49 protein-coding genes (2 of these 49 running past the window's edge) are annotated in these 56840 nt (G+C 65.6%); 25 read left to right on the top strand and 24 right to left on the bottom strand.

Annotated elements, in window-relative coordinates; all coding sequences use genetic code 11:
* Positions 1-113, bottom strand: the beginning of a protein-coding gene (locus IB225_RS15235; RefSeq protein ID WP_192312105.1) for a MarR family winged helix-turn-helix transcriptional regulator. The gene continues 367 nt to the left of window position 1, outside the view; 113 of the gene's 480 nt are visible here — the first part of the coding sequence; the start codon lies at positions 111-113; its stop codon lies beyond the left edge, outside the window.
* Positions 114-192: 79 nt separating this feature from the next.
* Here IB225_RS15235 and IB225_RS15230 point away from each other — a divergent pair, with 79 nt between their 5' ends.
* The 7 genes from IB225_RS15230 (at position 193) to IB225_RS15200 (ending at position 9531) form a co-directional block, all read left to right on the top strand.
* On the top strand, positions 193-1509 hold the full coding sequence (locus tag IB225_RS15230) for an alpha/beta fold hydrolase (RefSeq protein ID WP_225583901.1): 1317 nt from the start codon (positions 193-195) through the stop codon (positions 1507-1509).
* Between the two features lie 13 nt (positions 1510-1522).
* The gene (locus IB225_RS15225; RefSeq protein WP_192312104.1) at positions 1523-1723 is read left to right on the top strand and encodes a hypothetical protein; all 201 of its coding nucleotides are present in this window, start codon (positions 1523-1525) and stop codon (positions 1721-1723) included.
* Between the two features lie 1606 nt (positions 1724-3329).
* Positions 3330-5741 (top strand): DDE-type integrase/transposase/recombinase, encoded by a 2412-nt coding sequence (locus IB225_RS15220; RefSeq protein WP_192312103.1) that lies wholly within the window; start codon positions 3330-3332, stop codon positions 5739-5741.
* Positions 5742-5744: 3 nt separating this feature from the next.
* Complete coding sequence (locus tag IB225_RS15215) at positions 5745-6731, top strand: ATP-binding protein (protein WP_192312102.1); 987 nt, start codon at positions 5745-5747, stop codon at positions 6729-6731.
* A 578-nt stretch (positions 6732-7309) separates the two neighbouring features.
* Positions 7310-8059 carry a hypothetical protein gene (locus IB225_RS20410; RefSeq protein WP_225584005.1) on the top strand — a complete coding sequence of 250 codons (750 nt, stop codon included), beginning with the start codon at positions 7310-7312 and terminating at the stop codon, positions 8057-8059.
* Between the two features lie 171 nt (positions 8060-8230).
* A complete protein-coding gene (locus IB225_RS15205) occupies positions 8231-8818 on the top strand; it encodes a hypothetical protein (protein ID WP_192312100.1) in 588 nt (195 codons plus the stop codon).
* The gene (locus IB225_RS15200) at positions 8818-9531 is read left to right on the top strand and encodes a hypothetical protein (RefSeq protein ID WP_192312099.1); all 714 of its coding nucleotides are present in this window, start codon (positions 8818-8820) and stop codon (positions 9529-9531) included. Before IB225_RS15205 ends, IB225_RS15200 begins: the two co-directional genes overlap by 1 nt.
* Positions 9532-9747: 216 nt before the next feature.
* Here IB225_RS15200 and IB225_RS15195 read toward each other — a convergent pair whose 3' ends face one another.
* Positions 9748-11079: an SIR2 family protein gene (locus tag IB225_RS15195; protein WP_192312098.1), complete on the bottom strand. Its 1332-nt coding sequence runs from the start codon at positions 11077-11079 to the stop codon at positions 9748-9750.
* A 700-nt stretch (positions 11080-11779) separates the two neighbouring features.
* Between IB225_RS15195 and frmR the strand changes: the two genes are divergently transcribed.
* The 4 genes from frmR to IB225_RS15175 all read left to right on the top strand — a co-directional run bounded on the left by frmR (position 11780) and on the right by IB225_RS15175 (position 14569).
* On the top strand, positions 11780-12055 hold the full coding sequence (gene frmR / locus IB225_RS15190; protein WP_192312097.1) for a formaldehyde-responsive transcriptional repressor FrmR: 276 nt from the start codon (positions 11780-11782) through the stop codon (positions 12053-12055).
* A gap of 33 nt (positions 12056-12088) precedes the next feature.
* Complete coding sequence (locus IB225_RS15185) at positions 12089-13198, top strand: S-(hydroxymethyl)glutathione dehydrogenase/class III alcohol dehydrogenase (RefSeq protein ID WP_192312096.1); 1110 nt, start codon at positions 12089-12091, stop codon at positions 13196-13198.
* 178 nt (positions 13199-13376) lie between these two features.
* Positions 13377-14213, top strand: a complete 837-nt coding sequence (gene fghA, locus IB225_RS15180; RefSeq protein WP_192312095.1) for an S-formylglutathione hydrolase — start codon at positions 13377-13379, stop codon at positions 14211-14213.
* The gene (locus IB225_RS15175) at positions 14210-14569 is read left to right on the top strand and encodes a putative quinol monooxygenase (RefSeq protein ID WP_192312094.1); all 360 of its coding nucleotides are present in this window, start codon (positions 14210-14212) and stop codon (positions 14567-14569) included. The genes fghA and IB225_RS15175 overlap by 4 nt, the downstream gene beginning before the upstream one ends.
* Here IB225_RS15175 and IB225_RS15170 read toward each other — a convergent pair.
* Genes IB225_RS15170 through IB225_RS15160 form a run of 3 tightly spaced genes read right to left on the bottom strand, consistent with a single transcriptional unit; the run spans position 14551 to position 16582 of the window.
* Positions 14551-15234 (bottom strand): ATP-binding protein, encoded by a 684-nt coding sequence (locus IB225_RS15170; RefSeq protein ID WP_192312093.1) that lies wholly within the window; start codon positions 15232-15234, stop codon positions 14551-14553. The genes IB225_RS15175 and IB225_RS15170 overlap by 19 nt on opposite strands.
* Positions 15231-15578, bottom strand: coding sequence for a hypothetical protein (locus tag IB225_RS15165; RefSeq protein ID WP_192312092.1), 348 nt, complete (start codon positions 15576-15578; stop codon positions 15231-15233). Before IB225_RS15165 ends, IB225_RS15170 begins: the two co-directional genes overlap by 4 nt.
* 56 nt (positions 15579-15634) lie before the next feature.
* The gene (locus IB225_RS15160) at positions 15635-16582 is read right to left on the bottom strand and encodes a DegV family protein (protein ID WP_192312091.1); all 948 of its coding nucleotides are present in this window, start codon (positions 16580-16582) and stop codon (positions 15635-15637) included.
* Positions 16583-16846: 264 nt separating this feature from the next.
* On the opposite strand from IB225_RS15160, the gene IB225_RS15155 reads away from it, so the two are divergent.
* Positions 16847-18526: a diguanylate cyclase gene (locus tag IB225_RS15155; RefSeq protein ID WP_192312090.1), complete on the top strand. Its 1680-nt coding sequence runs from the start codon at positions 16847-16849 to the stop codon at positions 18524-18526.
* Positions 18527-18536: 10 nt separating this feature from the next.
* On the opposite strand, the gene IB225_RS15150 is transcribed toward IB225_RS15155, so the two are convergent.
* Complete coding sequence (locus IB225_RS15150) at positions 18537-19787, bottom strand: amidohydrolase family protein (RefSeq protein ID WP_192312089.1); 1251 nt, start codon at positions 19785-19787, stop codon at positions 18537-18539.
* Positions 19788-19912: 125 nt separating this feature from the next.
* Positions 19913-21334 carry an amidohydrolase gene (locus IB225_RS15145; protein WP_192312088.1) on the bottom strand — a complete coding sequence of 474 codons (1422 nt, stop codon included), beginning with the start codon at positions 21332-21334 and terminating at the stop codon, positions 19913-19915.
* Between the two features lie 113 nt (positions 21335-21447).
* Between IB225_RS15145 and IB225_RS15140 the strand changes: the two genes are divergently transcribed.
* The 4 genes from IB225_RS15140 to IB225_RS15125 all read left to right on the top strand — a co-directional run bounded on the left by IB225_RS15140 (position 21448) and on the right by IB225_RS15125 (position 23960).
* Complete coding sequence (locus IB225_RS15140) at positions 21448-22224, top strand: AMP nucleosidase (RefSeq protein ID WP_093294700.1); 777 nt, start codon at positions 21448-21450, stop codon at positions 22222-22224.
* A 56-nt stretch (positions 22225-22280) separates the two neighbouring features.
* Complete coding sequence (locus IB225_RS15135; RefSeq protein ID WP_192312087.1) at positions 22281-22934, top strand: DUF695 domain-containing protein; 654 nt, start codon at positions 22281-22283, stop codon at positions 22932-22934.
* Between the two features lie 51 nt (positions 22935-22985).
* Positions 22986-23354, top strand: coding sequence for a VOC family protein (locus tag IB225_RS15130; protein WP_192312086.1), 369 nt, complete (start codon positions 22986-22988; stop codon positions 23352-23354).
* A gap of 66 nt (positions 23355-23420) precedes the next feature.
* On the top strand, positions 23421-23960 hold the full coding sequence (locus IB225_RS15125; RefSeq protein ID WP_192312085.1) for a DUF924 family protein: 540 nt from the start codon (positions 23421-23423) through the stop codon (positions 23958-23960).
* Between the two features lie 194 nt (positions 23961-24154).
* Here the strand turns inward: IB225_RS15125 and grxD are convergent, their stop codons facing one another.
* Positions 24155-25084: a Grx4 family monothiol glutaredoxin gene (grxD, locus tag IB225_RS15120; RefSeq protein ID WP_192312084.1), complete on the bottom strand. Its 930-nt coding sequence runs from the start codon at positions 25082-25084 to the stop codon at positions 24155-24157.
* A 50-nt stretch (positions 25085-25134) separates the two neighbouring features.
* On the opposite strand from grxD, the gene IB225_RS15115 reads away from it, so the two are divergent.
* A complete protein-coding gene (locus IB225_RS15115; protein ID WP_192312083.1) occupies positions 25135-25962 on the top strand; it encodes a polysaccharide deacetylase family protein in 828 nt (275 codons plus the stop codon).
* A 4-nt stretch (positions 25963-25966) separates the two neighbouring features.
* Here the strand turns inward: IB225_RS15115 and IB225_RS15110 are convergent, their stop codons facing one another.
* From IB225_RS15110 to IB225_RS15100, 3 genes are all read right to left on the bottom strand, one after another.
* Entirely contained in the window at positions 25967-26422 is a 456-nt protein-coding gene (locus IB225_RS15110) for a DUF4265 domain-containing protein (RefSeq protein ID WP_192312082.1), read from the bottom strand.
* Positions 26422-27075: an SGNH/GDSL hydrolase family protein gene (locus IB225_RS15105; RefSeq protein ID WP_192312081.1), complete on the bottom strand. Its 654-nt coding sequence runs from the start codon at positions 27073-27075 to the stop codon at positions 26422-26424. Before IB225_RS15105 ends, IB225_RS15110 begins: the two co-directional genes overlap by 1 nt.
* Positions 27076-27322: 247 nt before the next feature.
* Positions 27323-28603 (bottom strand): pyridoxal phosphate-dependent aminotransferase, encoded by a 1281-nt coding sequence (locus IB225_RS15100; RefSeq protein ID WP_192312080.1) that lies wholly within the window; start codon positions 28601-28603, stop codon positions 27323-27325.
* Positions 28604-28696: 93 nt separating this feature from the next.
* Here IB225_RS15100 and rsgA point away from each other — a divergent pair, with 93 nt between their 5' ends.
* Positions 28697-29830, top strand: a complete 1134-nt coding sequence (gene rsgA, locus IB225_RS15095) for a ribosome small subunit-dependent GTPase A (RefSeq protein WP_192312079.1) — start codon at positions 28697-28699, stop codon at positions 29828-29830.
* A 32-nt stretch (positions 29831-29862) separates the two neighbouring features.
* Here the strand turns inward: rsgA and IB225_RS15090 are convergent, their stop codons facing one another.
* Together IB225_RS15090 and gltS are read right to left on the bottom strand one after the other, a co-directional pair.
* Positions 29863-30150: a hypothetical protein gene (locus tag IB225_RS15090; protein ID WP_192312078.1), complete on the bottom strand. Its 288-nt coding sequence runs from the start codon at positions 30148-30150 to the stop codon at positions 29863-29865.
* Positions 30151-30676: 526 nt separating this feature from the next.
* Positions 30677-31879: a sodium/glutamate symporter gene (gene gltS, locus IB225_RS15085; protein WP_192312077.1), complete on the bottom strand. Its 1203-nt coding sequence runs from the start codon at positions 31877-31879 to the stop codon at positions 30677-30679.
* 94 nt (positions 31880-31973) lie between these two features.
* On the opposite strand from gltS, the gene IB225_RS15080 reads away from it, so the two are divergent.
* Positions 31974-33215, top strand: a complete 1242-nt coding sequence (locus IB225_RS15080) for a flavohemoglobin expression-modulating QEGLA motif protein (RefSeq protein ID WP_192312076.1) — start codon at positions 31974-31976, stop codon at positions 33213-33215.
* A 13-nt stretch (positions 33216-33228) separates the two neighbouring features.
* Here the strand turns inward: IB225_RS15080 and IB225_RS15075 are convergent, their stop codons facing one another.
* The 5 genes from IB225_RS15075 to IB225_RS15055 are packed head-to-tail and all read right to left on the bottom strand — an operon-like array spanning position 33229 to position 38596.
* Positions 33229-33624 (bottom strand): RidA family protein, encoded by a 396-nt coding sequence (locus IB225_RS15075; protein WP_192312075.1) that lies wholly within the window; start codon positions 33622-33624, stop codon positions 33229-33231.
* A gap of 24 nt (positions 33625-33648) precedes the next feature.
* Positions 33649-35088, bottom strand: coding sequence for a D-aminoacylase (locus IB225_RS15070; protein ID WP_192312074.1), 1440 nt, complete (start codon positions 35086-35088; stop codon positions 33649-33651).
* Between the two features lie 2 nt (positions 35089-35090).
* On the bottom strand, positions 35091-35957 hold the full coding sequence (locus IB225_RS15065; protein WP_192312073.1) for a MurR/RpiR family transcriptional regulator: 867 nt from the start codon (positions 35955-35957) through the stop codon (positions 35091-35093).
* 7 nt (positions 35958-35964) lie between these two features.
* Positions 35965-37320, bottom strand: coding sequence for a gluconate:H+ symporter (locus tag IB225_RS15060; RefSeq protein ID WP_192312072.1), 1356 nt, complete (start codon positions 37318-37320; stop codon positions 35965-35967).
* A gap of 22 nt (positions 37321-37342) precedes the next feature.
* Positions 37343-38596 carry an amino acid deaminase gene (locus IB225_RS15055; RefSeq protein WP_192312071.1) on the bottom strand — a complete coding sequence of 418 codons (1254 nt, stop codon included), beginning with the start codon at positions 38594-38596 and terminating at the stop codon, positions 37343-37345.
* Between the two features lie 142 nt (positions 38597-38738).
* On the opposite strand from IB225_RS15055, the gene IB225_RS15050 reads away from it, so the two are divergent.
* Positions 38739-39380, top strand: coding sequence for a response regulator transcription factor (locus IB225_RS15050; protein WP_192274359.1), 642 nt, complete (start codon positions 38739-38741; stop codon positions 39378-39380).
* Between the two features lie 3 nt (positions 39381-39383).
* Here the strand turns inward: IB225_RS15050 and IB225_RS15045 are convergent, their stop codons facing one another.
* Complete coding sequence (locus IB225_RS15045) at positions 39384-40298, bottom strand: AEC family transporter (protein ID WP_192312070.1); 915 nt, start codon at positions 40296-40298, stop codon at positions 39384-39386.
* A gap of 22 nt (positions 40299-40320) precedes the next feature.
* The gene (locus IB225_RS15040; RefSeq protein WP_192312859.1) at positions 40321-42963 is read right to left on the bottom strand and encodes a PAS-domain containing protein; all 2643 of its coding nucleotides are present in this window, start codon (positions 42961-42963) and stop codon (positions 40321-40323) included.
* A 138-nt stretch (positions 42964-43101) separates the two neighbouring features.
* Between IB225_RS15040 and IB225_RS15035 the strand changes: the two genes are divergently transcribed.
* From IB225_RS15035 to IB225_RS15020, 4 genes are all read left to right on the top strand, one after another.
* Positions 43102-44457, top strand: a complete 1356-nt coding sequence (locus tag IB225_RS15035) for a dicarboxylate/amino acid:cation symporter (protein WP_192312069.1) — start codon at positions 43102-43104, stop codon at positions 44455-44457.
* A 38-nt stretch (positions 44458-44495) separates the two neighbouring features.
* Positions 44496-47561: a TonB-dependent receptor gene (locus IB225_RS15030; RefSeq protein WP_192312068.1), complete on the top strand. Its 3066-nt coding sequence runs from the start codon at positions 44496-44498 to the stop codon at positions 47559-47561.
* Positions 47562-47586: 25 nt separating this feature from the next.
* On the top strand, positions 47587-48879 hold the full coding sequence (locus IB225_RS15025) for a hypothetical protein (RefSeq protein ID WP_192312067.1): 1293 nt from the start codon (positions 47587-47589) through the stop codon (positions 48877-48879).
* A gap of 115 nt (positions 48880-48994) precedes the next feature.
* Positions 48995-51292 (top strand): NADP-dependent malic enzyme, encoded by a 2298-nt coding sequence (locus tag IB225_RS15020; protein WP_192312066.1) that lies wholly within the window; start codon positions 48995-48997, stop codon positions 51290-51292.
* Positions 51293-51460: 168 nt separating this feature from the next.
* On the opposite strand, the gene IB225_RS15015 is transcribed toward IB225_RS15020, so the two are convergent.
* The 4 genes from IB225_RS15015 to IB225_RS15000 form a co-directional block, all read right to left on the bottom strand.
* The gene (locus tag IB225_RS15015) at positions 51461-51853 is read right to left on the bottom strand and encodes an STAS domain-containing protein (protein ID WP_192312065.1); all 393 of its coding nucleotides are present in this window, start codon (positions 51851-51853) and stop codon (positions 51461-51463) included.
* Positions 51854-51963: 110 nt separating this feature from the next.
* Positions 51964-52350, bottom strand: coding sequence for an STAS domain-containing protein (locus IB225_RS15010; protein WP_192312064.1), 387 nt, complete (start codon positions 52348-52350; stop codon positions 51964-51966).
* The gene (locus tag IB225_RS15005) at positions 52347-52784 is read right to left on the bottom strand and encodes an ATP-binding protein (RefSeq protein WP_192312063.1); all 438 of its coding nucleotides are present in this window, start codon (positions 52782-52784) and stop codon (positions 52347-52349) included. The genes IB225_RS15010 and IB225_RS15005 overlap by 4 nt, the downstream gene beginning before the upstream one ends.
* Entirely contained in the window at positions 52756-54786 is a 2031-nt protein-coding gene (locus IB225_RS15000; RefSeq protein ID WP_192312062.1) for a SpoIIE family protein phosphatase, read from the bottom strand. The genes IB225_RS15005 and IB225_RS15000 overlap by 29 nt, the downstream gene beginning before the upstream one ends.
* Positions 54787-55019: 233 nt before the next feature.
* On the opposite strand from IB225_RS15000, the gene aceE reads away from it, so the two are divergent.
* Positions 55020-56840: the 5' portion of a pyruvate dehydrogenase (acetyl-transferring), homodimeric type gene (gene aceE, locus IB225_RS14995; RefSeq protein WP_192312061.1), read on the top strand. The gene runs 873 nt beyond the window's last position; the window shows 1821 of its 2694 coding nt (coding positions 1-1821); its start codon is at positions 55020-55022; its stop codon lies beyond the right edge, outside the window.

Below are 56840 nucleotides of genomic sequence, written 5' to 3'. Positions count from 1 at the left end.
GTAACGCCTACCGTCGGATACCAATCGGCCGCACCCTGCACGAGCTCGTCGGCTAGGCGGCGCAGCAGGTGCGCCAGGAATGCTGGCCCCTGCTGCTGAATGAAGTCAGTCATGTCTTGCTCCTCCAGCGGGTTGACGCCTGTGACAATTAACGTCAATATTTACGTAAATCATAACCTAATTGGAGTGGACATGCGCAAGCTCTTATTCGGTGCGGCCCTCGTCCTCGCCACGGTCCCTGCCACCACTATGGCAGGCGACCTAGAAGTGCCCGCTCCACAAGCTTTCTCCTGTCTTACCGGCAGCTATCGGATGGCAGATGGCAGCACCCTCGATATCGGTGCGTCAGGGTCCGGTGCATACCGATGGCGGCGTCCGGATGGTCAAACCGGAGCATTGGTGCAGCAAAGCGATGGCGAATGGATCAGCACGCTCGGATGGACAGAGCGCCCAGATGGCCACCGACTGACCGTATCGAACTGCAATCAAGGCCAGATACTTTTCGATCGCGTTGCTGGTCAGCGCGAGCCACTCGTTCAGATCGACACTCGTTTCCAAGGAAGCGGTGTCGCGTTGAGTGGACGATTGACCCTCCCGCCTGGCGATGGAACGGTTCCTCTCGTGGTCCTTGTCCACGGCGCCGAGCGCACTTCGGCGATAGACACGTACTCGCTTCAGCGCGAACTGGCCAGTCAAGGCATCGGCGTCTTCGCATACGACAAGCGGGGCACGGGCCGCTCACAAGGCCGCTATACGCAGGACTATCTCACGCTTGCCATCGACGCCATTCATGCCATGCATGAGGCGAAGCGCCTTGCCGGTAAGCGAACGGGGCGCATCGGATACCAGGGAGGCAGTCAAGGTGGATGGGTGGCGCCGCTGGCAGCAAGAATCGAGTCGGTGGATTTCGTCATCGTCAGTTTCGGTCTCGCCGTATCGCCGCTTGACGAAGACCGGGAAGCAATCGCGTTCGACATGGCGCGCGCCGGCTTTGGCCATGATGAACAACAGAAGGCGGACGAGATCGCTGCCGCGACAGCCGCGATTATCGAGAGCAACTTCACGGAAGGGTTCGGCAGACTTGATGCCCTGAAGGAAAAGTATGAGAAAGAGCCCTGGTTCCCTTTCGTCCGAGGCAACTTCACCTCATATCTGATTTCTACTCCGGAGGCCGTCGTGCGGAGCGACTTCCCCGCACTGCTCGAGGGAGTACCGGCGCACTACGATCCGATGCCCGTGCTGCGCCATCTTGATGTACCGCAGCTGTGGCTCCTCGGTGGACAGGATCGCGATGCTCCCCCTTTCGAGACGCTGCGGCGCCTAGGCGAACTGAAGCGCGAGGGTCGTCCGATTGCCACGGTGGTGTTCCCACACGCAGACCATGGCATGTACGAGTTTGAGATCGACGCAGGGGGCGAGCGGATGTCCACGCGTCAGCCCGAGGGATATCTGCAGATGATGGTCGAATTCATCAAGTCTGGCCGTTCTGACGGTCTCGAAAGCAATTGAACAGGAGAGAGAAATGAACTTGAGCAAGTTCGTCAGACAAGCGCATCGCTGGGTATCGATTGCCTTCACCGTGACGGTTGTCGTGAACATCATTCTTGTCGCTTCCGGGAAGTCAGTCGAGTGGCTCTACATGCTGCCGCTCGCTCCGCTTCTACTCCTGATTCCGACAGGCCTCTATATGTTCTTCCTGCCCTACTTCAGAAAGCCGCGTTAGAGCCCTGTGGTCTGAAACCAGTCTGACGGCTCGCTGTGGACGGCGTCCGCCAACGAGCCATTTCCGGCAACTAGTTGTGCGTAGCAACCGTATTTGGGGCTGGCCGGATCTCTGCGCTGTCAAATGTCCGCTTCTGGCCGAAAGCGGACATGCCGCTCCCGCTTCAGCTAGCAGCCAGGAGTGGACATCGCTCCGGCGGGAGGCCTGGGGCCGATCCAGCTGAAGACGTTGCAATCAAGCAGGTGGATGGCGCGCTGGTCATGGCCAACGGCGAGACGCCGCCGGACGCCAGCGAATGGAACGCGATCGGATGCCTGAGATTCAGGGTCGTCGACAGGTGCAGGGTGGTTTAAAAGTCACGCGTCTAGAGTTCGTCAAGGGCGTTGCGTGGATCTGAGAAGGTCTTTGGTGCTCTCAGCTTTTACGAAGCGATATGCACTCACTATCTTTCAACAGTGGGGAATCAGAAGCGTCGCTTCGCCGGACGTGCACGTACGCATGGTGTAGTGAACAAGAGGGTCAGGAGTAGAGCCGGCTCTGTAGCTCAATCCGCTGCGTACGAGTGCGAGCGTTTGATGACGATCAATCCTTACGGGGATGCACGGATGAGGAAGGAGTCTAAGCAATCGCATAGTTAGAGAAATCAGCGTCCGCGCGTTCCGAGCAATGGCGGGATGCTGACACGCGCCGGGAAGGGAGCGAGCCAGATACCTCGCCGTCGTCCACTGCGTTGCCACGTCGCCGTTCAACTCCGACAACCGAAACTGCGTTAGAAGCGCTAAGTATCCGTACAAATCACCCCTCCAAAGAAGTGATGCAGGATCTCTTGCCGGAAAGAAGACTACTTGTCCGTCGCTAGAGGCGGGCAGTTCGATACGCCGGTGCGATAGCAGGTAAGAGGGTTCGCACTCGTAGGTCTCGATGAGCCCGCGTAGCCTCGATGGCTTCAAGCTTCTCGTCTCCAGCAAGTGGAGCGGCCATCGACACACTTCTGCAAAGACTGGAAAGTGATCAGCGATGCGGACCTCGCGCTTTCGAGTCAGGGGGGCCCCGCAAAGCGCAGCGCTTCGGTCGGATTGGCACTGCGGTGCATCACTAGGCAACTGTGCGAGCACCGTCATGAGTACGCGCTCCCTAAACAAATCGACCTTTGACCTGGGTGGGCGCCCCCGTCGACCAGGGGCCAAATCACCGAGCTCCGAATGCACCGTATTCATCGAATAAATGCACCAAAAAGGGCGAATTAATTCTGGGTGCGGAAGCTGAAGCTTTGCAACTAGGCTGGGTTCGACTGCAGGCAACACGAAATGCCTGCTGCTCGCGGCTGCTCTCTTGGCATCGGGCCGCGCCGTCCAATGGTCGTTGTCGAGCCAACTGGCGCTGGGAAAAGCTTAGGAAAAACAGGAGGATAGGGTGGATACGAGCTGAGGTACTCCGTCGGCGGGGAAAAAGAAAGCCCGCAAGGCTGGCACCGAGCGGGCTCTCCGATTTCGCACACTATCGCTAAGTCCGAAATCTCCCCCTTATTGAACGCCCTGTCAAGCGCTTCCGGCGCTTGGCACGGGCTCCCTATGCCCTAAGCCGGCTAGGCCGGTGGGAGGTCGTTGTGGACAAGATGGAGATTGGTGGACCAGATGAGCAGACCCGCCGTGGCATCTACGCCGCAGCGGGGCTTTCGCACGAGAATGTCCGAAGGGTGGAGGAAGCAATCAATGGATCGTGCCAAAAGCGTGTAGGCGCTGGCGCGCTGACCAACGTGGTAACCAGGTTCGACTCCGTAAAGAACCGGCGTCATAGAACGGTCGAGAGCCACACGTGTGAGCTCATTCATGCCTACGAACTTGAGCAAGACCCCGATGTCTTGGGCTACTACACACAGGTGCCGTGCGTAGGGATAACCAGGGTAAGACCGAATGGACGAACACACGTAAGCTCTGCTCACATCGACTTTCTCGTAATCAGAAAGTGCGCAATCGAGCTCGTTGAGTGCAAGCAGGAAGAGTGGCTCCACAAGGCGATCGGCGAGGATCATCCCGACTGGTCTCAAGTACAGGGAGGATGGACGTGCAGGCCCTACGAGGAGTGGGCGAAAGCACGAGGAATCCAGTTCAAAGTTTGGGTAGGGCCAAGACACCCGGCCATCTATCTGCAGAATCTGACCGCAATCTACGATGCAAAACGCCTAGAACCCACCGACTACGAGGTGCGAGCCTGTGAGACGGCAAGCCGTCTCATTGAGAAGAGGCCTCAGAGTATTGCTGAGCTTCAAAACAAATCGGCTGGCTTCACCAGTAGAGTCGCACTCTTGATGCTGGCGCAGGCTTACGCATTCGGACCTTGCAAGTCAGTGTCCATCAGCCAGCAATCGAAGTTCTATCTCTTTCCGACGCTAACCCAAGCTGAGGTGTATGCAAACGCTGTGGCGGCCGAAGTGTCGGACCGGCTCAGATCGCTTGAGGAACTCGGCGATGAAACACTGACCGCAACAGGGACAGATCTAGAGAAGGCAAGACTGCGCCTGGAGAGGGTTGATCGGTATCTCGGTGGGCTGGATCTTGCGCCGACCAAGAGCGTTAAGCGGCTCGCGAAGATCGTTCAGCAGGCGAGGAGTGAGGGTAAGTCAGCCCTTGCCGCATGTCTGACTCGGTACCACGCCTCTGGCAACAAGATTCCGAGGTTGTCCGACCAGTACGTCGCTCTTAGAAGGAGAGTTGTCGATGAGTACTGGAACAGAGGGCGGGTAAGTTGCCAAAGAGACGCATGTCACATCTACTCCAGCGAGTGTGAGCGACTGGGCATTCCAGTTGCCGGCCTCACGGCGCTTATGAAAGCAATAAGGGAGCAGAACCCCGACCGGCATGCACTCGCGTCTGGGGGCATGCGGTCGTTCCAGCGTGTCCGAAGGAACGCGGACCCGAGGTACACGTCCGCAGCACCACTTGGCTATGGTGAGATTGCCCATATCGATTCAACGCCGATCGATATGAGAATGGTCGACGGATCCACCGGCGAAATACTGCATCTCAGTGCAACTTTCTACATTGCGATCGATGGCTCTTCTGGCTATCCACTCGCATTCGTCTTGATCTTCGGCCCTTCTAGAACCGAGGGCTTGGCGATTTTGATGCGCCAGATCGTACGCCGTCACGGCTTCCTTCCAAGAACCATTCACGTCGACCGAGGGCCGGAGAACACGTCGAAGTGGATGGAGAAGTTCTGTGAGGGAACGATATCCGTGCGCTACTCGCCAACCGCTGGGAGTGCATGGAATCAACTTGCCGAGTCAGCAAACAAGTATGCAAACACTCAGGTGTCGCACCGCCTATTTGGAAGCACCCTTCCGGACAGCAAGGGGAGATCAGTTGACGGAAAGTACAAGAGTCTCAAGACGGCGAGAATGAGCTTTCTTGAGGTGAACGAGCTCATCGAGAAGTACGTCTATGGCGATATGCCTCACTCACCGGGTGGTGACAACCTTTCACCCATTGAGCGGCGTCAAGCAAGCTTGGATCAATTTGGCTGCATGGGCGCAAAGCGAGAGATCAATGACGCTTTCCTTCTTTCTACGGCTATACCCTTAGGAGGGGCTATCAAGCTGACTGCACGAGGATCGATCAGGATCGAGGAGGGGGTCTATACCAGCATGGAGCTCCAAGCCGAGATTAAGGGGCGCCGAAAAGTTGAAGAAGCGCGAATCGACTGTGAGGATCCGGCAATCCTATACACCAGGATCGGTGGCCGCTGGCTAAAAGCTTTCCATCGACGTGTACAGAGTGTGGCGAGCGAGGATCGCTTAGAGAGGATCTTTGATATGTGCTACGCACCCACTGCGCGCAAGCTGAGTAGAGAGGTTAAGAGGCTACTTCGGAAGCAGCTCCACGACAGAATTGAGCAAGCTAGAACGAATAGCCTGGCGAAGGTCGACGATGCGATTTGTTCGAAGAATACACCAGGGAAAGGAAAGGAAAAGACGCGTAAGCCAGATCTAGATGGTCCCCTCTTTGACAGTGAGGGCTGAGCCATGGCGCTTACCCTTCATCCGCACTACAGCCGCCCACGGAAGCGGTTTGGTGCTGCGTTGGACAATCTAATGCCGGGCCGAATGATATTCATAATCGGCCCCACCGGTGTCGGAAAGACCACGCTTCGCCGCTCTGTCATGCGGGAAGTATATGGACATCCAAAGCATTGGCCGAAGGGCAAGATCCCCGCCATTGAATGCAGCGCACGACTTCCTTCAGAGTCGTACTTCAGCTCTTTCTCTCTGGCGAAGTCCTTACTCAAGCAGTTGCGTGTGCCGACCCTGCGTTGGTTTGAAGACAACGGAAAGTCGACGCTTCCGGCAGATGTTCTGAAGGGACTTGAAGCGGCGGGCGACTGGTGGGGCGCCAGAGAGGGGCGAAGGCTTACTGAGTCGGACACATGGGACTGTGTCGAACAGATGCTCCGAGCAAGAGCATGCAGCGTGATATCAATCGATCAGGCGAACTCGTTTCTGAAGAATCGGGCAAATAAACGGCCGACCGATCACACGCTACATCTGATGGCATTTGCTGAGGAGGCCAACATAAGCTTCATCATGACAGGCGTTCCAGAAGTAGTGAGGATGTGGTCGATCCACTCTGAGCTAAGGCGTCGCGTAGATGTCATCTGGGTGCCGCCCTACAGTGAGAGACGGCCAGAGGATAGACAGGCGTTCGCGACACTGATCCGCTCACGTGCCTCGCACTACACGAACTGTGATGTTCGAGCGCTGCTGCGCTACGACGCGGAAGTTCTTGCCGCCACCGGGGGCGTTATCGGAGAGCTGGACAAGCTTCTTGAGCGTGCGTCGACACTCGCTTTGGAAGAAGGTGGCGGAGGAATAAGCTGGTCCCATGTAGAGCGCTCTATCTACGCCCAGAGCGACCTCGAAACCATGTGGAACGACATCCACATGTTTGAGGAGGCTATGGCCGCTGGTTCGGTTTCTGCCCGGTCATCTCAGATCAAGGAATTCTGGGAGTGAAGAGCCCAGGGCCTGGACACTCTTGGACGCCACTACCCCCCCTTGAGTTGCGAGGCCTTGGCACGAGTGCAGTTGAGTCACTCGATCACTACTTGGCGAGGCTTACGTGGGTTGCCGGCATTCGGGTGCGCGATGTCTTAGCTGGTTACCAGCTAAGCGGAACTCCTCCTGTCTCGGCGATCTGTGGTCCAGGGTATGTGTATCTATCGTCCATCACCGACCTTAAGAGAGCGACAGGCGTCGATAGTCTGCACTGTGGCACTGTCTACAACCTTGGCGGAATCACTGAGCGCGGCCTAAGAGGCTTGGTGCAAAGGGAGTGGCGCTGGTGCCCAGTGTGCTTGAAGGATTGGGATCACGACACCTCCTATGAACTGTTGGCATGGCACTTTCATCTTGTGGTGCGATGCCCGCTACATGAGTGCGTTCTTGTTGGGAGATGCCAGAGGTGCGGCCACCGGCAAGGTAGGAGGTCTTCGTACACCACAAGGCGAGACTGCACTCACTGCGGAGCTTCGCTGGGAGGGAAAGGAGAATGGTCGAGGATGTCGCCTGAGCATGCTTGGGCGCATACGCAGATGCTCGACATTGTGGAGTTCTGTGGCAATCCGACCTCAGAGAGATTGGACGGTTCTGCATTCACGATGCTTGCATCGTCAGTCCTGACGGGAATTCTGTTGGCTGATGATGCATCTGAGAACGCCAGGCAAGTAGTTGCCAGGGTGGGGTCTGCAACAAATGCGCCTTCGCTCGACTTCGAGCTCCTACTTAACATGTGCGCGCTGCAGGGTGTCCGGCTGTGTGATGCTCTCCATGACCCGCTAGGGGGCTCGTCCAAGCCTTTCCTGTCGATGTGGGAGACCTTCCAGCCTATTGATCTAAGAATCGATGGCATGAAGCTTCGCTCGCAAGTGTTCGAGACTCTCCTCAGTGAACTAATAGAGTCCCCTAAGAGTCGGCCGTTGCCCTCCCTATGGCTTCTAGCTCAGGAGCTTGGTCTAAGCGAACATACTGAGGCTCGCTATCGAACGGCGAACTGGCGGCGATACGGGGTCTCCTGCCTTGCGAGGTCTGGAAAGAAGGAGTTGCAGCAGCGTGTCGATGCGGCTTTTGCAAAGCTCTCAAGGTTGGCTGGTATGGAAGGAAGGCTGACGGCTGACTCGCTGACGCGTCGAAGGTTTGCACGCCAAGCGATTCAGGATAGGGCGCTCGGTCGGGAACTGAAGCTCGCGATCGTGGACTCCTTCTGGGAGATTAGGGAACGATGCCATGCGATGCTGGAGGCGGGAACTATTACTGCCCCGGGAAGCCTAGTTCGGCGCAACTGAGCAGACAGCGCCCGCTTTGTGCCGGACTAGGTCGCGGCGCTGGCGCTTCTGGTGGTGCTTGGAAGGAGCATGCGACTTTCGGGTCCAGCACAAGTCGATTATCAGACTGCCTGCTGGTCTCCCTCGACGGCCGGTATGCTCCCGCCATCGACGACTGTGAGGGGTGAGCCAATGAGGGACTTTCTGCAGAACCTATTCGTCAGTGCGACCGACTTTTGCGTGCCTGGTCCGGATTGTCATCCTGACTGGACTGCATGGGGCGCGCTGATCACGTTCCTCGCCGTACTGGTTCCGGCAATGCAGCACGAGCGGGATCGGCGAGATCAGCGAAAGGAGAAGGTTCGAAAAGGACATGCCGCTGTACGGAAGTTTGCCTATGACGCCTTTGACCTAGGCGGTCAGATCGAGTCGCATCTAAAATTCCTGCCACACATGGTGCAGATGCTTACGGAGGTCGGTCCTAGCTACGTGAGCGATGTCCTTCGCTTGCGTGCCACTATTCCCACATTCGATCCGATCAAAGAGTTTGACCAGATATCACTGGCATTTAACAACTTGGGTATAGCAGTAAGATCCTTCAATCAGGTTATCGAATTGGGATCCGAAGTGCACATGGATGCGCCCGAGAACCACATCTTCGCCAAGACCGACCTGCTGGCAAAGCTCTTAGCAGAGGTGGAGGCTGCGCGTGCCAATGCCATGCATGCCATGGAAACTACTGTTCCAGGTTCCACGAAGAACATTCGGCGCGTCCGGTAATGGAAACGATCCTAGATTACGAGAAGGGCATTCGTTACCCGACCGATATGCCTCCTCTGATGCACGCCCACACTATCGACGCCCACCGGCATGGGTTGAAGCATCTAGCGGACCAAATGCGCGGCCATGAGCAGGCCTACATAGACGGGACTGAGCATCCGTCCGTAGGTCGTGACACGATTCCTGATTTCGCATACTACGAGCCGGTTACCTACTGTATCTTCAACTGGTTCGCGATCTCTCTGACTTCCTACCTTCGTTTGGTCGCCCTTGTTGATCTGGTCCAGCAGCGTCGATGGGGCATCCATGACTTGGTGACCAATAGCGATGAGGTCGAGGAGTTCTGCAGGCTGTATGTCGAGGACGTCGTGCCAGCGGTCTACAGGTGGCGCAACAAGGTTGCCGCACACCCAGCGGTCACCTCGCCGCTAAAGGCGACGAAGAGGCGACCGGCGGATTCACTAGGGACTCTACTGCAGTCATTCTCGTGCCCCGTGTCGCGCACGGCTGGCTACTTTGAAGTGTGTTCCACTGTGTGGAAGATCGATGGTCAGGTTGCTGATTTGTTGCCTTGGTCGGTCACCGCCACGTACGAGCGCCTTACTCCGCGATTTTGGCCAGAAGCATCGATCATGCCGCATCGCCATCGGCCGGGCAACGAACCGAGCGATGAACCGAACACCTACTATCGAGAGATCCGGAGGCGAGGGTGAGGAATTTCCCCATGCGCTCCATAAGAGAAGGCCCGGGGGTTAGCCCGGCCCTAGATGCTTGAACAGATTGGCGTTCCCACACGGGTACCTCGTTAACGCCGGCGTATAATTACGTTCTAGATCAAGGTCGTGTGTTGCTCTAGGGGAAAGGGCCGCTCGAAACGCGTCTGGCGCAATCTAAGGACAGGGCAGCGAACTGGTCCCGAGGAGCGCTAGCTACAGCCAAGGCGGATGGTGAAATTCAACGCTGCGCGGATCCTCAAACTTGCTGATAAGCCTTTGCGCACGCTTGCGCGCCGCCTCGTGCGGAACAGAGCCCCTCGAGAACAGGCGTAGAAAGCTTGTGAGGCTGTAGAGATCGGATTTCTGCCCAAAGGTGAAGTACAACGGAGGCCTCACAGGCCGGTCTTCAGTATTGGCGACGGCCAAGAACACCATTCCGTTTGTATAGCCCTCGATGTACGCCACATCTTCATAGCGCTTGGCGGAACGCTTTTCCTTCTTCAAAGTCTCGTACGCACGAACCTTTCCGCCGATGTAGCAGGGATGCGAGTACTCCCCAGAGCCTTGCATCTGCAGCGCCCGATCGAGCGCGTGCATGAGTCCATCCTGATATGAGGCCGCGTAGATAAGCTCTGGCAAACGGTCCATTTTTACCCTTTCGTGGAGCCTCGTGTGCTCCGCCCGGACCAAAGCCAGGAGTCTACTTGCTGCGTCAAACACGTCGTCCCGAATCATCGCCCCCATAGCAACCAAGTGAGTCTTGAGCTGCCGAATGAAGAAGGTTCCGTCGGTGCGAATCGCAATCAAGCCTTCCTGCTCTAGGCGTGTCGCTTCCTCGGCGAAAGGCGTTACAACGTAGGCCTTTCTGTGCAAAGAATCCAGCTGCTGCTTTACGAATCCATACAGCTGGAGAAAATCCGAATCGCGGAGCGAATAGCCGATGAAGACGACCGTCCTCGTCGCAAGGATATTCTTTAGCTGGCTTCCAATCAGCTCAGTACTTAGTCGTGTCAGGCACGCAACGTAATCGCTAGTAGTTGCGACAATGGATCCAAGATTCTGGATAGAACCGTGAATCTTCAAGACCTTCCGTCGTACTGCATTCCAAAGAGCGATATCGGGGTCAGTTACGAACGAAGTGGCGTGGCAGTGAGTCTCGAAATACGTGTCCCAATTGGTGGTTACGATCTCATTCACCAGAAAGAGCGTTCCTAGCTCCCGATGGAACCGACTCGCCGACATGTTGAGCTCGGGAAATGAATCGATATGCTCGAAGCGCCTCCGAATTAGCTGGAGTAGCTTCAATCTGCCGTCGGGAAGATCTACAAATCGTTGCATGAGCTCCGGAAAGCTCAGCGACCTACCTGCCCCTGGAACCAAGCCTTCGATTTCGTCGTAGAAGGTGTACTTCAGTACCCGGCTCGACTCAGTGCTAATGCCGGCCCCGGCAAAAATCACCAACTCTCCCGCGAGCAGAGATTCAATCAAGTGCTCTGGAAGGGAAACTGGGAAGTCAAACTTGCAGAACTCGCAATCGCAGTTCATATGCCGAATCCGTTGGCCCCTGTGCTCTGATGTTCGGCGGGGTGCCGTTCGCCGTCAACTGATGGCGAGCGAGAGATGCTCTGCACTCCGGTGTGTGTGCGGCTTCGGCAGCCATGTACGATCCTTGGAATTGACGCGTTGCGGTCACGTACAGTTGGCGCGCGATCCCTACTCTGGCCGCGACTTGGGAACACTTCAGAGGGACTTTAGCTAGCGTCGGGGGACGATGCGAACTCAGTTAGACGCGCCGTCGTCTTGCGATGACCGCCAGTAGAAGCTTCGAGTCATTCGGATGCAGAAGGAGCTCCGGCGATCCCTTCGCTAGTGTCGATTGGAAGAATGAAAAAAGCCACGAGGAATCAGGGCTTTATCTCTCTATTGTTTGGCGTCCCCAAGGGAATTCGGACCCCGGTCGCTACCCTGACAGCTCCGGAGGGTGCTTGGGAGGGGCCCATCGCCCACGCTTCGCCGCGAGATGGCATACCAAGCGGCCTCCACATTCGGTCGTGATTGCCCCAAAGGTAGAAAGGCTGAGCTTAGCGCGGGCGTTCTACAGTGTTTGACCATAGTTCGAGCCACCTGAAATGACCATAGTTGGGCCGTTGGGTCACAACTATGGTCTTCCGCTCAGGCCGTCGGCTGTCTTTGCCCCGACGGGCGGATCGCCATATACTCCCCCCCACTATCCGGGATCAGTCTCATGCCGCACTCGCCCGCCGACAAGAAGAAAGCGCTGACGCGCGTGAAGCGCATCCGCGGCCAGCTGGATGCGTTGGAGCGTGCGCTGGAAGAAGGCGCCGACTGCGCCCCCGTGCTGCAGCAGCTCGCGGCCGTGCGCGGCGCGGTCAACGGGCTGATGTCGGAGATCCTGGAAAGCCATCTGCGCGAGGAGTTCGCGCATCCGGCCTCCACCCCCGAACAGCGCGAGGCCGGCATCGATGCCGCCGTCGCGCTGGTCCGCTCGTACCTCAAGTAAACCCTTCTCAAGCAATCCAGCAGGAGTACCGCCATGAAATCCCGTGCCGCCGTCGCCTTCGCCGCAGGCGAACCGCTGAAGATCGTCGAGATCGACGTCGCTCCGCCGCAGAAGGGCGAGGTGCTGGTGAAGATCACCCACACCGGCGTCTGCCACACCGATGCCTTCACCCTGTCGGGCGACGATCCGGAAGGCCTGTTCCCGGTCGTGCTGGGCCACGAAGGCGCCGGCATCGTGGTCGAGGTCGGCGAGGGCGTGACCAGCGTGAAGCCGGGTGACCACGTGATTCCGCTGTACACCGCCGAGTGCGGCGAGTGCCTGTTCTGCAAGAGCGGCAAGACCAACCTGTGCACCTCGGTGCGCGCCACCCAGGGCAAGGGCGTGATGCCGGATGGCACCTCGCGCTTCTCGTACGAAGGCAAGCCGCTGTACCACTACATGGGTTGCTCTACCTTCAGCGAGTACACGGTTGTCGCCGAAGTCTCGCTGGCCAAGATCAATCCCGGTGCGAATCCGGAACACGTCTGCCTGCTCGGCTGCGGCGTCACCACCGGCATCGGCGCCGTCCACAACACCGCCAAGGTGCAGGAAGGCGATTCGGTCGCCGTGTTCGGCCTGGGCGGCATCGGCCTGGCGGTGATCCAGGGCGCGCGCCAGGCGAAGGCCGGCCGCATCATCGCGATCGACACCAACCCGTCCAAGTTCGAGATGGCGCAGCAGTTCGGCGCCACCGACTGCGTCAATCCGAAGGACCACGACAAGCCGATCCAGCAGGTCATCGTCGAGATGACCGGTTGGGGTGTCGACCACTCGTTCGAATGCATCGGCAACGTCAACGTCATGCGCGCCGCGCTGGAATGCGCGCACCGCGGCTGGGGCCAGAGCGTGATCATCGGTGTTGCGGGCGCAGGACAGGAAATCAGCACGCGACCGTTCCAACTGGTGACCGGCCGCAAGTGGATGGGCACGGCCTTCGGCGGCGTGAAGGGCCGCTCGCAGCTGCCGGGCATGGTCGAGGACGCGATGAAGGGCGACATCGAACTCGCTCCGTTCGTTACCCACACCATGCCGCTGGACGACATCAATGAGGCCTTCGACCTGATGCATGAAGGCAAGTCGATTCGCTCGGTGGTGCACTACTGATCGCGAGCCCCTCTCCCTCCGGGAGAGGGGTTGGGGAGAGGGTACGGCGACATCCGGATGATCGAATGCCGCGGTTCTTGCAGCGTCCGCATCCGGTACTCCTCCTCGCTTAGTCAGATCCTCATCCGGCGCTTCGCGCCACCTTCTCCCAGTGGGAGAAGGAAACACGGAAATCACCATGACCCTCGAGCGCATCGAACACCGCGCCCTACATGGCGGCTGGCAGGACGTCTACCGTCATCGCTCGGATGTCCTCGGCTGCGACATGAACGTCGCCGTCTACCTGCCGCCGCAGGCCGGGAAGGAAAAGCTGCCGGTCCTGTACTGGCTGTCCGGCCTGACCTGCACCGAGCAGAACTTCACCACCAAGTCCGGCGCGCAACGCTATGCGGCCGAGCATGGCGTAATCATCGTCGCGCCGGATACCAGTCCGCGCGGCGACGATGTCGCCGACGCCGATGGCTACGACCTGGGCAAGGGCGCGGGCTTCTACGTCAACGCCACGCAGGCGCCGTGGGCGACGCACTATCGTATGTACGACTACATCGTCGACGAACTGCCTGCCTTGGTCGAAGCGAACTTCCCGGTCACCGATGCGCGTGCGATCAGCGGTCATTCAATGGGTGGGCACGGCGCGCTGACCATCGCGTTGAAGAATCCCGGCCGCTACCGCAGCGTGTCGGCGTTCTCGCCGATCGTCGCGCCGTCGCAGGTGCCGTGGGGCGAGAAGGCGTTCGGTGCGTACCTCGGCGAAGACCGCGTGGCGTGGAAGGCTTACGACACCGTTGCGTTGATCGCGGATGCGCAGGAGCGCTTGCCGCTGCTGGTGGACCAGGGCGATGCGGACGAATTCCTGCAAACACAGTTGAAGCCCGAACTGCTGCTAGCCGCGGCCGAGGCCACCGGCCATCCGCTGACGCTGCGCCTGCAACCCGGCTACGACCACAGCTACTACTTCATCGCCAGCTTCATCGGCGAGCACATAGCGCATCACGCGAGGGCCCTGTACCGATGACGTCCGATCACGCCACTGCCGCGCCCGTGCCGCTCGTCTTCTACGTCCGCCTGCGGGTGAAGCCCGAGCAGATCGACGAATGGCTGCGGGCCGTGCACGACATCGTCGACGCGATGTCGAAGGAGGACACCTTCCTGTCGTGCGACCTGCATCGCGACGCGAACGATCCGACCCTGTTCACGCTGTACGAGCGCTGGGCCGAGCCCGACGTGGCGACCTTCCTCGAGCGACAGGACAAGCCCTACCGGCGCGACTACGAATCACGGTTGCCCGACTTGCTGGACGGACCGCGCGAACCGCAGGTGCTGGTGCCGTTGGCCCATTGGCCGGCGACGGATCATGCCGACAATACGTAGTCGGTAAAGGCGAAGCGGTCGTCACGCAGTTCGGTGTCACCCTGCACCAGCGCAAGCGGCGCGTTGAACATCGGGCCTGCCGACACGCAGGTGTGGAACTCGCCGTTCTCGCCGCACGGATCGATGTCCGCAGGAAGGTCGCGCAGCAGTGCTTCGTCGAATGCGCGACCGCCGAAGCGTGCGTCGAGCTGCTGCGTATCCACGCAGCACAGGTGCGCGCGCAGGCCGCCGTCGATCATCTCGCGCGCCAACGTCGTCGTGTCCGCGCCGAACAGCGGCGTCAGCACCTCCCAGCCGATCTTCGCCAGGTTCTGTACGCGGTACGCGCGAATGTCTTCCAGGAACAGATCGCCGAATGCGACCGTGCGCAGCCTCGGCCATCGTCGCGCGGCTTCCGCCAGAGCGTCGGCCATCGCCCGCTCATAGTCGTCGTTGACGCAGCGTGCGGGAATCATCGCTTCGATCAGCGGCAGGCCGGCGGCGCGCGCCTGCGCATGCAGTACGGTCCGACGGATGCCCTGCATCGACACGCGATCGTAGTCTTCGGTCACCGTGGTCAGCAGGCCGACGACCTCGACGTCATCGCGCTGGCGCAGGGCATGCAGCGTCCACGCAGCATCCTTGCCGCCGCTCCAGGCGAGCAGGACCGGACGCCGCTCCGTCATCGGGCGGCGGAGACGTCGCGTAACTCCCAGGCATGTCCTGCCAGCAGGCGCAGGCGGTGCTTGAGGACCTGGCCCGGGATGGAAGAGGTGGCCACCAGCAGGATGCTGAGATCGTCCTGCTGGCCGCGGACGGTCGCGCCGTCGTCGATGACGCCGAGGCCGGGATCGACTTCATCGGGTTCTTCCTGGCGGGCGCGCCAGCGATCGAACAGGCTGCTGGTGCGCAGCGCATGCTGCAATTGGGCGGCGAACTCGTCCGCGCCGTGCGCATCGAAACTGAAAGCCGGATCGCCGCCGCGTGCGCGGCCGGGATCCGGCAGGCTGATGTAGTAACGGACGGCCATGGCACCCCCGGTGGAAACCTGGGGCATAGCGTCGGCCACGGCGCGTTAGCCGGCCGTTATGCCGCCTTGAACGGGGCCGGCGGCGCGGCGAAGGCCGCGACCACGGCGCCCTTGCCCACGTTGACCATGCCGGTCAGGCTCATGACGCTCTCGAACACTTCAACCTTGTTGTTCTCGCAGATGTCGCGCAGGCGCTGGTAGCCGGGCAGGGCGCGCAGTTCCGACAGCTCGCCGCCGTAGCTCAGGCAGACGGTGGGCGTCATCAGGCCGGCCATCACGCGGTTGCCGGTGAACTTGAACATCTGTTCCACGGCGTTCTCGAAGCCTTTGATCTTCGCCACCGGCTCGGTGTTGCCGGCGTGGCCGTACAGCACCGGCTTGATGTCCAGCGCGCTGCCCAGCGCGGCGCTGAGCAGGCCGACGCTGCGGTCGCCCTTGGTGCGCGCGCGGTTGCGCAGGTAGTACAGGTCGCGCGGGATCATGTAGCCGTGCGTGTTCTGTGCCAGTTCCTCCAGGCGCACGCGGATCTGCTGCACGCTGGCGCCGGCATCGCGCATGCGCACCGCTTCCACCGCGGTGATGCCCTGCGCGGCGAACAGGTTCTGCGTGTCGATCACCCGCAGCGCGAACGGCGAGTTATGGCCAGCGGCCTGGCGCACCGGCTTGTAGTCGTTGAGGATGGCGAAGCTGGCCTGCATCGCGTTCTCGTGGATCGGCGAACGCGTCTTGGTGATCGTCATGCAGAAGACGTGGTCGTAGTCGATCACCAGCCGGCCCAGGAACAGGTCGCGGATCTGGTTGACGGTGAACGGCGTGGTCTCGGCTTCATGGCCGCGTTCGGCCACGTGCGCGTGCAGGAAGCTCAGCGTGGCCTGTTCGTCGCGATGGTCGGCCAGCACGGCCTCGCCGATCCGCACCGTGATCGGCAGGATCACGATGTTGTGCTTTTCCAGGTACTCCAGCGGCAGGTCGCACGCCGAATCGACAACTATCCCAATGCGCATCTAGCCCCTCCCGGCATTCGTCGCATTTGTGTCTATCTCCGGAAAACTAGCGGAGAACGGCAGACAAGTCGCTGGATAAACGCATGAAGTGTGAGTTGCGTCACCTTTTTGTGAGTTGAGCCGGGAAGGAAAACGGGGCCCCGGTCAGGCTGGGGACGGCGACTGCACCCCATAAATTACGTGAATCAGGTCACATAACGGCGCGATCCGGTCTTGTCCGCCGCCGGGCCGGGGCCGACACTCGCCACCAAGGGAAGGGGCACCATGATTCAGCAGTGGGGGTTGCTACTGCTGCTGTTGGCCCTGCTGCCGGTAGGCGCGCAAGGGGAAAACATCGCGCGGATCGACCGCCTCCAGCCAGTCGCGCTGGAACAGCAGGCCGGACAGCGCGCAGGACTGTTTTCGGAACGTCGCTTCGAGGGCGGCGCCGGTGGCGTGCGCGTGATCGGCAACGGCGAATGGCGGGTGCAGCCGAAGCCGGGCGTGTCCGAGCCGCTGCTGGTGTTCTACCACCCCTACACCGCCCGTGTGACCGTGCGCAGCCAGGCCGATGGCGTGGTGCGGCAGCAGGACATCTTCAGTCCCGACCTCGACCCGCAATACAGCCGGCGCGCGCTGGTGTTCCCGCTGTCGGATGACGGGCCTATCGAGGTGAAGGTCGAAGGCGCGCGCTATCCCCTGCGGATCGCGGTGGAATCCGCGCCGGCGTATGCCGCCGCCGACCTGTGGCATGTGCGGCTGGTGCTGCCGGCCATCGGCATGGTGCTGGGCGTGTCGATGGCGGTACTGCTGTTCTGGGCCATGCTGCGCGACCGCGTCTACCTGCTCTATGCCGGCGCGATGCTGTTCCAGCTGTTGTACGCGCTGTGCTCGTACGGCGAGGCGTATGCCTGGCCGGGTCTGTCGTGGCTGGCCCAGTTCGGCCCGCCGGGCATCTGGTTCTGCGGCTCGCTGGCCACGGTGATGCTGGTCTACCTGTGGCTGGACTACGCCGGCCTGCGTCAGGTCACGCCGCGACTGGCGCTGCTGATGCGGCTGGTGGGCGCGTACGGCTGCGGGCTGAGCCTGCTCCTGCTGCTGTCGCCGTGGCCGGCCGACAAGGCCTGGTTCCCGGACGTCGCCAACGCGCTGTTCCTGCTGACCAACGCCATCGCGCTGGTCACGCTGGTGGTGGCGTGGCGGCGTGGACAGACGCATGCGGCCTACGTGCTGATTGCGTGGGTGCCGACGCTGGTCTTCACCATGTGGCGCGCGCTGCGTTTCAGCAGCGGCGAGCGTGCCGAGCCCTGGCTGGAGTACGGCGTGCCGTGGGTACTCGCGTTCACCGCCGTGGTGCTCGCGCTGGGTCTGGCCGATCGCATGTTGACCTTCCGCCGCGAACGCGACAGCGCCAAGGCGCATGCCGAACGCGATGGCCTGACCGGCGTGCTCAACCGCGGCGGCATCGAGCATCGCCTGGACTGGGCGCTGATCGAACGGCAGCGCGAACACATCCCGGTCTCGCTGCTGTTCATCGATCTCGATGCCTTCAAGCAGGTCAACGACCGTTACGGGCATGCCGTCGGCGACGCCTGCCTGCGTGCGGTGGCGCGTGCGGTCAGCGAACAGTTCCAGTACGGCGATCAGCTTGGCCGCCTCGGTGGCGAGGAATTCGTGCTGGTGCTGTCCGGTGCGGGTCTGTCGTCGGCCACGCGCATCGGCGACCAGGTCGTCGCGCGCATCCGCCACGATTGCGCCACGGTCGAAGGCATCGACGTGGCGCTGACCGCCAGCCTCGGTGTCGCCCAGGCGCGCGATGGCGATACGGTGGCCTCGCTGATCGCGCGCGCCGATCACGCCATGTACGCCGCCAAGCGCGCGGGCGGCGATCGCGTGATGGACGAGAACGCGGCCGTTGTCCCGCCACACAGCACGAAGGCGCCCGCAGGCGCCTCCGTGGACTGACACCACGCGCTTACTTCGAGTACGCGCGCGGCAGCGGACCGGCCTGCTGCAGGTAGCGATCACGCAACTCCGTCTGGCGCGAACGCATCGGCATCGCACGTCCGCCCAGCCATACCTGTTCGGCGGTGCTGGACACATCCAGCGGATCGGCCGTCCACAGCACCAGGTCGGCCAGCTTGCCCGGCGCGATGGTGCCGATGCGATCGCCCACGCCGAACGCCTCCGCCGGCACGCGGGTCAGGCCGGCCAGGCCGTCTTCCCACGGCAGGCCGTTGGCCACCGCGTTGCCGGCCAGCTGCCGGTTCTTGCGCGCGTTGTGCGATTCGCCGACCTGCGAGAACCCGACCGGCACGCCCGCGCTGTCCAGCCGTGCCGCGTTCTCCAGCGTGGCACCGATCTGGTCGAAGTCCGCCGGCAGGTCCGCCAGCGCATCCACGAACACCGGCACCTTCGCCTGCGCGAGCTGCGGTGCGAGCTTCCACGCTTCGGCACCGCCGGCGATGGCGATGCGCACGTTCTCGCGCTGCGCCCAGCGCAACAGCTGGCGGATATCGGCGGCGCGGTTCACCTGCACCACGATGCGGCCGTTCCCGGCGAGATAACGCGCCAGCGTCGCGCGACCGGCGGGGGTCAGCAGCGCATGCGGCGAATCCACCGCCACGCGACCGCGCGCTTCAGCCACCATCTGGTCCAGCAGCATCCACTGCGCCGCACGCGACTTGCCGGCCAGATCGGCTGCACCGCCGCCGCCCAGTCGCACGAACAACGCACGCGGGCCGACCGGATCGGCACTGCCGTCCAGCCGCATCACGCCGCCCTGGCCGGCGATGAAGGAGCCGCCGGTCGATGCACCCAGCAGGGTGAAGCCGATGCCTTCCACGCGCGCCACCGGGATCACCACCGAGGCCGGGTTGTACGCCAGCGTCACGTCGAACTCCGGACGCATCGGCTGGTCTTCCAGCGTCACCGCCGAATCCGCGGTCGCCGATTCGCCCGACACTTCCTCCACGCCGATCTCGGTGATGCCGCCGAAGAACGCCGGCGTCAGCGGGCGACCATTGGCCTCGACCACCGTCGCACCCGGCGCGGCCAGGCCGCTGCCGACCGACTGCACCACCCCGTTGCGCACCAGCACGTCGGCGTTCTTCAGCGTGCCCTGCGCCCCGGCGGTGTGCACGGTGGCGTTGCGGATCAAGACGTCTTGAGCGAATGCGGCGAAGGAGGTCGACGCCAGGGCGACCGCTACCGCCAACGCCCTCATCGTCGTCCCAGCGAACGCTGGGACCCATGTGGCTCTTGCTCCTGTTGCGTCCCACCTTGAAAGCGAAAGCAAGGTGGATCCCAGCGTGCGCTGGGATGACGGCAGGGAGACACTCAGCGCGCGCTTCATGGCGTCACCTCCTGGCCCAGCATGAAGTCGGAGACCGGTTGCCTGCTGCGGTCGTTGCGGTCGTAGATGCGTGCGCCGTCGATGTAGACCTGCTCAGCCTTGGCGTACACGCTGAAGGGGTTCTGGTTCCACACCACCACGTCGGCCATCTTGCCGGCTTCCAGCGTGCCGGTGCGCTCGGCGATGCCCAGCGACTTCGCCGCATTGCTGGTCACCCAGCGGATCGCGCGCTCGGGGGCGATCTCGCCCATGCCGGCGCGACGCGCATTCGCCATCACCTTCGCCGCTTCCTGGTTCAGACGCTGGATGCCTTCATCCGAATCCGAATGCACGATCGCGCAGCTGTTCGCCGGGCGGTCGACCAGCGCGATGTTCTCCTGGATGCCATCGAAGGCTTCCATTTTGAAGCCCCACCAGTCGGCCCACAGCGCACCGCACACGCCGTCCTGCGCCAGCCGGTCGGCCAGCTTGTACGCCTCCACGCCGTGGTGGAACGCCGCGACCTTGAAGCCGAACTCCTTCGCCAGGTCGAGCATCGTGGTCATTTCATCGGCTCGGTAGCAGTGGATGTGCACCAGGATCTCGCCGTTGATCGCGCCGGCCAGCGTGTCCAGTTTCAGGTCGCGCTTGCCGCCGCTGTCGCCGCCGCTGTCCGCCTTGTCGTCGCCGCTGGCGCGTTCCCACCAGCGCTTCTTCTTCGGCTCCTGCGGCTTGGGCGCGTTCTTCTTCAGGTACTCGCTGGCATCGATGAAGGCGGCGCGGTAGCCGGCCACGTTGCCCATGCGCGTCGCTGGACCGGCCTTGCCGCCATACACACGCTTGGGGTTCTCGCCGCAGGCCATCTTCAGGCCCCACGGCGCACCGGGGAATTTCATGCCCTGGTAGCTGGTGGACGGCACGTTCTTCAGCGTCACGCCGCGGCCACCGACCAGGTTCGCCGAGCCCGGCAGGATCTGCAGCGAGGTGATGCCGCCGGCCAGTGCGGTGTGGAAGCCGGGGTCCTGCGCCCAGATCGAATGCTCGGCCCACACGTTCGCCGTCACCGGCGCGGTGGCCTCGTTGCCGTCGCTGTGCGCTTTCACACCGGGGCTGGGATACACGCCCAGGTGCGAGTGCACGTCGATCAGGCCCGGCGTCACCCACTTGCCGGTCGCGTCGATGCGCGTGGCGCCCTCGGGGGCGGACAGGCCGCGGCCCACCGCCACCACCTTGCCGTCCGCGAACAGCACGTCGGCGCCGTCGAGGCGTTCGCCGGTGCCGGTCAGCACGGTGGCGTTGGTCAGCAGCACGGGACCGGAGGCCAGCGCCTTGTAGGTGCTCGGGTACGGATCCTGGGTGAAACGGGAGGTGGGCGCCGCAGCCAGCGCGCTGCCGCCCAGTGAAGCCAGGACCAGCCCGGCCAACAAGGTCATTCGCATCGTGTATCCCCTGGAAGAGACCCGGAACCTAACCGGCGAGGCCGCCGCTTGCCAAGTGCGTGCGTCGCAGTCGTGCCAGAATTGACGGACAACAACAAGAAAAAGAGGCTTCCATGAAGGACAAGAACGAAATCGTCGACAACTGGCTGCCGCGCTACACCGGCGTGCCCCTGGACCAGTTCGGCGAACACATCCTGCTGACCAATTTCGGCGGCTACCTCAACGTGTTCTCGCAGCTGACCGGTGCGCCCATCGTCGGGCTCGACCGGCCGATGGCCAGCGCCACCGCCGACGGCATCACCATGATCAACTTCGGCATGGGCAGCCCCAACGCGGCGACGATGATGGACCTGCTGTCGGCCATCATGCCCAAGGCGGTGCTGTTCCTCGGCAAGTGCGGGGGCCTGAAGCGCAAGAACGAACTGGGCGACCTCGTGCTGCCGATCGCGGCGATCCGCGGCGAAGGCACCAGCAACGACTACCTGCTGCCGGAAGTGCCGGCGCTGCCGGCGTTCGCGTTGCAACGCGCGGTCTCCACGATGATCCGCGACCTGGGCCACGACTACTGGACCGGCACGGTGTACACGACCAACCGCCGCGTGTGGGAACACGACCTGGCCTTCAAGGAACGCTTGCGCGCAATGCGTTGTATGGCCATCGACATGGAAACCGCCACCGTGTTCGCCGCCGGCTTCGCCAACCGCATTCCGTGCGGCGCGCTGCTGCTGGTCAGCGACCAGCCGATGATCCCGGAAGGCGTGAAGACCGAGGCCAGCGACGCCAAGGTCAGCTCATCGTTCGTCGAGAACCACATCACCGTCGGCATCGAAGCGCTGAAACTGATCCGCCGCAACGGCAAGTCGGTGCGGCATCTGCGGTTTGATGAGTAGTAGCTTCGAACACCGCCAATGACACGAGGTCGCATAGGCGAATGAGGAACAGGGTGGTGAAGAATGACGATGTCAGCGGGATGTTCCTTTGCAGGCGTGCCGTCATGGCGGGATTGCTTCTGTGCGGGGTGCTTCCGTTGAAAGCGGGCAGCACCACGGGCATGGAATCCCGCACCCCTGTCGACGGGTCCGCAACGATGAGTGAGCCAGCGGCTTTGGCGACCCCAGCCAAGTACCGGGAACCGGGCAAGGAGCAAAGACAGGTGAACGCCTCTACGCAAGCCGAAGCCGGGAGCGGCGACAATCAGCAGTGGCTTCTGCTCCGCTCGCTGACGGAGAACCGCCCCCATTTCGTGGGCGTCATGCCCGCGCTTCCACCGGCCGACGTGCGGGCCGCTTTCCCGCATCGCATCACGATCGTGGTCACCTACGAAGAGGATGAGAAGGGCTTGCCCCTCTACGCCGACGATCTGGAGGCGCTGAACGGACTGGAGGACGACATCCGTGAATGGGATCCGGACCGGCGCGTGTTCCTCAATGCGGCGCGAAGTACCGGGCTGGGAGAACGACGCTGGATTCTGTACGCCTCGGATGTCGCTGCGATGGAAGCGCTGGTGCCGGAGAACGACTTCATGGATATCTCCGCCGAGCACGATCCGGAATGGTCGGAGATCGCGGCCATCCTCGCCGGGATTCCGAAGGCCCATTGATCCGGTCGAACGTCGTGCATTATCCGTGAACCAGACAGCGGGGCAGACCGGATGAACCTCGACACGATCGAAATGAAAGCCTTCGTCCCCGCGAAGGAGCTCGTGGAGTCGATCGCCTTCTACGAAGCGCTGGGCTTCGAGGCGATCAGGGAGTCGGACGACCTGGCCTATCTCCGCCATGGCAGCACGGCCTTCCTGCTGTCGCAGTTCTACCTGCGCGAACATGCGGAGAACTTCGTCATGCACTTGCTGGTCGCCAATGCGGACGACTGGCACCGGAACGTCGAGGCGTCGGGTGTCGTCGAGAAGTTCTCCGTCCGCCTCAGCCCACCGGACGACCGACCCTGGGGCCTCCGCGACTTCACCCTCATCGACCCGACCGGCGTGCTATGGCGCATCGGGCATGTCATCGCGGGCTGATGCGCGATACTACCTCCGGACCGAGTCCACTTTACCGATCGCCGTGATCCGACCACGAGGCAACGCATGAACGAATCCAACGACGTCATCACCTTCTGGAAGAACGCCGGCTACGACAAGTGGTTCTCGAACGACGATGCGTTCGATGCCGAGTTCGACCAGCGCTTCCGCGGGCTGCACTTCCGTGCGGCACGGCGTGAGTTGGAAGGTTGGATGGGCGATGCCGAGGGTGCGTTGGCACTGATCCTGCTGCTGGACCAGTTCCCGCGCAACTGCTTCCGGCAGAGCGCGCATTCCTACGCCACCGACGGACTCGCCCGGCACTACACCGCGCGGGCCATCGAGGCCGGCTTCGACGCGCAGGTCGACCCGGAACTGAAGATCTTCTTCTACATGCCGTACGAACACTCCGAGGCGCTCGAAGACCAGCAGCGCTCGCTCGACCTGTTCCGCGCGACCGGCAACGACGAATACCTCAAGTACGCGCAGCTGCACTACGACCTGATCGCGCGCTTCGGCCGCTTCCCGCATCGCAACGAGGCGATGGGCCGCACCTCCACGCAGGAAGAGCGCGACTACCTGGCGGCGGGCGGTTTCAAGGGCTGACGTAGGGTGGGCCTCGGCCCGCCATCGCCATGTGTCGTAGCCGCGATCGTTGGCGGAAACCAGGAAGTCCCGGCGCAATCAAGGTCCGCGACGGTGGGCCAAGGCCCACCCTACGCAGCGCACACCTTGTCCGCCACGCAAAAAGAAAGCGGGCCGAAGCCCGCTTTCCCGTGTGTCGCCCGTGGTGTGGCGGATCAGTACTTGCTGATCGTGCCGTCCACGTCGTCGGCCCATGCATGGATGCCGCCGGTGACGTTGTAGACGTTGGAGAAGCCCAGCGCGCGGAACTCTTCCGCAGCCTGCTGGCTGCGGCCGCCGTGGTGGCACAGGAACGCCAGGGCGGTGTCCTTCGGCAGCGCTTCCAGCTCGGCACGGCCGGCGCCGTCGAAGGTCTTGAAGGGCAGCTTCACCGATGCGAGCGAACGCTCGTCGGCCGGGCGCACATCGACCAGCAGCACTTCGCTGGCGCGGACCTTGGCGTCGGCGTCCATCGGCGACAGTGCCTGCACCGGCTTGGGGGCGTTGGGGTTGTCGATGGCCAGGCCCTTGCCGCGGATGTCGTCCACCCAGTCGATGGTGATGCCGTCGGCGCGACGCGCGCTGGCGATGTCGAACTGCACGCGCACGCCATTGGATTCGGTGGCGATGGCGTTGGCGTCGAACTGCGCCAGCTGGAAGTTGGGCTGGAACTGCGCGTTGATCGACAGCGCCAGCGCGGCGCCCGGACCGGCGTCGGCCACGGCGTTCTGCAGCATCTCGGCGGCGGCGGGCGTGATGGTGATCGCCGGCGGCGTGCGGTCGGGCGCGGCCAAGCCCAGCACGGTGGCCAGTTCGCCGGAGTTGGTCATCTGCTCGATGATGTCGCTGCCGCCGACGAGTTCGCCGTCGATGTACAGCTGCGGGATGGTCGGCCAGTCGCCGTAGACCTTGATGCCCTCGCGGATCTCCTGGTCGGCCAGCACGTTGACGTGCGCGTAGTCCACGCCCAGCGCCGACAGGGCGCCCACCGCCTTGGCCGAGAAGCCGCACTGCGGCATGGTCGGCTGGCCCTTCATGAAGAGCACCACGCGGTTGGACTGCAGGAGGGATTCGATGCGCGAGCGCAGGGCGGGATCAAGGGACATGACGGGTACCGGAAAGCGTGAAGGGCGTGGGGAAGGGGATTTTACGCCCCGTGGCATCATGGGGCATGAGCACGACAGGAACACTGCATCGTCCGCCGCGTCGTCCCGGACTGATATTGGGCCTGCTGGCGCTGTCGCAAGTGGCCGTGGCGTGGCTGTGGTGGCAGTACGGCTGGCAGATCGGCCTGCCGGCGATGCTGGCCACCCACCTGCCAGTGGTCTGGGCCACGCTGTACCCGCGCGCCACCCTGCTCTGTCCCGCGCTGTCGCGGCTGCCCACCGATGAGCGCGTGGTGTGGCTGACCATCGACGACGGCCCCTCGGACGAGACCGCCGCGATGCTCGACCTGCTGGACCGCCACGGGGCGAAGGCGACCTTCTTCCTGGTCGGCGAGCGCGCCGCGGCGCAGCCCGATGTCGTCCACGCCATCCGCGACCGCGGCCACGGCATCGGCAACCACAGCGCCACGCACCCGGACACGCGCTTCTGGCGCCTGGGGCCGGGCGCGATGGAGGACGAGATCGGCCGCAGCCAGTCGATGCTCACCGCCATCACCGGCGAAACGCCGCGCTGGTACCGCAGCGTGGTGGGCATGACCAATCCCTTCGTCGGCCTGTCGCTGAAGCGGCACGGCCTGACCCGGGTAGCGTGGAGCGCGCGCGGCTTCGACGGTGTCGACTGCCAGCCGGACAAGGTGCTGGCGCGCATCACCCGCGACATCGCCCCGGGCGCCATCGTGCTGCTGCATGAGGGCGCTGCGCATGGCCACAACGTTGCGATCCTGGCGCAGCTGCTGGCGTGGCTGGACGCGCAGGGGTATCGGACAGTGTTGCCTGAATCGGATGCGGCGCAGCCGGCGTTGGTCGCCGCGGTCTAACGCGTCAGCAGGGATTGTCCGGAAACAGCGTTTCGTAGGTGGGATCGGCGTGCTCCCAGACCAGCTCACGTGCGATCAGGTACTCGCGGATGCTGTCGAGCGATACGTCCGCTGGGATGTTCACGGCGATGCGGACGCGATTCGAGCCCTCGTAGTCGCAGCCCAGCGCGACCAGTTCCTGCAGGACATCGTCCGATGCGTTTCCCGGGGACACCGGGGGATCCAGCAACAGACGCACGGTGCGATTGCCGGTCTTGGTCACGACATGCTGGAAGGTCGCCATGTCTTCCGTCGCGTCGAACGGCGCCAGGACGATGTCGTCCCAGGACACGCCGTAGGCATGGAAAGGCAGGTTGTCCAGGCGATAACGATCTTCGCCCAGTGCGGTCGCCCACAAGGTTTCGACATGGACGTCGCCGTCTTCGCCGACGACCCTGAAAAGCACCTTCGAGTCCGCCATCAGCCCGCCGCCAGCAGATGATGCGCGACAGGGAACGCGAGCCGCGTCCACTCGGTATACATCGCGGCGGACGGATGCAGGCCGTCATCGGCGAGCATCGCCGCCTCGCCACCGCGCGCGCGGCTGATCGGGGTGATGTCGACGAAGGCGACGCCGCGTTGCGCACAGACTTCGCGTGCGGCGAGGTTGTAGGCATCCAGTTCGCGTGCGATCTGTGCGATGTCGCGGCCGGACTGCGCGGCGAATGGGGTGACGCCCCAGTCGGGGATCGACAGCACCAGCACGCGGTCGGGCCGGTTGCGCGCGAAGCCGATGGCGCGCCACAGCAGCGCGGCGAACTGCGTGCGGTATTCTTCGACGTCGCGACCGCGGTACTGGTTGTTCACGCCGATCAGCAGCGTGACGAAATCGTGCTCGCCCAGCGGCTCGGCGGCTGTGATCGCAGCATCCAGTTCGTCGGTGGTCCAGCCGGTGGCGGCGATGATGCGGGGATCGCCGAGCAGTACGCCTTCCCGGCGCATCAACAGCGCCAGCTGCATCGGCCAGCGACCCGCTTCGTCCACCGCTTCGCCGATGGTGTAGGAATCGCCGAGCGCGAGGTAACGCAGCTCGGTGGTGAGGGCGGTGGTATGCGGGGCGGCGATGGTGGTCATGGGCGCATGATGCGCCGAAACCGGTCAGCAGCGAACGGCCGCGATGCCCTCTTCTCCCCCGCGTGCGGGGGAGAGGATGCCGAAGGCAGGTGAGGGGGGAACGAAGCCGGTGGCGTATGGGTGCACGGATGCGGGCCGCGTTCGTGCGGCCGCTGCATGACGTTGGTTTTCAGGAGATAGGGGCTGCTACGTCTTGCCCCCTCACCCCGACCCTCTCCCCCGCAGGCGGTGGAGAGGGGGCAGGAACTTACGCCGCTGCCGGCCGCGGCTTGCCCTTGATCGGCACGACCTTGGTGGCCGCTTCCGCGCGGCGCGAGAGGGCGCGGTCGATGCGGGCGAAGACTTCGCGCATCGTTGCCGCTTCGGGCAGCAGGGTAACGCGGAAGTGGTGGCGGTAGGGCACGTTGAAGCTGGAGCCCGGCACGACCAGCACGCCTTCGGTTTCCATCAGTTCCAGTGCGAACGTATGGTCGTCGAAGTTCTTCGCTGCATCGCCGACGACCGCCGGGAACGCGTACAGCGCGCCGGCCGGATTCACCAGCTCCAGGTGCGGGCTGGCCTCGCAGGCTTCGATCACCGCGCGGCGGGTTTCGTACAGGCGCCCACCCGGTGCGCACAACGCACTGATGGTGTCCGGACCGTTGACCGCCGCGTCGATCGCGTACTGGCCCGGCACGTTCGCGCACAGGCGCAGCGCACTGAGCAGGTCCATCGCGTGCAGGAAGTCGCGCACCACGTCGCCGTGGCCGGATACCACGCCCCAGCCCACGCGCCAGCCGCAGGCGCGGTGCACCTTGCTCAGGCCGCTGAAGGTGATGCACGGCACGTCGCCGGCGAGCGGCGCGACCGGCACGAAGGTGGCGCCGTCGTACAGCACCTGGTCGTAGATCTCGTCGACCATCAGCAGCAGGCGGTGCTTGGCCGCGATGGCGACGATGCGCTCCAGCAGCTCGCGCGGATAGGTCGCGCCGGTGGGATTGTTCGGATTGATCAGCACGATGGCGCGGGTGCGCGAGCTGACCAGCTGCTCGATCTCGTTCGGATCGGGCAGGAAATCGTTGTCGGGATCGCAGCGGTAATACACCGGGCGACCGTCGTTGAGGATCGTCGCCGCCGACCACAGCGGATAGTCGGGCGAAGGCACCAGCACTTCGTCGCCGGGATTGAGCAGCGCACGCAGCGACAGGTCGATCAGTTCCGAGACGCCATTGCCGACGAACACGCGGTCCGGATGCGCGTCCGGCGTGCCGCGCTTGGCGTACGCGGCGGCGATCGCATCGCGCGCCGAGGGCAGGCCCTGCTGGTGCGTGTACGGATCGGTGCGGCCCATGTCGTCGGCGATCGCGCGCTGCAGGTGTTCCGGCGCACGGAAGCCGAACGCGCCCGGGTTGCCGATATTGAGCTTGATCAGCTTCTGCCCCTGCGCTTCCAGCTCCCTAGCTCGCCGTGCCAGTTCGCCCCGGATTTCGTAGCGGACTTCGGACAGACGTTCGCGCGTGGCGAGCGGTTTGACGGGCGGGGTGGACATGGCGGCTACCGCACAGGGGCTGAATTGGGAAGGGGGGCCAGCTTAACGGATATTTAGCCCTGCCGGCCCCGCCGCCTTCAGGGCCCGTCTAGAATGCGCGCCATGCCTGAAACCCCCGTCCCCAGCGTGTCCGACGTCACCCTTCTGCGGTCCATTGGCTGGCCGTATACGGGGGAACCGGAGGACAGCGCGTGGCGCGAGGCGATGGCCGCGCACCCGCAGGCCACCCCGGCGCGGGTGATCGAGCAGCACCGCTCCGGCTATGTGGTCGCCAATGCGCCCGGCGACGGCGTCAAGGCCGAATCGCTGCCGGAGTGGCAGCGTCCCCGCTTCCCCGCCCATGAACGGCCTGCCGTCGGCGACTGGGTGCTGCTGGAAGACGCGTCCTCCAAGCGACCGCGCATCGTCGCCCTGCTGCCGCGCCACACCGGCATCAAGCGCGGCGCCGCCGGCGAGCATTACCACCAGCAGGTGATCGCGGCGAACATCGATACGGTGTTCATCGTCTGCGGCCTGGATGCCGACTTCAATCCACGCCGCATCGAGCGCTACCTGCTGCTGGTCGGCGGTGGCGGCGCGCAGCCGGTGGTGGTGCTGACCAAGGCCGACCGCACCGAATACGCCGCCGACGCGGTCGAGGTGCTGGCCGATCTCACCGCGCAGGGCGTGCCGGTGTTCACCGTCAACGCGAAGGATCCGGACAGCGTGGCGCAACTCGCGCCGTGGCTGGACCCCGGCCACACCGTCGTGCTGGTGGGTTCGTCAGGCGCGGGCAAGTCGACGATCACCAACACGCTGCTCGGCGACGAGCGCATGAAGACCGGCGAAGTGCGCGAGAGCGATTCGCGCGGCCGCCACACCACCACCTACCGCGCGCTGATCCCGCTGCCGGCGGGCGCCTGCCTGATCGACACGCCCGGCATGCGCGAGCTGAAGCCGACCGGCGAGGAAGACCTCGCCGACGGCGGTTTCGCGGACATCGAAGCACTGGCCGAGCAGTGCAAGTTCCGCGACTGCTCGCATGACCGTGAACCCGGCTGCGCGGTGCGCGCCGCGATCGAGCGCGAGGAACTGGACGAAGGCCGCTTCCTCAACTACCTCAAGCTGCGCGACGAAGTCGCTGCCGCCGCCGACAAGCTCGCCTCGCGCCTGGCCGACAAGGCGAATGCGAAGGTGCAGAACAAGGCGTTGAACAAGCGTCTGGCGGACAAGTACGGCAAACGCTAGCAGCCCCGTTGCCGTTTCGACTTGATGAGTCGTTAGAGCTCGACGACGGCCACCGGGCCCGGAATGGTCAGGATCTGCTCGGCGAGAAAGACGGCGTCCTCCAATGTTTCGGTGCCGTCATGCGCGGCCGTGACCATGAAGTAGGGGTCTGCGCCATCACCAACGCATAGATCGTCGATCGCGTCCTCGATCCTTGCTGCTTCATGGCCAACGACACCGACGTACTGCACGCCATCCCGGATCCAGTCCCTGACCATGCCTGTCAGCGACGGACGCAAGCCGTTGAGCGAATGAATGACAATCTTGCGGGGAAGTGTCATTGGGCGCTAACGCCTGGGCTAAGCCGACCCGTGAAGTGGGTTCGGCTTGAATGAATTGTTAGCCCCGACCTCATGTGGCCAAGTTGGCTCGCTCTGGATTGGAAAGGCGATCTCCAGCAAAGGAACATCAACCTGTGACTTGGAATCGATATCCAGAATAAGGGGCCATGATCGTTCCGAATCAGTGTAAGCAGATACGGACACTATTTTAAGAACACCTTTGCAGCTGTCGCCTCGTAAAGCGGAATGGCCCGAGTACGCGTTAAAGCTGATAGGAATGGAGTAGCGACCTGCTGAATCCGTGAGCGACATGGCGGGACCGCGTGGCCTGGAGTTCTCCGACCAAGCAACCCCCACTAGCGCAGATTTTACAGGATTGCCTTGCTTGTCTGCGACAGATCCAGAAAAGACAAGGAATCTATCGCCGCACTTCGCAGCCAAGGGCGCGATAGGCGCCCAGAAAAGCATCAGAAGGACGATAACTTTCATTGGGGCCAACTCCGGAGATAGTCGGGATGACGGTCGATCAATCCCAGAGATTGATGAACCCGGTGATGATCAGGGCGTTGGTGAAGTCGATGAAGAACGCGCCCACCAGCGGGGCGACGAGGAAGGCGCGTGGCGCCATGCCATAGCGTTCGACCAGCGTGCGCATTACCGCCATCGCGTTCGCGGTGGTCCCCAACATGAAGCCGATGAAGCCGCCGCCCATCACCGCGGCGTCGTAGTCGCGGCCCATCACCCGGAACACCACCCCGCAGAACAGCGCCACCAGCACCACCTGCAGGCCCAGGTTGACCAGCAACGGCGCGGCCAGCCCCGCCAGTTCCCACAGTTTGAGGTTCATCAGCGCCACCGCGAGGAACAGCGCCAGGCAGATGTTGCCGATCAGGTCGGTGGTCGCCACCGGCAGGCCGATCCACCCGGTGCGGTCGTCGAGATAGCGGATCAGCGCGCCGACCATCATCGCGCCCACTGTCGCCGGCAGCGTCATGCCCATCGCCGCCAAGCCCTGGCTGACGCCTGCGCCCAGCCACATCGCTACCAGGATCACCACTACGCTCTTCAGCGCGCTGGCCTCGCGGGTAGCGAAATCGGGCGTGTCGCGCGCGCCGGTCGGCTCGGCCGCCGATTCGTCCGGCGCGCCCAGGCGCACGCCGCCGTACAGCTTGTGGCGACGGATCAGCACGGTCGCCACCGGTCCGCCGAGCAGGCCGCCACACAGGATGCCGGCCATCGCGGCCGCCACCGCGATCGTGGCGGCGCCCTCGACGCCGGCCTGTTCGAACAGCGGCGCGAACGCCAATCCGGTCGCGGGTCCGCCGGTCAGCGTGGTGGAGCCGGCCAGCACGCCGAACAGCGGATGCAGGCCGAAGCCCATCGCCACCGCCATGCCGAGCAGGTTCTGCGCGACGGCGAACACGGTGGCCAGCAGCAGGAAGATCACCACCTGGCGCCCGCTGAGCTTCAGTAGCGCCACGCTGGCGTTGACGCCGATGGTGGTGAAGAAGGCGATCATCAGCGGCGTCTGCAGGCTGGTGTCGAGGGTGAACAGCGTCACCTCGTAACGGCGCGCCACCAGCACCGCCAGCGCCACCACCAGGCCGCCGATCACCGGCGCCGGCAGGTTGTACTTCGAGAACAGCGGGACCACGCGGCAGAGCGCATAGCCGAGGAACAGGGCGAGGCCGGCGAAGGCCAGCGTCTGTACGGCATCGAGCTCCAGCATGCTGCCCCCGCAACTGTTGGAAGAGCCCCGAGCATAGTCGAGCTTCTGCCGCTTGTGCGGACCGGCGCGTTAGAGTGACGGCAGGGAGGAGACCATGCAGCCCGATATCGCCCATCACGCCGCGCTCGATGCGCGCCTGGTCAAGGCCGTGCGCGGCATCAAGCTGCTGAGCCTGGCCAGCTGGCCGGCCGACGTGCAGGCGCCGTTCCTCGACGGTGTCGCACGCGGCCAGCCGCAGCTGCCGGTGATCGACTACCCGCGGCTGGACTTCGGCGACGCACGCCGCGAACTCGCCGCCATCGCCGCGGCGGCGGACGAGGCGCACCCGCTGGGCTGCTACCTGCGCGAGTCGGTGCGCAGCTGGGACATCGCGGCGCAGCTGCTGGAATCGCTGGGAACGCCGGCGGTGACGATGCACTCGATCGCGCTGTTCGGCACGCCGGAGGAATGCCTGCCTGGCGACGGCCCGACCACGCGCGACGCGGCCGGGCACTTCATCGCCATCGCCAACGACCTGGACCACGAACTGCTGGCGCCGGAGGAACAGATCCCGGTATCGGCCACCGCGCTACAGTTGCAATTGCAGGCGGACCTGGACGATTTCTTCGATGGCCGCGTCATCACGGTGGAGCTGGACCGGCAGCTGATTGCGAAAGCCGCCGCGGGTGCGACGCGCATCCGCCTGCGTCACGGCGCGGCCTTCAGCGATTACGACCGCCGCCAGTTGTTGCAGCACGAGGCGCTGGTGCATTCACTGACCGCGTTGAACGGGCGTGAGCAGACCGTGCTGCCCAGCCTGGCGCTGGCCTCGCCGCGCGTGACCGCCACGCAGGAAGGACTGGCCACGTTCGCCGAACAGATCACCGGCAGCATCGACATCGAGCGGATGAAGCGCATCAGCCTGCGCATCGAGGCGGTGGCGATGGCGCTGGCCGGCGCCGACTTCATCGAGGTGTTCCGCTACTTCACTGACGCGGGGCAGAACCCGGCCGAGAGTTTCTCGTCGGCGCAGCGCGTGTTTCGCGGCGTGCCCACCAATGGCGGCGCGGCCTTCACCAAGGACACGGTGTATCTGCGCGGACTGATCGGCGTGCACACCTTCTTCCGCCGCTCGCTGCAGCAGGACCGGCTGCGGCTGTGCCGGCGCCTGTTCGCCGGCAAGATGACGCTGGAGGATGTCGGCATGTTCGAGCCGATGTTCGAGGCCGGCGTGCTGGCGCCGCCGCGCTGGCTGCCAAGCTGGGTCAGCCGCGCCAACGGGCTGGCCGGGATGCTGGCGTTTTCGCTGTTCGCCAACCGGATCCGCCTGGACAAGCTGGATCCGGCAGCGACGTGAAGCGCGCGCCGCGTCAGGCGGCCGGTCGCTTGTAGGCGATGCAGTCCACTTCGACCTTGCAGTCCACCACCATCCGCGATTCGACGCAGGCGCGCGCCGGCGGGTGCTCGCCGAAGTAGTGCTTGAACACGGTGTTGAACGCGTAGAAATCGCGTGCGTCGTCGAGCCACACGCCGCAGCGGACGACGTGCTCCGGGCCGTAGCCGGCTTCGGCCATGATCGCGAGCACGCTCTGGATCACCACGTGCGCCTGTTCGGTGACGGTGCCGCCGTCCAGTTCGCCGTCGCGCATCGGCACCTGGCCGGAGACGTACAGCCAGCCGTCGGCCTGCACCGCGCGCGAGAACGGCATGTGCTGCTTGCCCTGGCCGACGCCGCCTTCGGCGCCGTATCGCGTGATGTCGCTCATGTCGTGTACTCCATGGAGAAGAAATCAGGTCGGCGCGAGGAAGCGGCCGTGGCGGCCGACCACCTGCGTGCCGTCGTAGGCCAGCCGGCCGGCTACCCACACCGCGTGGATGCCCGCGGCCGGCCGGATCGGGTCGTGGAAGTCGGCGACGTCGCGCACCGTCGCCGGATCGAACAGCACCAGATCGGCCTGCGCACCGACGCGCAGCACGCCGCGGTCGCGCAGGCCGAAGCGCGCGGCCGGCAGTCCGGTCATCTTGTGCACGGCGGTATGCAGCGGGAACAGGCCGACGTCGCGCGCATAGTGGCCGAGCACGCGCGGGAAGCTGCCCCACAGCCGCGGATGCGGGCGCGGGTCGCGCGGCAAGCCATCGGAGCCGACCATCGTGCGTGGATGCGCCAGGATGCGGCGCACGTCGGCCTCGTCCATGCCGAGGTAGACCGCGCCCGCCGGTTGCAGCCGGCGCGCGGCGTCCAGCAACGACAGGTTCCAGTCGGCCGCGATCGCCGCCAGCAGGCGTCCGCCCTGGTCCGGATGCGGGTCGGACCAGGTGATCAGGATGTCGTAGGCGTCGGTGACCTGTTTGAGGTCCAGCGTCGACGAGCTCGCCGCGTAGGGATAGCAGTCGCAAGCGACATCGTGGTCGTGCGCGCCATGGTCGAGCACGGCGAGCACCTCGCTGCTGCGGCCCCAGTTGTCCGCGCCGGCGCACTTCAGGTGCGAGACGCGCACCGGCGCACCGCTGTGGCGTCCGATGCCGATGGCTTCCTCCAGCGCGGGCACGATGCCGGCGAATTCGTCGCGCAGGTGACTGGCGTAGGTGTGGCGACGGCCATCGAGTTCTTCGGACAGCGCACGCACTTCGTCGTCCGGCGCGTGGAAGGCGGACGCATAGGCCAGGCCGGTGCTCAGGCCGAGCGCGCCGGCGTCCAGCGCCTCGCGCAGCTGCGCGCGCATCGCGGCGATCTCGTCGGCGCTCGCGGCGCGGTCCAGCCGGTCCAGGTGGTTCTGCCGCAAGGCCGTGTGGCCAACCAGCGCGGCCACGTTCACCGCCGGCTGTGCTTTCTCCACCGCGGCGCGGTAGTCGGCGAAGCGCGGATAGCGGAACTCGCTGTCGGCGCCGAGTAGATTCATCGGATCCGGCACGGTGCGGCCCGGCATCACCGGACTCGCGCTGATGCCGCAGTTGCCGACCACCACCGTGGTGACGCCCTGGCTCAACTTCGCCGGCATGTCGGGTTGGCGGACTACTTCCAGATCGTCGTGCGTGTGCACGTCGATGAAGCCGGGCGCCAGCGCGCAGCCGTGGCCTTCGATCACGTGCGCCGCGTCGCCTTGCACGGTGCCGAGCGCGACCACGCGTCCGTCGCGTACGGCGACGTCGCCATGGACCGGTGGCGTGTCGTTGCCGTCGTGGATCCACACATCGCGGATCAGCAGCGTGTAGTCCGGTGCGGTCGCCATGCTCAGTCTCCCAGCGGCAGGCGTTCGTCGCCGCCGCCGCGCCAGGTGTCCAGCGCCAGCTTGATGCGGCGCAGGCGCTCGCGGTTGCCGGCGGGTTCGCGCAGTGCAACCGTGGTGGCGAGCACGTCGATAGCCAGCAGCAGTGCATAGCGTGAGGCCGACGGCTTGAACACGAAGTCGGTCTCGTCCAGCACCAGCGGCAGCAACCAAGTCGCGCGTGTGGCGAGCGGTGTCTCGCTGCGCGTGAACGCCGCCAACCGTGCGCCGTAGCCGAGCGCGATCTCGCAGGCCTCCAGCAGTTCGCGGTTGCGTCCGCTGACTGACAGCGCGACGACCAGGTCGCCGTCCTCGAGCGTCGCCGCCAGCATCCGCATCGCGACCGCATCGCTGCACGCCGCGACGGGCAGTCCCAGTCGGGTCAATCGCTGCTGCAGTTCCTGCGCGAACACCGCCGAGCTGCCGCCCATGCCGAACACGTGCACGCGTCGCGCCGTCGCCAGTGCATCGGCCAGCGCCTGCACCACGGTTTCCGACAGGCCGGCGAGATTGCGACGCAGCGCGGCTTCGGCATCGCTGCCGATCTGCGCGTGCAGCGCGGGCAGTGGCGGCGCATCGGCATCGTCGAGGAAACGGCGGCCGACCGTGCCGGCTTCCGCCAGTCGCGCCCGCAGCTCGCGCACATGCGCGCAGCCCAGCGTCTTGGCGAAGCGCGATACCGCCGCCACGCTGACGCCGGCGCGCGCGGCCAGTTCGCTCACGCCGGACTGCGCGGCGGCCGGCAGGTCGGCGAGGATGGCGTCGGCGATGCGCTGTTCGACCGGGCTGAGGCGGTCGCGGCGCTGGCGCAGCTGGTAGACGAGATCGTGCATGGCGGTCTTAGAGCAGGGCGGCGAGTGTCGCCGTCAGGGCCAGCGCGACCAGCGAGATGATCGTCTCGAGCACCGTCCAGGTGCGGAAGGTCTGCGCCACGGTCATGTTGAAGTACTCCTTCACCAGCCAGAAGCCGCCGTCGTTGACGTGCGACAGGATCAGCGCACCGGCGCCGGTGGCCAGTACCAGCAGTTCCGGATGCGGATAGCCGGCGGCCAGCGCGACCGGGGCGACGATGCCGGCGGCGGTGCTCATCGCCACCGTCGCCGAACCCGTCGCGATGCGCATCAGCGCCGCGACCGACCAGCCCATCAGCAGCGGCGACAGCTCGAAACGGTGCGACAGCGCGGTGATCTCCGCCGCCACGCCGGTCTTCACCAGGATGCCATTCAAGCCCCCGCCGGCACCGACCAGCAGGGTGATCGCGGCGGTGGGTGCCAGGCATTCCTGCGAGAACTTCAGGATCTGCTCGCGGGTGAAGCCGCGCATCAGGCCCAGGGTGACGAAGCTCATCAGCGTGGCCAGCAGCAGCGCCACCACCGAGTTGCCGATGAAGTGGAAGAAGCCGTTGAGCGACGTACCCGGTGTCGCCAGCACGTCGGCCCAGCCGCCGAGCAGCATCAGCGCCACCGGCAGCAGCAGCGTGGCGACCGTGATGCCGAAGCCCGGCAGTGCGTCGTCCGGTGCCTGGCCGTGGCCTTCGTCCAGCAGCGCCTGTTCCATCGGATTGTGCGCGGGCACATGCACACGCGGCCCGATGAACTTGGCGAACACCGGGCCGGCCAGCGCCGCCGTCGGCAAGCCGACCAGCAGCGCGAAGAACACGGTGCGGCCGACATCGGCGCCGTACGCTTTCACCGCCAGCATCGCCGCCGGATGCGGCGGCACCAGTCCGTGCACCACCGACAGGCCGGCGACCATCGGCAGGCCGACCAGCAGCAGCGGGACGCCGGTGCGGCGCGCGACGTTGAACACGATCGGCACCAGCAGCACGAAACCGACCTCGAAGAAGATCGGCAGGCCGATGCAGAACGCCACCAGCATCATCGCCCAGTGAACGTGGCGCGTGCCGAAGCGTGCGATCAGCGTGCGCGCGATGCGCTCGGCGCCGCCGGACTCGGCCATCATCTTGCCGAGCATGGTGCCCAGCGCGACGATCAGCGCGATGTGCCCCAGCGTGCGGCCGACGCCTTGTTCGTATGCGCTGACGATCTCGGTGGCCGGCATGCCGGCCACCAGCGCCAGCCCCAGCGACACCAGCGTCAGTGTGATGAACGGATTGAGCCGGTAGCGCGCGATCAGGACGATCAGCGCGATGATCGCGACGGCGGCGTAGACCAGCAGCAGGCTTCCCGGGGACATGCGCGGTTCCGTTCGTAGGGGATCAGAAGTACGTGTGCACCAGGCCGGTCACGCGCACGTCGTCGTCCACGCGCAGCAGGTGCCGCCACTTGTCGAAGGTCAGGCAGGGGTGGCTGATGTCGAAGCACAGCAGGTCGCCGACCTGGACGTCGTCGTCGGCTTCCACCTGCAGGAAGGCGTGCTGGTCCATGATCGCGTCCAGCCGCCAGTGCGCCGGTACCGCCGTCGGGGCGGCATCGCCGGCGCGATAGCGCAGCGCAGGCGCCGGAAGGCCTGCGTCGAACGCGGCATCGCGCTTGCCCAGACCGACAATCGCGCGCGCGGCTTCCGGTCGCGATTGCACGCAGGCCCACAGCTGCAAGGCCGGCTGCAGGCCTTCGGCCATCTCGCGCGCCACCGGATTCGATGCATGGATGCGCGTGGCGGCCTCGCGGTAGGCACCGACATCGTGGGTCAGGTAGCAGCCGGGGCGCAGCAGGACCTGCACGGTGGAATCGCGCGCGGCGTCGGCGAATTCCTCGGCGACCACGTCGTACCAGGCCGAGCCGGCGCCGGACAGCAGGATGCGCGGCTCGGAAAACACGTCCTGCGCACGCAGCGATTGCAGCACGTCGACCGTGCGGCGCAGCAGCGTGCGTACGCCGGCTTCGTCCTTCAGCACGCCTTCGTAGGTTTCCACGCCGACCAGCGTCAGCGATTGCGGCCAGCGGCGGACCGCATCGACGACGGCGGCCACCTGCGCGTCGTCGCGCACGCCGGTGCGCCCACCCATGACGCCGATTTCCAGCAGCAGCCGCAGGCGCTGGCCCTGCTTGGCGAAGAACGCGCCCAGCGCTTCGACGTTCGCGGCCGAATCGACCAGACAGCAGAACTCGAACGCGGGATCGCGCTGAATGTCGGCGATGATCGCCATGTTGGCGCGGTCGACCAGCTGGTTCGCCATCAGCACCCGGCGCACGCCATGGCGGTAGGCATCGCGCACCTGCGGCGCGGTGGCCAGGGTGATGCCCCAGGCGCCGGCGTCGAGCTGCATCGCGAACAGTTCCGGGCTCATCGTGGTCTTGCCGTGCGGGGCCAGGTCCACGCCGTAGGCGGCGATGAAGCGCGCCATCCAGTCCAGGTTGTGGCGCAGCGCGCTGTCGCGCAGCACCGCCACGGGCAGGCTGACGTCGCCCTCCAGGACCGACCAGCCGGCCGCGGCGATGGCCTCCACCGTGCGCGCGTCGGCGCCGAGCCCCTTGCCGGCGGGTTCCGGATGAAACAGATTTTCAGCCATGGTGGCCTGCCTGTTGGGGTCGAGTGCCCGATTTGTAGCACGTGGCGAGCAAGTGGTGAAAATTATTTGCAGGCGGTCCGACCGGCTGATGCTTTGGTACTAGGCCCGGGGCGGGACGCAGGGTGCATGCGAGACTCCCGGCATGAGCACGACGATCCTGGTGGCCGACGACCATCCGCTGTTCCGCACGGCGGTGATCCACGCGCTGCGCGAGGCGCTGCCCGGCGCCACCGTCGCCGAGGCCGCCAGCGCCGCCAGCCTGGGCCAGGCGCTGGACGCGCGGCCGGACACCGACCTGGTGCTGCTGGACCTGACCATGCCGGGCGCGCACGGCTTCTCCGCGCTGCTGCACGTGCGCGGCGAGCATCCCGAAGTGCCGGTGGTGGTGATTTCGTCGAACGAGCATCCGCGGGTGATCCGCCGTGCGCAGCAGTTCGGCGCGGCCGGGTTCATTCCGAAGTCGTCGCCGGCCGAGACCATCGGCGAGGCGGTGGCCGCGGTGCTCGACGGCGGAGCGTGGTTCCCGCCGCTGACCGCCGAGCGCTCCGAGCAGGATGCCGCGCTCGCCGCGCGTCTCGCCCAACTGACGCCGCAGCAGTTCCGCGTGCTGCTGTGCCTGGCCGACGGCCTGCTCAACAAGCAGATCGCGCACGAACTCGGCTTGGCCGAGAACACGGTGAAGGTGCACGTCACCGCGATCCTGAAGAAGCTGGAATGCCACAGCCGCACGCAGGCGGCGGTGCTGGTGAAGTCGCTGGAGCCGGAAGGTCCGCCGGTGGAGTAGGCGTCAGCCCAGCCAGCGCGGCAGCTGCATCGCCAGCGGCACGGTGGCGGCGGCGAACAGCGTCTGCCACGTCACCAGTGAGGCCATCAGCGGCGCATCGCCGCCCATCTGGCGCGCCATGATGTAGGCGTTCGACGCGGTCGGCAGCGCGGCGTAGAAGCAGGCCGCCACCGTCACCGGCGCGCTTGCGTCCAGCCAGCGGCAGACCAGCACGGCGAGCAGCGGCAGCGCGAGCAGCTTCAGCGCGGAGGTCGCACCGAGCAGCAGCGGACGCACGTGGTCGCGGGTGAACTGCAGGCCGCCGCCGACGCACAGCAGGCCGAGCGCCAGCGCCGCGTCGGCGAGGATGTCGAGGGCAGCCGCCAGCGGTATCGGCAACGGCAGGCCGCTGAGGTTGAACAGCAGGCCGGCCAGCGTCGCCAGGATGATCGGATTGCGTGCCAGCGCCCGCGCGATCCCGCGCGCGCTGGCATCCCCGCTGCCCCAGACCGCTAGCGCGACCACCGCGATGACGTTGACCACCGGCAGGCAGATCGCCAGCGCCAGCATCACCATCGCTGTGGTCTCGGGCGGGAACAGCAGCGCCGCCACCGCCAGCCCGAAGTAGCTGCTCGGCCGCACCGCGCCCTGCACCACCGACGAGCGGCTGGGATCGGGCAGGCGTTTCGCGAACCGCAACGCGAGCAGCACGATGCCGGTCAGCAGCAGGGTGGGCAGCAGCGCGGCGAGCGACAGGTCGAGTGCGTCGGTGGCGGACAGCTTCAATCGTGCGGCGCCGACGAACAGCAGCGCGGGGAAGGCGACGTAGAAGGAAAACCACTCCATCGCCGGGAACAGGCCGTCGGGCACGCGCCGCATCCGTCGCAGCACGGCGCCGAGCAGCACGATGGCGAGGACGGGAAGCACATAGGTCAGCATCGCGACGGCATCGGTCCGGTCCTCAGCGCGCGCGGCGCACGTGGAGTTGGGTCATCAGCGCGCGCAGCGCCGCAGGTTTCACCGGCTTGGCGAGGAAGCCCCAGCCGTGCTGCAGCGCCAGCGCACGCAGCGCGTCGTCGCGCTCGGCGGTCACCAGGATCACCGGTGGGACGCTTTTCCAGCGTTCGCACAGGCGCGTGTAGAGCGTCGGTCCGTCGGTGTCGCCGAGCCGCACGTCGAGCAGCAGCAGGTCGGGCGCCTGTCCCGGCGTCGCCGCCGCCAGCGCGTCGGCCGGGCCGGCCGCCAGGCCGACCTCGCATTCCCAGCGTTGCAGCAGTGCGCGCGTGGCTTCGCAGACACGCGGATCGTCGTCCACGCACCACACGCGGCGTCCGCGCAGTGGCGAACCGTCATCGACATCGGCCGCGACCGGCGGGGATTCCGACAGCGCGCTGCCGGCAACGCCGAACGGCAACTCGACCCAGAACACGCTGCCGCGCCCGAGTTGCGAGCGCAGGCCGATGCGGTGGCCGAGCAGGCGGCCGATGCGTTCGACGATGGCCAGCCCCAGGCCGGCGCCGCGGTCGTTGGCGACGCCGTCGTTGAGGCGGCGGAACTCTTCGAAGATCTCGGCTTGCAGCGCTTCGGGGATGCCCGGTCCCTGGTCGTGCACTTCGATGCGCACGCCTTCGCCGGTGCGGCGCACGCCGAGCAGCACGCGGCCGCGCGGCGTGTAGCGGATCGCATTCGACAGGAAGTTCTGCAGGATGCGCCGCAGCAGTGCTTCGTCGCTGCGCACGACGGCGCGCGTGCGCACACTGTCCAGCACCAGCCCACGTTCCGCCGCGACCATGCCGAACTCGCGCGCCAGCGCCTCCAGCAGCGGCGCCAGCGCGAAGTCGCGCACGCGTGTCGGCAGCGCGCCGGATTCCAGCCGGGCGATGTCGAGCAGGCTGTTGAGGATGGCGTCCTGCGCGGTCAGTGCGTTGTCGACGTGGTCGGCGATGCGGCGCGCCTCGTCCTCGTGCAGGCGGCCGCGCAGCGCCGACACGAACATGCGTGCGGCGTTCAGCGGCTGCAGCAGGTCGTGCACGGCGGAGGCGACGAAGCGGGTCTTGTAGCGGTTGGCGTTCTCCGCCGCCTGGGTGGCGTCGGCGAGCGCGCGCGTGCGCTCTTCCACGCGATGCTCCAGTGCATCGGCCAGCGAACGCAGCTCGCGCGCAGCGTTCTTGTAGCTGGTGATGTCGGCGTAGCTGGTGACGAAGCCGCCATCCGGCAACGGGTTGCCACGGATCTCCAGCACCACGCCATCGTCCTTCTCGCTCTCGCGCATGTGCGGCTTGCCGCTGCGCAGGTGCTCCAGCCGGCGCTGGATCGCTTCTTCCACCGGTCCTGTGCCCAGCAGCCCGCGACGTGCGTTGTGGCGGAACACGTCTTCGATCGGCCGGCCGACGTGGATCAAGTCCGGCGGGAAGCGGAACAGGTCCATGTAGCGCGAATTCCATGCGACCAGCCGCAGGTCGGCATCGATGATCACCACGCCCTGCGGCAGGTGCTCCAGGCTGCGGCTGAGCCCGGCGTCCGCCGAGCGCGCGGCTTCGACGATGCCGTCCTGGGCCGTGCGCAATTCCTGCGCGTGCTGCTGCAGCACGGCTTCCAGTTCGTCGCGACTGCGCCTTTGCAGCAGGGCGATGCGGCGCCGCTGCTGCATGAACAGCGCCAGGAACGACAGGGCCAGCCAGACGCCGCCGGCAGCGAGTGCAGCGGTGCGGCCCGCGGCAGTGATGGCCGAGGCGTCATGCAGCAGGTGCAGCTGCCAGCCTTCCTCGGGCAGGGCCATCGACTGCCACAGCACCGCGCCGGCCAGCGCCGGATCGCGCATCTGCACACGGTGCGCGCCATCGCCCGGCGACGACAGATCCAGCCATTGCAGCGGTATCAGTCGCTGCCGCGCGTACTGGCGCGTGGCGGCCAGTTCGCGGCGGTCCGCCTCGGTCAGCGCACGCAGCGTGCGGTAGCGCCACGCATGCTGGCTGGCGAGGAAGACCACGCCGTGTGCATCACTGACCAGCACGATGTCCGGTGTCTGCAGCCACTCCTGCTCCAGCGCATCCAGTTCGATCTTGATGACGACCAGTCCGACGACGGTACCGTCGCCGCCGGTGATCGCCTGCGACAGGAAGTAGCCTGGCTCGCCGGTGGTCAGGCCGATGCCGTAGAACTGACCCTGCCCGTCGCGCAGGGCCTGCTTCACGTAGGGGCGGAAGCTGTAGTCCTCGCCGACGTTGCTGGTCGGTTCGCGCCAGTTGCTGGCGGCCAGCGCGATGCCGTGGCGGTCGATCAGCGTCAGCGTGGAGGAGCGGGTGACGCTGTTGGCGTCTTCCAGGCGCTGGTTCAGCGCATTGCGGCGCGCTTCGTCCACCGGCGAGGTCAATGCATCACGCAGGTCGGGGTCCTGCGCCAGCACCTGCGGCAGCGTGCGGTAGCGGTCGATGCGCTGCTGCAAGGCCTGCGCGTGCAGGTCCAGCTGGCGCTCCAGCTGCGTGGTTTCCGCCTGCTGCGCGCGCCGGCCCGCCCAGTGATAGGCCAGCGTCATCACCAGCGCGGCGCCGCCGAGCACGGCCAGCAGGACGATCAGGATCTGGCGGTGGCGGCGGGCACGCAGCATGGGCGCCCAGTGTACGGGTGCGCTGCAGCAAGGGCGGGGGCTAGTACCAATAGGTTATCGGTGCTGCGGCGATGCGGGGTTACAACATGCCGGCCGCCGATCCGGGTGGCGCCGCCGTTTTCCGGAGTCTTCCCCATGCAACTGGCCGATACCCCTTTCGTGCCGCCGCCGAAGCAGCCGCTGTACAAGCAGCTGTACTTCCAGGTGATCGTGGCGATCGTGCTCGGCGCGCTGTTGGGGCATTTCGAGCCGGCGCTGGCCGAATCGATGAAGCCGCTCGGCGACGCCTTCATCAAGCTGGTGAAGATGATCATCGCGCCGGTGATCTTCCTGACCATCGTCACCGGCATCGCCGGCATGACCCATCTGCGCACGGTGGGCCGCGTGTTCGCCAAGGCGATGGTGTACTTCCTGTTCTTCTCCACGCTGGCGCTGGTCATCGGCATGATCGTGGCGCACGTGGTGCAGCCCGGCGCCGGCATGAACATCAATCCGGCCGACCTGGACCAGTCCGCTGTCGACGACTACGTGCAGAAGTCGCACGAACTGTCGCTGGTCGGCTTCCTGATGGACATCATCCCGAAGACGCTGGTCAGCCCGCTGGTCGGCGACAACATCCTGCAGGTGCTGTTCGTTGCGGTGCTGTTCGGCCTGTCGCTGGCGCTGGTCGGCGAGAAGGGTCGCCCCGTGCTGAACCTGCTGGAGGCGCTGACCGCGCCGGTGTTCCGGCTGGTGCACATCCTGATGCGCGCCGCGCCGATCGGTGCGTTCGGCGCGATCGCCTTCACCATCGGCAAGTACGGCGTCGGCATGCTGGTCAACCTGGCGTGGCTGGTGGGTTCGTTCTACATCACCTCGCTGCTGTTCGTGATCGTCATCCTCGGCCTGGTGTCGTGGTGGTGCGGCTTCTCGATTTTCCGCCTGATCCGCTATCTGAAGGCCGAACTGCTGCTGGTGCTGGGCACGTCGTCGTCCGAGTCCGCGCTGCCGTCGCTGATGGAGAAGATGGAGCGTGCCGGCGCGTCGAAGTCGGTCGTCGGCCTGGTCGTGCCGACCGGCTACTCCTTCAACCTGGACGGCACCAACATCTACATGACGCTGGCCGCGCTGTTCATCGCGCAGGCCACCAATACCGAACTGAGCCTGGGCCACCAGATCATGCTGCTGCTGGTGGCGATGCTCAGTTCGAAGGGCGCGGCCGGCGTGACCGGCGCCGGCTTCATCACGCTGGCGGCCACGCTGGCGGTGGTGCCGGAAGTGCCCGTCGCGGGCATGGCGCTGATTCTCGGCATCGACCGCTTCATGAGCGAGTGCCGCTCGCTGACCAATTTCACCGGCAACGCGGTGGCCACCCTGGTGGTCGCGCGCTGGGAGAACGCGCTCGACCGCGACGCGCTGGCGCGCGCGCTGGGCGGACCATCTGCCCCGATCGCCGCCGCGCCGGATCCGGCCGCAGGCCCGGGCGACCCGACACGACTCACGGCCGACTGACGCCGGCCACACCACGTCTTCAGAGGAGGGACTGAAAGATGCATACGTTCAACCGACGCTCCGCCCCGTTGCGGAGCAGTCTGACCCTGGCCTTGCTTGCGGTGATCCATGCCGCCGCGGCGCAGGACACCACGCCGCCAGCCGAACCGGCACCGCAGGAAGAGGCCACCACGCTCGACAGCGTGGTCGTGGTGGGTTCGCACATCCAGGGCGCATCCACCACCGACGCCTTGCCGGTCATGGTGGTCGGCGCCGAACAGATCGATGCCGCCGGCGCGATCTCCGGCGACGAACTGATGCGCACCATTCCGCAGATGGGCGACGTGCTGTTCGATGCGTCGAACAACCCGCAGACCAGCAACGCGGCGCGTGGCGACGTCAACTCGGTCAACCTGCGCTCGCTGGGCGTCGGCAATACGCTGGTGCTGCTCAACGGCCGCCGGCTGGTGCAGCACCCGACCAGCCAGGGCACGTCTGATACCGGCACGGTGCCGGTGCAGAGCTTCAATTCCAATGCGATCCCGGTCTCTGGCCTGGACCGCATGGAGATCCTGCTGGACGGCGCGGCCGCGATCTACGGCGCCGACGCGGTGGCTGGCGTGGTCAACACCGTGCTGCAGACCGACTTCGACGGCGTCAGCGCCAGCACGCGCTACGGCAGCGCCGAAGGCACCGGCATGAACGAGTTCGAGGTGAACCTGTTTGCCGGCCACAACTACGACCGCGGCAACGTGTCAGCGTTCATCAACTACACCGACCGCTCCGAGCTGATGGCGTCGGACCAGGACTTCACCGCCACCGACGACCTGCGCGCGCTGTTCGCCGACTATCCGGACTTCGCCGGTCTGGCGTCGCTGGACGGCCGTTCGTCGCATACGCCGTGGGCGCGTCTCAGCGTGGGTCCGCGTGCGGTGATCCGGTCCAACGGCACGGCCGTGACCAATGCGGCGGGTGCGTTCCGCATCCAGCCGTCCGAGTTCGGCTGCGGCGTGAGCCTGGGCAACGACCTGTGTCTGGCCAGCGGCAACCACAACTTCAACACCACCAACCGTGAGATGCGCTACGACACGCGTCACGGCACCACGGTGCGGCCGTCGGTGGAGCGCATCAACCTGTTCGTCACCGCCCACCACGACCTCACCGATACGGTCGAGGCCTTCGGCGAGGTCGGCTTCTACCACGCGGTCAGCGAAGCGACGCAGCCGCCGGTGGTGAATCTCAACAGCCTGTGGATCCCGGCCAGCAACTACTGGAATCCCTTCGGCGCCGCGACGCTGCCCGATGGCACGCCGAATCCGAACCGCCTGCCCGGTCTCACCGACGTGCCCGACGAGGGTCTGCCGGTGCAGATGAGCAACTACCGTTATGTCGACACCGGCTTCCAGCGCGTGCGCGTGGAGAACTACCAGGCGCGCTTCCTCGCCGGCCTGCGTGGCGAGTGGAACGGCTGGAACTGGGAGACGGCGCTGCTGTACTCCGAAGCCGAGGCCGAGGACCGTTCGCCCAACATCAACATGACGAAGTTGCAGCAGCAGCTCGCCCTCGCCACGCCTGACGCGTACAACCCGTTCAGCGGTGGCTGCGTGGACACGCCGACCTACGGCGACTGCTCGCCGAGTTCGCAGGCGGCGATCGACGGCATCGTGTTCGACCTGGTGCGCGAGTCGCGCACCACGCTGACGATGGCCGACTTCAAGATGAGCCGCGGCGACCTGTTCGCGCTGCCGGCCGGCAACGTCGGCATGGCGTTCGGTGCGGAAGCGCGCCGCGAGACCCAGCGCGACGACCGCGACGCCAACCTCGACGGCACCTACACCTTCACTGACATGGTCACCGGCGAGACCAACCCCAGCAACGTGGCGGCGGTCAGCCCGAATCCCGACACGCGCGGTTCGCGCAATGTCGGCTCGGCCTACGTCGAATTCGCCGTGCCGCTGGTGTCGGAAGACATGGGTATCCCGCTAGTGCACCGCCTGGACATGCAGCTGGCCGGCCGCTACGAGCACTACTCCGACTTCGGCTCCGTCGCCAAGCCCAAGGTGGCGCTGGCATGGGATCTGGTGGAAGGCGTGCGCCTGCGCGGTTCGTACTCGGAAGGTTTCCGCGCGCCGAACCTGGAACAGACCAACGCGACGCAGTACTCGCGCCTGGCCAGCGGCATGGACCACGTCCGCTGCGAAGCCGACCTGCGCGCGGGCCGCATCGCCTCGTTCAGTGCGTGTGGACAGAACACCGCCGGCGCGTCGCTGCTGGTCGCGGGCAACCCGGATCTGGAGCCGGAAGAAAGCACCAACACCTCGTTCGGCGTGGTGTTCCAGCCGACCTTCATCCCCGAGCGCTTCGGCAGTTTCACCTTCACCGTCGACCGCTGGAAGATCAAGCAGGAACAGATCGTGGGCCTGCTCGGCGCACAGACCGCGCTGACGCTGGACTACCTCAACCGCGTCGACGGCGGCAGCAATCCGCTGGTGGTGCGCGCTGCGCCGACGCAGGAGGACATCGACCTCTTCGCCGGCACCGGCATCGACCCGGTCGGCCAGGTCATCGCGATCAACGACCGCTTCATCAACCTGCAACCGCAGACGGCGGGCGGCCTCGATTTCGGCATGGACTGGTCGCTGCGCCGCACGCGCTTCGGTTCGTTCTCGGTCAACCTCAACGCGACGCGCCTGCTCGAATTCACCCGCGATCCGGGCGACATCGTCAATGCGCTGTACGCCGCACGCGCCGCGGGCACCATCGATCCGCTGACGCCGCTGCCGGACCCGAGTCAGCTGATCGGCCAGAACGGCCGTCCGGAATGGCGCGCCAGCGGCTCGCTGACCTGGAACAAAGCGGCGTGGCGCGTGGGTTACTCGGCGCAGTACATGAGCTCGTTCGAACAGCCGCAGTTGCTGGGCGTGTCGGGCGACCCGTGGGTGGTCGACCAGCGCCTGACCCACAACCTGTACGGCCAGTACCGCTTCCCCGACGGCACCGCCGTGCGCCTGGGCGTGCGCGACCTGACCGACGAGGGCCCGTCGCTGGCCGATGGCGGTTACCGCGGTTCGTTGCACAATCCGTGGGGCCGCTACTGGTACGTCAACATCGCTCGTTCGTTCTGAGGAGTCTGCACCCGCGATGCGAAGCATGAGCCGCCGCTGGATCGTCACTGCCTTGGCCGTGCTGGGCACGGCCGCGCTGCCCGCCAGCGCGGCCGGAACGGAAGCCGAGCCGGCGTTCGCAGCGATCGCGTGCCCGGCGTCCGCCAGTACGCAGATCGACTGCTACGAGGCCCGCGACGCGAACGGCGCCTGGATGATGGTCGCGATGCCGCGCACCTGGAACCGCCGGCTCATCGTGCACGCGCACGGCGGGCCGCGGCTCGGCGCGCCGGAAGCGGGCGATTCCGCCGAAGACCTCGACCGCTTCGCGGTGATGGTGCGCAACGGTTATGCGTGGATCGGCACGACCTACCGTCGCGGTGGCTACGGCGTGCGGATGGCGGCGGCCGACGTCGATGTCAGTCGCCGCGCGTTCTGGGCGCGCTGGGGCCGTCCGCAGCGCACGTTGCTGCACGGCCAGTCGTGGGGCGGCAATGTCGCGGCGAAGGCGGCGGAACTGTACGCGCTCGATATCGACGGACGGCCGAACTACGACGGCGTATTGACCACCAACGGCCTGCTGTTCGGCGGTACGCAGGGGTATGGCTTCCGCGCCGATCTGCGCACGATCTACCAGTACTACTGCCGCAACCATCCTGCGGCGAACGAAACGCAGTACCCGGTGTGGCAGGGCATGCCCGCCGGCGCGAAGATGACCCGCGACGACCTGCGCAAGCGCGTCGATGCATGCACCGGTGTAGACCAGCCGGCGTCGAAGCGCACGCCGCTGCAGGCGGCGACGCTGCGCGACATCCTCGCGGTCACCGGTGTGGCAGAAAAACAACTGGTCGCGCACCTGGCCTGGGGCACGTTCCACTTCCAGGATGTGGTGCAGAAGCGGCTCGGGGGACGCAATCCGTTCGACAACAGCAAGACGGTGTATCGCGGCTCACGCGACGACACCGCCCTCAACGCCGGCGTCGAACGCTTCAGCGCCGATCCTGCCGCCGTCGCCGCACTCGCCTATGACGCCGACCTGTCCGGCCTGATCGTGCTGCCGACCGTCACCGTGCATGCGCGCCACGATCCGACCGTGTCGTATGAAGCAGAAGCCGCCTACAAGGCCACGGTCGAACACGCCGGGCGCGGACACCTGCTGCTGCAGGCGCTGACCGACGAAAGCGACCACAGCCGCCTGCGGGACACGACCTACGTCAGCGCACTGCGGGTGCTCGAACAGTGGCTGGACACCGGCCAGCGCCCCGCGCCCGCTGCGTTCCAGGACACCTGCGGCCACGTGTCGCGCCGGCGCGACGACTGCCGCTTCATCGCGCCCTGAGCCCGCGCCGCATGACCGTGGCGTGATGCAGCGCCGCAATCGGCCAAGTCCGGCCATGGCGGGGACCGGGTAGAATTGCCGCTCCCCCGCCTTCATCACAGGCACCGTTTCCGCAATGACGAACGACGATTTCAAGCAGGCCGCGCTGGAATACCACCGCCTGTCTCCGCCGGGCAAGATCAAGGTCGCCCCCACCAAGCCGATGCTGACCCAGCGTGATCTCGCGCTGGCGTATTCGCCGGGCGTGGCCTATGCCTGCGAAGCCATCGTCGAAGATCCCAACACCGCCAGCGAGCTGACCGCACGTGGCAATCTCGTCGCGGTGGTCACTAACGGCACGGCCGTGCTGGGCCTGGGCAATATCGGCGCGCTGGCCGGCAAGCCGGTGATGGAAGGCAAGGGCGTGCTGTTCCAGAAGTTCGCCGGCATCGACGTGTTCGACATCGAGATCAACGAGACCGATCCCGACAAGCTGGTCGACATCATCGCCTCGCTGGAGCCGACCTTCGGCGGCATCAACCTGGAAGACATCAAGGCGCCGGAGTGCTTCATCGTCGAGCGCAAGCTGCGCGAGCGGATGAAGATCCCGGTGTTCCACGACGATCAGCACGGCACGGCGATCATCGTCGGCGCGGCGGTGGTCAACGCGCTGGAAGTGATCGGCAAGAAGATCGAAGACGTGAAGCTGGCCACCAGCGGCGCCGGCGCGGCCGGCATCGCCTGCCTCGACATGCTCGTCGCGCTGGGCCTGAAGCCGGAGAACATTCTGGCGTTCGACCGTGATGGGGTGATCTATACCGGTCGCCCGAACCTGGACCCGGACAAGGCACGGTACGCACGCGACACCGACAAGCGTTCGCTGGCCGAGATCGTCGCCGGTGCCGACATCTTCCTCGGCCTGTCGGCCGGCGGCATCCTGAAGCCGGAGATGGTCGCCACGATGGCGGACAAGCCGGTGATCCTGGCGCTGGCCAATCCGAATCCCGAAATCCTGCCGGCCGACGCGAAGGCCGTGCGCCCGGACGTCATCATCGGTACCGGTCGCAGCGACTATCCGAACCAGGTCAACAACGCGCTCTGCTTCCCGTACATCTTCCGCGGCGCGCTCGATGTCGGCGCCACGGTCATCAACGAGGACATGAAGGTCGCCTGCGTGCACGCCATCGCCAAGCTGGCGCGGCGCGAAGCGTCCGACCTGGGCAGCGCGTATGGCGACGACGTACCGTGCTTCGGTCCCGAGTACCTGATCCCGCGTCCGTTCGATCCGCGCCTGCTCGTCGAAGTGGCGGCCGCGGTCGCGCAGGCGGCGATGGATTCCGGCGTGGCGCTGCGCCCGATCGCCGACATGTGGGCGTATCGCGAGAAGCTGGGCCAGTTCGTCTACCGCACCAGCCTGATGATGAAGCCGGTCTACGACCGCGCGCGCGCCGACAAGAAGCGCGTGGTGTACGCCGAAGGCGAGGAAGAGACCGTGCTGCGCGCCGTGCAGACGGTGATCGACGAAGGCCTGGCGTTCCCGATCCTGATCGGCCGCCCGGATGTGATCGAGTCGCGCATCCAGCGCCTGAGTCTGCGCATGCGCGCCGGCGTCGACTTCGAAATCACCAACCAGGACGACGATCCGCGCTTCAACGAGTATTGGCAGCACTACCACGCGCTGACCTCGCGTCGCGGCGTGACGCCGGCGGCGGCGAAGAACCTGATGCGCTCGCGGCCGACGCTGATCGCCTCGGTCATGGTCGCGCGCGGCGAAGCCGATGCGCTGATCACCGGCCTGGTCGGCCGCTTCCACAAGAAGCTGGGCTACGTGCGCAGCATGATCCCGCTGGACCCGGGCGTGCAGTCGACCTCGGCGATGACCGGCGTGATCAACAACCAGGGCGCGTACTTCTTCCTGGACACGCACGTGCAGGACGATCCGACCGCCGAGCAGATCGCCGAAGCCACGCTGCAGGCGGCCTACCGCCTGAAGCTGTTCGGCATCGAGCCTCGCATCGCGCTGCTGTCGCACTCGAACTTCGGCAGCCACGAGACGCCGGGCTCGCTGAAGATGCGCAAGGTCCGCGAGCTGTTGTTGAAGCGCAAGCCGGACCTCAACGTCGACGGCGAGATGCAGGGCGACACCGCATGGGACGAAGTGCTGCGCAACCGCATCATGCCGGGCAGCACGCTGACCGGACGCGCCAACCTGTTCGTGCTGCCGAATCTGGATGCGGCCAACATCGCCTACAACATGGTGCGCGTGGTCACCGATGGCGTGGCGATCGGCCCGATCCTGATGGGCATCTCCAAGCCGGTGCACATCCTGACCACCAGCGCGACCCCACGCCGGGTGATCAACATGACCGCCATCGCCGCGGTCGATGCGCAGATCCGCCTGCAGCGCGAGGCCGAGCGCAACGGGCCGGGTTGATCGATCCGCGATTCGTTGGAATGGAAAACGCCCCGCATGCGGGGCGTTTTTCTAGGTCGATGTGCAGGAATTCGTGTGTGGGAGCGACGTAAGTCGCGATGAGGCCTTACCGGTAGTCCATCGCGACTTACGTCGCTCCCACATTCCACATCTCAAAACCCACGTCCTTCATCCCTGCGGGTTCTCATCCTCGCCATCCAGGATCCGCCGCTGCAACGCATCCAGATAGGCATCGGCATCGGCGCTGGACTCGAAGATCTCGTCCATCGGCACCGCCTGCACGATCTCGATGACCTTGCGGATCTGCTCCTGCGGATGGACCACCAGCAGGCGTCCCTCGTGCGGGGCCAGCGCCTTGCGTGCCTTCAGGATGCTGCGCACGCCGGCGCTGCTGATGTAGTCCAGGTGCGCGAGGTCCAGCACCAGTGCCTGCGGGCGCGCGGCCAGCATCGGCGCCAGCGCGTCGTCGAGCTGCGCATAGCTCGCGGTATCCAGTCGCCCGAACAGCAGCACGTACTGGTTGCCGTTGACCGGCGGGTAGACCTCAATCTCCAGTGTCATCGGGCATCTCGGTGAAGCGGATATGCCGGGTGGGGGAGCCCGGGAAGCGGGGACGCGACGCTCGATCGTAAATCAAATGTGAGGCAAGGATGCGATCGACCGGTCGTGCGTCAGTCCTCGTCCTCGCCGGCTTCGATGATCTTCCGTTGCATCAGGTCCAGGTAGGCATCGGCCTCGGCGGTGGACGAGAAGATCTCGTTCAGCGGCACCGCCTTGACCATGTCCAGCACCTTCTGGATCTGCGGCTGCGGGTTGACCAGCAGCACCTTGCCGCCATGCGGCGCCAGCGCCTTGCGGGCCTTGAAGATCGAACGGATGCCGGCGCTGCTGATGTACTCCAGCCCGGACAGGTCCAGGACCAGCGAGTGGAGCTGGCGGGTCAGCAGTGGCGCGAGCGCCTCGTCCAGGTCTTCGTAGGTGTGCGTGTCCAGCCGACCGCTCACGTTCGCGCGCTGGCTGCCTTTGCCCGGGGGATGGAGTTGGATGTCCAGGCTCATGCGGGAGTCTCCTCGGTGGGAATGCGCAGCGACAGGCGCAGGACGTTGTAGTTACCCATTCGCTGATAGGCCGCCACTTCGGCCACCTGCCGCACCAGATGCAGGCCCAGGCCGCCGGTCGGCCGATCCAGGATGTCGGCGTCGAGGTCTGGCGCCGGCTGTTCCAGCGGATTGAACGGCGCGCCGCTCTCGCGGAATTCGAGGGTCAGCAGGTGGTCGCGGATGGCGATGTCCACGCACAGCTCATGCTCCTCGATGTCGACATGCGACGCATCACCATGGTCGATGGCGTTGCTGGCCAGCTCCTCGACGATCAGGCGGACATCGCCCTGGATCGCGCGGCTGACGCCGTTGTTGGCCAGCACGGCTTCCAGCGAGGCGTTGAGGTCGTCCACGCGGGCGTGCTCACGCGGGATGAACAGTCGCATCTGCATGTGCGTTCTCCTGGGTTGGCGGAGCTTCGGGGGTCGTCGGGGGGCTGTCCAGCCGGCGGCGGATGGCAAGGACGGTGATGTCGTCGGACTGCGGGGCAGGATCGGTAAATGCGTGAACCCGTGCAATCAGGCCCTCGCACTGCTCGCGTGCGGTGGCACCAGGCTGCAGGGCTTCCGGAATGCGCTCCGCGCCGAAGGCCACATTGCGGCCGTCGAAGGCCTCGGTGATGCCGTCGGTCCAGGCCAGCAGCGTGGCGCCGGCAGGCAACTGACCCGACCACAGCGGGAACGCGTCGCCCACCTCGAAGCCCAGCGGCGGGCCGGGCTGCACCGGCAGCAGTTCATGGCGGCCGTCGGCATGCAGCAACAGGGGCGCATCGTGTCCCGCGCTGGCCAGCACGCAGGCGCCGCTGCGCACGTCCACGCGGCCGCACAGCACGGTGGCGAACATGCAGGCATCGTTGCCCTGCACCAGCCGGCGCGAGGCTTCGGCCAGCACACGTTCGGGCGACGGATGAGTGCTGGCCGCGACCTCGAGCACCGTCACCGTGCGCGCCATGAACAACGCCGCCGGCACGCCCTTGTCGGAGACGTCGCCGATCGCGAACCACAGGCAGTCCGGATCGGTCTGGATGAAGCAGTAGAAGTCGCCGCCGACCGCCTTGGCCGGCTCCAGCCGCGCGTAGGCCTCCAGATGCGTGTGCTCGCGATCGATCACGCGACCCGGCGGCAACATCGCCTGCTGGATCTCGCGCGCGATCGACAGCTCGCTCTCCAGCTTCTGCCGTGCCGCGGTCATGTCTTCGATCTCGCGCAGCTGTTGCCGGATCGAGCCGCGTGCGTGTTCCAGCGTGCGCGCCATCTGGCCGACTTCGTCCGGCCGGTGCACGTGCGGCACCGGCATCTCGTAGTCGCCGTGCGCCAGTCGTGCCGCGGCCGACGACAGGCCTTCCACCGGCTGACTGATGTGCTGCGCCAACCGGCGGACCACCAGCATGCAGACCAGCGCCAGCAGCGTGCCGATCGCGACCACCAGCCACAGCGCCTGCGTCAGGCGGTCGGTGATCAGGTCGTACGACTGCGCGACCAGCAGGCTCCAGCCGCTGTCGCCGATCGGTTCCACCACGGTGTAGCGGCGCTCGCCGCTGATGGCGTCGACGTGCACGTATTGCAGCGGCTGGCGCACGCGCACCGCCTGCGCGGCCTGGTGCAGGTCGCTGCGGCCGACACGGGTGATGTACTCGTCCAGCGTCTCCTGCCGCTCGACGCCCACTTCGGGATTCATCGCCAGCGTGCCGCCGGGCGCCACCAGCGACACGCGCCAGCCCGGCAGGTGCGCCAGCGAATCGACCGGATCGGTCAGCCCGGCCAGCGGCAGGTCCAGGCTGACCATGCCGCGCGTACGTGCGCCGCGCCCCGGCTCGCGCAGCGGCATGTTGTAGGTGACCATCCACACGCGGCCGGCGGTCTGGCTGAGATAGGGCTCGGACCACCAGCCACCCGGCGAGGCCACGGTGCGCTGGTACCAGCCCTGGTCACGGAACGGGTACGCATCGGCGACGAAGTCGCGGTCGCCGCCATCGGCCGCCACGTAGCGCGCGAACGGGGCATCGCTGCGCTCGCGCGGTTCAAGGATCAGCAGGCCACCGACGCAGCCCGGCGTGGCCTTCACCATCGCGCGCAGCGTGGTGGTCAGTTCGTCGGGCGAGAGCTGGGCGCTGCCGACCAGGTCGGAGATGCCGTGCGTGGTGATGGTCACCACATGCAGCGCGCCATCGAGCCGCTTCGCCGCTTCCTGCGTGGTGGCGTGTGTGTCGCGTCGGGCGTCGTCGAGGATCAGCCGGCGCGCGAACCAGGTCGTCGCCAGCACCAGCAGCACCAGCAGCACCACGTTGACCAGGCCGGCCCACAGGGCGATGCGCGTGCGCAGGCTGCTGCGCCAGTGCGAGGCACCGGCGGCATGCCCTTCTGGCACGACACTGCTGGGCACTGCCTTGCGCATGCCGACCCTGATCGCCGCGTTCCCCCCGGACGCCGATCATAAGCCCAGTTCGCGTGCTGCATCGCAATAACCAAAAGGTCTGATTTTGGTGTTGTGGTTGTCCCGGGACAGGCACGCAATGTCCTTTCCATACGCCTGCGTAGCCAGGTCCCGCGCGGGGTGCGTGCGTTACACTTCAAGGTCTACAAGAAACCGCAACGCCGCGCCCCACGCGTGGCGAAACAGGAGTGGGAATGAACTGGTTGAACGAGATGTTGCAGAGCGATCCGGATCCGCAGGAATCCCGCGAGTGGATCGATTCCATGCAGGCGGTGATCGAGAAGAACGGCGCCCTGCGTGCTCACCAGTTGCTCGAAGGCATGGTCGAAGTCACCCGCCGCGCCGGTGCCTACCTGCCGTTCTCGCCCACCACCGAATACGTCAACACGATTGCGCCGCAGAACGAGGCCAAGAGCCCCGGTGACGCCGCGCTGGAATGGCGCATCCGTTCGATCATCCGCTGGAATGCGATGGCCACCGTCGTGCGCGCCAACCGCAAGCCCGGCGACCTTGGCGGCCACATCGCCAGCTTCGCCTCCGGCGCAACGCTCTACGACGTCGGCTTCAACCACTTCTGGCGCGCGCCGAGCGACAGCCATCCGGGCGACCTGCTGTTCATCCAGGGCCACAGCGCGCCGGGCATCTACGCCCGCTCGTACCTGGAAGGCCGCATCAGCGAGCAGCAGCTCGACAACTTCCGCATGGAAGTCGACGGCCAGGGCATCTCGTCCTACCCGCATCCGTGGCTGATGCCGGACTACTGGCAGACCCCGACCGTGTCGATGGGCCTGGGCCCGCTGGCGGCGATCTACCAGGCGCAGTTCATGAAGTACCTGGAGCACCGCGGCCTGATCGAGAAGTCCGACCGCAAGGTGTGGTGCTTCATCGGCGACGGCGAGAGCGACGAGCCGGAAACCCTCGGCGCGATCGCGCTGGCCGGCCGCGAAGGCCTCGACAACCTGATCTTCGTGGTCAACTGCAACCTGCAGCGCCTCGACGGCCCGGTGCGCGGCAACGGCAAAATCATCCAGGAACTGGAAGGCGTGTTCCGCGGCGGTGGCTGGAACGTCATCAAGCTGCTGTGGGGCAGCTACTGGGATCCGCTCATCGCGCGCGATACCAGCGGCGTGCTGAAGAAGCTGATGATGGAAACCGTCGACGGCGAGTACCAGAACTGCAAGGCGTTCGGCGGCAAGTACACGCGCGACAACTTCTTCGGCAAGTACCCGGAGACGGCGGCCATGGTCGCCAACCTGTCCGACGACGACATCTGGCGCCTCAACCGCGGCGGCCACGATCCGCACAAGGTCTACGCGGCCTACCACGAGGCGGTGAACACCAAGGGCATGCCCACGGTGATCCTGGCCAAGACGGTGAAGGGCTACGGCATGGGCTCGGCGGGCGAATCGCTCAACCCGACCCACCAGACCAAGAAGCTGGACGACGAAGCCATCCGCACGTTCCGCGACCGCTTCAACATCCCGGTCAGCGACAAGCAGTTGGAAGAGTCGGCGCAGGTGCCGTTCTACCACCCGGGCGAGGATTCGCCGGAGATCCAGTACCTGAAGTCGCGCCGCGCCGCGCTCGGCGGCTACCTGCCGCAGCGTCGCCGCAAGGCCAGCGAGTCGTTCGAGACGCCGAAGCTGGAAGTGTTCGACCGCCTGCTGAAGAGCACCGGCGATCGCGAGATCTCCACCACGATGGCGTTCGTGCAGGGCCTGAACATCGCGCTGCGCGACAAGCAGGTCGGTCCGCGCCTGGTGCCGATCGTCGCCGACGAGGCGCGCACGTTCGGCATGGAAGGCATGTTCCGCCAGATCGGCATCTACGCGCCGTTCGGCCAGAAGTACAAGCCGGTCGATGCCGACCAGTTGATGTACTACCGCGAAGACCAGTCCGGCCAGGTGCTGCAGCAGGGCATCAGCGAGCCGGGCGCGATGTCGTCGTGGATGGCGGCGGGCACCAGCTATTCGGTCAGCAACGTGCCGATGCTGCCGTTCTACATCTACTACTCG

The sequence above is a fragment of the Pseudoxanthomonas sp. PXM02 genome (genome assembly GCF_014851805.1).
In the GTDB taxonomy this organism is placed as follows: domain Bacteria; phylum Pseudomonadota; class Gammaproteobacteria; order Xanthomonadales; family Xanthomonadaceae; genus Pseudoxanthomonas_A.
The sequence above is the reverse complement of the archived record's forward strand: the minus strand, read 5'-3'. Positions and strand labels throughout refer to the sequence as shown.

What these genes read in the sequence shown, in the direction of transcription:
- IB225_RS15010 (WP_192312064.1), bottom strand. Translation starts at nt 52,350, where the DNA reads ATGAGCCTGGACATCCAACTCCATCCCCCGGGCAAAGGCAGCCAGCGC.
- IB225_RS15155 (WP_192312090.1), top strand. Translation starts at nt 16,847, where the DNA reads ATGATTCAGCAGTGGGGGTTGCTACTGCTGCTGTTGGCCCTGCTGCCG.
- IB225_RS15110 (WP_192312082.1), bottom strand. Translation starts at nt 26,422, where the DNA reads ATGGCGGACTCGAAGGTGCTTTTCAGGGTCGTCGGCGAAGACGGCGAC.
- IB225_RS15150 (WP_192312089.1), bottom strand. Translation starts at nt 19,787, where the DNA reads ATGAGGGCGTTGGCGGTAGCGGTCGCCCTGGCGTCGACCTCCTTCGCC.
- IB225_RS15125 (WP_192312085.1), top strand. Translation starts at nt 23,421, where the DNA reads ATGAACGAATCCAACGACGTCATCACCTTCTGGAAGAACGCCGGCTAC.
- IB225_RS15200 (WP_192312099.1), top strand. Translation starts at nt 8,818, where the DNA reads ATGGAAACGATCCTAGATTACGAGAAGGGCATTCGTTACCCGACCGAT.
- IB225_RS15175 (WP_192312094.1), top strand. Translation starts at nt 14,210, where the DNA reads ATGACGTCCGATCACGCCACTGCCGCGCCCGTGCCGCTCGTCTTCTAC.
- IB225_RS15195 (WP_192312098.1), bottom strand. Translation starts at nt 11,079, where the DNA reads ATGAACTGCGATTGCGAGTTCTGCAAGTTTGACTTCCCAGTTTCCCTT.
- frmR (WP_192312097.1), top strand. Translation starts at nt 11,780, where the DNA reads ATGCCGCACTCGCCCGCCGACAAGAAGAAAGCGCTGACGCGCGTGAAG.
- IB225_RS15020 (WP_192312066.1), top strand. Translation starts at nt 48,995, where the DNA reads ATGACGAACGACGATTTCAAGCAGGCCGCGCTGGAATACCACCGCCTG.
- IB225_RS15030 (WP_192312068.1), top strand. Translation starts at nt 44,496, where the DNA reads ATGCATACGTTCAACCGACGCTCCGCCCCGTTGCGGAGCAGTCTGACC.
- IB225_RS15140 (WP_093294700.1), top strand. Translation starts at nt 21,448, where the DNA reads ATGAAGGACAAGAACGAAATCGTCGACAACTGGCTGCCGCGCTACACC.
- rsgA (WP_192312079.1), top strand. Translation starts at nt 28,697, where the DNA reads ATGCGCGCCATGCCTGAAACCCCCGTCCCCAGCGTGTCCGACGTCACC.
- IB225_RS15000 (WP_192312062.1), bottom strand. Translation starts at nt 54,786, where the DNA reads ATGCGCAAGGCAGTGCCCAGCAGTGTCGTGCCAGAAGGGCATGCCGCC.
- IB225_RS15105 (WP_192312081.1), bottom strand. Translation starts at nt 27,075, where the DNA reads ATGACCACCATCGCCGCCCCGCATACCACCGCCCTCACCACCGAGCTG.
- fghA (WP_192312095.1), top strand. Translation starts at nt 13,377, where the DNA reads ATGACCCTCGAGCGCATCGAACACCGCGCCCTACATGGCGGCTGGCAG.
- IB225_RS15090 (WP_192312078.1), bottom strand. Translation starts at nt 30,150, where the DNA reads ATGACACTTCCCCGCAAGATTGTCATTCATTCGCTCAACGGCTTGCGT.
- IB225_RS15100 (WP_192312080.1), bottom strand. Translation starts at nt 28,603, where the DNA reads ATGTCCACCCCGCCCGTCAAACCGCTCGCCACGCGCGAACGTCTGTCC.
- IB225_RS20410 (WP_225584005.1), top strand. Translation starts at nt 7,310, where the DNA reads ATGCTCGACATTGTGGAGTTCTGTGGCAATCCGACCTCAGAGAGATTG.
- IB225_RS15205 (WP_192312100.1), top strand. Translation starts at nt 8,231, where the DNA reads ATGAGGGACTTTCTGCAGAACCTATTCGTCAGTGCGACCGACTTTTGC.
- IB225_RS15045 (WP_192312070.1), bottom strand. Translation starts at nt 40,298, where the DNA reads ATGCTGACCTATGTGCTTCCCGTCCTCGCCATCGTGCTGCTCGGCGCC.
- IB225_RS15015 (WP_192312065.1), bottom strand. Translation starts at nt 51,853, where the DNA reads ATGACACTGGAGATTGAGGTCTACCCGCCGGTCAACGGCAACCAGTAC.
- IB225_RS15080 (WP_192312076.1), top strand. Translation starts at nt 31,974, where the DNA reads ATGCAGCCCGATATCGCCCATCACGCCGCGCTCGATGCGCGCCTGGTC.
- IB225_RS15170 (WP_192312093.1), bottom strand. Translation starts at nt 15,234, where the DNA reads ATGACGGAGCGGCGTCCGGTCCTGCTCGCCTGGAGCGGCGGCAAGGAT.
- IB225_RS15130 (WP_192312086.1), top strand. Translation starts at nt 22,986, where the DNA reads ATGAACCTCGACACGATCGAAATGAAAGCCTTCGTCCCCGCGAAGGAG.
- gltS (WP_192312077.1), bottom strand. Translation starts at nt 31,879, where the DNA reads ATGCTGGAGCTCGATGCCGTACAGACGCTGGCCTTCGCCGGCCTCGCC.
- IB225_RS15230 (WP_225583901.1), top strand. Translation starts at nt 193, where the DNA reads ATGCGCAAGCTCTTATTCGGTGCGGCCCTCGTCCTCGCCACGGTCCCT.
- grxD (WP_192312084.1), bottom strand. Translation starts at nt 25,084, where the DNA reads ATGTCCCTTGATCCCGCCCTGCGCTCGCGCATCGAATCCCTCCTGCAG.
- IB225_RS15025 (WP_192312067.1), top strand. Translation starts at nt 47,587, where the DNA reads ATGAGCCGCCGCTGGATCGTCACTGCCTTGGCCGTGCTGGGCACGGCC.
- IB225_RS15165 (WP_192312092.1), bottom strand. Translation starts at nt 15,578, where the DNA reads ATGGCCGTCCGTTACTACATCAGCCTGCCGGATCCCGGCCGCGCACGC.
- IB225_RS15060 (WP_192312072.1), bottom strand. Translation starts at nt 37,320, where the DNA reads ATGTCCCCGGGAAGCCTGCTGCTGGTCTACGCCGCCGTCGCGATCATC.
- IB225_RS15050 (WP_192274359.1), top strand. Translation starts at nt 38,739, where the DNA reads ATGAGCACGACGATCCTGGTGGCCGACGACCATCCGCTGTTCCGCACG.
- IB225_RS15070 (WP_192312074.1), bottom strand. Translation starts at nt 35,088, where the DNA reads ATGGCGACCGCACCGGACTACACGCTGCTGATCCGCGATGTGTGGATC.
- IB225_RS15145 (WP_192312088.1), bottom strand. Translation starts at nt 21,334, where the DNA reads ATGCGAATGACCTTGTTGGCCGGGCTGGTCCTGGCTTCACTGGGCGGC.
- IB225_RS15215 (WP_192312102.1), top strand. Translation starts at nt 5,745, where the DNA reads ATGGCGCTTACCCTTCATCCGCACTACAGCCGCCCACGGAAGCGGTTT.
- IB225_RS15225 (WP_192312104.1), top strand. Translation starts at nt 1,523, where the DNA reads ATGAACTTGAGCAAGTTCGTCAGACAAGCGCATCGCTGGGTATCGATT.
- IB225_RS15055 (WP_192312071.1), bottom strand. Translation starts at nt 38,596, where the DNA reads ATGGCTGAAAATCTGTTTCATCCGGAACCCGCCGGCAAGGGGCTCGGC.
- IB225_RS15075 (WP_192312075.1), bottom strand. Translation starts at nt 33,624, where the DNA reads ATGAGCGACATCACGCGATACGGCGCCGAAGGCGGCGTCGGCCAGGGC.
- IB225_RS15160 (WP_192312091.1), bottom strand. Translation starts at nt 16,582, where the DNA reads ATGCGCATTGGGATAGTTGTCGATTCGGCGTGCGACCTGCCGCTGGAG.
- IB225_RS15005 (WP_192312063.1), bottom strand. Translation starts at nt 52,784, where the DNA reads ATGCAGATGCGACTGTTCATCCCGCGTGAGCACGCCCGCGTGGACGAC.
- IB225_RS15185 (WP_192312096.1), top strand. Translation starts at nt 12,089, where the DNA reads ATGAAATCCCGTGCCGCCGTCGCCTTCGCCGCAGGCGAACCGCTGAAG.
- IB225_RS15035 (WP_192312069.1), top strand. Translation starts at nt 43,102, where the DNA reads ATGCAACTGGCCGATACCCCTTTCGTGCCGCCGCCGAAGCAGCCGCTG.
- IB225_RS15065 (WP_192312073.1), bottom strand. Translation starts at nt 35,957, where the DNA reads ATGCACGATCTCGTCTACCAGCTGCGCCAGCGCCGCGACCGCCTCAGC.